The sequence below is a fragment of the Pseudomonas sp. NPDC090203 genome (genome assembly GCF_044746765.1).
In the GTDB taxonomy this organism is placed as follows: Bacteria; Pseudomonadota; Gammaproteobacteria; order Pseudomonadales; family Pseudomonadaceae; genus Aquipseudomonas; species Aquipseudomonas putida_AD.
This window is the reverse complement of record NZ_JBIVCV010000001.1, coordinates 235310-290521: the sequence shown is the minus strand read 5'-3', so window position 1 is coordinate 290521 and position 55212 is coordinate 235310. Positions and strand designations below refer to the sequence as shown.

Here is a 55212-nt window from a genome sequence, read left to right as displayed (position 1 = left end):
ACACCGCGATCTTGTTGACCCACAGCATGAAGCGGAAGCCGTAGATGCACACCACCAGCACCAGCACCGCGAACACGCCGTAGGCGACGGCCAGTGTCAGGTCGTTTTCAGGCATGCCGATCATGCGCTTGGCGCCGCCGATCAGGGCATCGCCCGAACTCCAGACCGACAGCGAGAAGAACGCCACGGCCGTGAGCAAGGACAGGAACGAGCCGACGATTCGCCCGTGGACACCGAAATGAGCGCCAGACGATACCGCATTGTTGGTGCCGTTGAGCGCGCCGAACAGCCCCATCGGCGCGAGGATGATCGAGCCCAGCACGATGCCCAGGATGATCGACCAGACACCCGCCTGGAATGACAGCCCGAACAGCACCGGGAAGCTCCCCAGTACCGCAGTGGCAAAGGTGTTGGCGCCGCCGAACGTCAGGCGAAACAGATCGATGGGCCTGGCATCGCGCTGATCGTCCGGTATCTGTTCGACACCAAAAGTTTCGATAGTGGTAGTGGCTTGTGACATGACGGTTTCCTGCGCACAGTCGTGTTGTTATGAGGCCGGATCGGGTCCGGCGCTGGCTTGGCAGTGATTGCTTCTAGAACTTGATGCTTATTGTACGAGTGGGTCCGGCGGCGGCCTCTGTGGGGGCGCTCGCGGATGTCGGAATCAGGCCTTGGGCTGCTCCGACAGATGTTCGTGACAGGCCAGCCAGCGCTGTCCGTCGAAGCGGAACACGATGGTTTCGCGCTCCAGAAAGTGGCTTTCTTCGCTGCCGAACCGCACGTGGGTCGCGACGTCGTGCATGAAGATCGCCACCTCCCCCTGCATCTGGATATGCACGTTGCTCGACCGGCAGCCGAGCACGGCAAAACCGTCCGCTTGCCAGCCGTTCCATACGTCGCGGTAGGCGGCGCGGGACAGCAGCGGGGCAGGGAGGGTGTAGAACAGGAAAGTGGCGTCTTCGCTGAAAGCCGCGAAGTAGGCGTCTGTGTCATTGCCGGCGAAGGCTGCAATCAGTTCGTCGGCAGCGTGCTGGACGTGTTCTTTGAGGTGCGCAGTGGAGGTCATGGCCGTCTCGTTATTGTGATACTGGCGATGGGGCATGACTTTAAGCAGCTCTTACATCCGGTAACATCGGCGCCGATAAATACTTACTTCAGAAATTTCGGAAGTATCGCCAGCCCGCGGCCTGGTTCGCACCAGATTTATAGAGTGCGCCTTTCACGGGTCGAGCTGCAAAAACATGCCGCAAGCGTCGCGAGCACGATATCAAGCCGTTTCATCCGAACTCTCCCTGAATGGCGCAGGGCTACCATTCAAGAAAAGGACTGTCAGCGTGACGGTCAGCTCAATGGGCCTCGTGGCTGGCCTTCTGCACACGGGCCAATGCCAGCGCCACGAACATGTCGGCATCGCCCTGCAACACTCGCAAATGATCCTCGACATGGTCGATGTCGTGGCGCTGCTCCTGGGTGTCGACCAGCCGTGTGACTTCACACAAGGCATTGGCCGTGACCCACAGGCTCTGACGCAACTGGCCGATGATCCTGACCACGCTTTCCGCGCTGGTGCAGTCCTGTTCGGCAAAGCCCGACTGGCTGGCAATCAGTGAAGGAAACACCGGCACTTCTATCCGGTTGCCGGACTCGATACCGGTGACGACCCGGCTGATATCCACACCTGCCGCTGCAATGCGAAAAAGATAGTCGGCCCGTGGCAGGCGCTGCCCGCTTTCATAGTGGCCCTGGGCGTTGGCTTCAACGCCACCGATCGCGCCCAGGGCACTCTGGGTCAGTTTCAAGCGTTTTCTTTCTTGTCTCAGACGTTTGCCGATACCGTTCATCAACCTACTCCTGCGAAATTCGCGCCCCGATTTTCATACGGATGAGGCGCGCAATGGGGGCTGGAATACGGGCTGGGTGATCCAGGGAAGAACTAGCCTCGTACTAAGTAGTGACGCCAGAATATTGCGGGCGCCGAATAGACAGTAGCTGCTCGATTGAGGGGAGAGGCAGGTTTCCGATGGTCTGCGGCAGCAGCATGGCTCAATGGGGTGAATCATTTTTGAAACACATGCTTTCGAGTGGCTAATTCATCCATTTGGGTGTATTTCGTGCTGCTCATTTGCAAGTAACCAGACGCCGGCAACTCCCCCGGACGCATCTGTTGTTTCAAGCTGACCGATACGACCAATGGTCAGTGAAGAGAAACCGAGAACACACTAAGCTGCGGCATCGCAGCACAGGCTTCTGGACTGGATTTTCTCGGTAACTGACGTGGGTTTTGGAGTATCCTTGCCCGGCTTTTACTGACTGCCGTTGATTCTGATCTCTGGAAGGATGCTCCAATAATGTTCAAAGGGTTGGCAAATACAGCAGTCGGACTGGCTGTGCTCGTTGCCTTGGCTCTGGTAGTAGAGCATTTCAGCCACGATGCGCAGCCGCAGAGTAGAGGCAATTCGATTCCCGGTTACGATTACATTCAGGGCCGGACACTGGCCGAGATTCCATTGGTTGAAATGGCACGCCGTGAAAATGAGCCTGTACTGGCGTACGTTACTCGTGTCACGCAAATGGTTCACAAGGCTACTTACCACTGTTTACCTGACCAGAATTCCGTTTCCTGGATAGAAACCGCTGTCAACTACGCGGCGTACAAGGCAGGTCATGACGCCAACTACGACCTGGGTCTTTATAACTTCAGGACCCTGCGATGCGGGTATTGCAGCGAGCGCGCGGCAGCCGTCACGCGGATACTGCGACGCAGCGATCTGGACGCGATTACCTATGGCCTGGGCGGGCACGTGGTTTCCAAAGTGATGATCGATGGCACTGCCTACTTCACAGACCCGGACTACGGCGTCGGCCCTTATCCCGCCAATCTGGATTTTGCCGGCATTGAAGAGCTCTACACCCACAGCGTCATTCCGCAGAACGCGAACATGATTGCCGCGATCGTCACCGACCCTACCGGTTCGGGGCCATATTTGTCAGAGGAATACCTGACCAGCTTGAGGGACCTGCGCCGCAAACTGCATTTTGTCGCCAACGCCGCAGCCAGCGGCTTGTTGGTCTTCAGCCTGGTAGCAGCCTGTTTCTTTCGCCCTCGGTGGAGCATGTTGGCCGGCAAACCTCTGGCCGCAGAATAACCTTTTCATCGCGCCTCCCTCCTCGAAAATGCCCGGGCTTTCCCGGGCATTTTTTTGCCTGCACGATGGGCTGTCTGCTAGATCGGGTCAGAGTTTTTAGTGGACTAGTCACCTCATGCCTTGCGCACAGCATTGTCGGTTTCGATATGTTCTTGACGATTTTTAGCTATTTGCTTTCCTGCATCTGCGTTAAACATTGGCAGGCACAACTTGGGAAATCGTGGTGAAGCGTTGATTGAGCACTTGGTCGACTCCAAAATCCTCAATGAAGCTAATTGCCCGAAGGATCCTGATGCTCGGGCTTTTTAATTCCCGAATTTCCCGTTGAGCTGTTTAGTCAGCGGGGAATGTTCCGGTGCAACACAAACTCGTTGCAGCCCAAACCACCTGCACAGGTCTTCATCCGCGCCAGGGTAAAACCACGTGCACGGTAGAAGTCGAGGATTTCTTCTGGTTTGCTGACTTCAAAGGGATAGCCGCCGATCCAGTCCACGTTGTCGTGCCATGGCGACATGCCGCGCTGTTTGTTGTATGTACGCCAGGCGACGAAGAACTTGCCGCGCATCAGCTCCTTGGCAATGGTGATCCACCACTGCTTTACCAGCGTATAGAGCGCCAGCGGCAAACGCAGGATGGGATACTCGTTGTACAGCTTCTTCAGCATTAGCCAGCGCCGGCTGGCGCCGCCTTGGTCGTTGTAGAGGGCGATGAACAGCTTCCCGTGTTCAGCCACCAGCGGAGTGACATTGGTGAGCGCGTCCCACATCTTGCCGGTGTGATGCAGCACACCCCAAGAGTACACGACATCGAACTGACCAAGGCGAGCCAGATAAGCCTTATCGAGCACGGATGCCTCGTTTATCACCCATTGGTCATCGTCCTTGAAGTAACGGCGACGCAACTCAGTGGTACAGGCGACAGACTTCGGGTCGTAGTCGAAGGAGTAGACGCTGGCGCCTAGGCGGCGAGCAGCGAGTGAGAAAAGACCACTGCCACTGCCTACGTCGAGAAAGGTCTTGCCCTCAAGTGAGTCCACTTCGAGCATGGCACGCAAGCTACTTTCTGCTTCCTCGATACGCTCGTCATCCAGCACCGAGAGAAACCTTGACCAGTTCTCACCGAAGGAAAATCGGTCGCCGCTCTGTATTTCTTCCTGATGCGTCCTTGCGATAGCCATGTTTAAAACTGCCTCATATAGATGAGGGTTACAGCGTAGCAGGGTATGGATTTTCGGCACGGCGGACGAGGCGGCGATAAAACCGGCCAGCGGAGGGGGCACAAGATTGAGGGAGTGGCTTGCAGGTGTTCGGCAGGTAACCGATGAGGCGAATCCCCCCAAACGAAAAACCCCTGGATTCTCGAGGAATCTCAGGGGTTTCGTTTACATCGAATTTGGCGGTGAAGGAGAGATTCGAACTCTCGATACAGTTTCCTGTATACACACTTTCCAGGCGTGCTCCTTAAGCCACTCGGACACTTCACCGTATCTCGCTAGACGTTCAGTCTGTCGAGGCGCGCTAATGTAGTCGAAAGCTTTGCCGAACGCAAAACTTTTTTTCAGAATTTTCATGCGGTTAAGCAAAAACACCACGCCCGGGCCTCTTTTGCGAGGTCCTGGGCGTGGCGAGGTGGGGACGGGCGTCTGGATCAGGCGCCGAAGCCGCCGTCGATGGTCAGGCTGGCGCCGGTGACGTAGCCGGCTTCGGGGCCGGCGAGGTAGGCGACCATGGCGGCGATTTCTTCGGACTTGCCGTAGCGCGGCACGGCCATCAGGCCGATGAGCGATTCGGCGAAGTCGCCGTCGGCCGGGTTCATGTCGGTGTCCACCGGGCCGGGTTGCACGTTGTTGATGGTGATCCCCCGTGGGCCCAGGTCGCGGGCCAGGCCTTTGGTCAGGCCCACCAGTGCCGACTTGCTCATGGCGTACACGCCGCCACCGGCGAAGGGCATGCGGTCGGCGTTGGTGCTGCCGATGTTGATGATGCGACCGCCTTCCTTCATGTGACGGGCTGCTTCCTGGCTGGCGATGAACACGCTGCGTACGTTGATGGCCAGGGTGCGGTCGAAGTCTTCCAGGCTGAACTCTTCCAGCGGGGCGATGGCCAGCACGCCTGCGTTGTTGACGAGGATGTCGATGCCGCCGAAGGTTTCAACGGTTTTGCCGACGGCGGCGCGGATGGCCTGCTCGCTGGCGCTGTCCGCCTTGATGGCCAGTGCCTTGGCACCGGTCGCGGTGATGCTGTCTTGCAGGGCGCGGGCCTTGTCGTCGGAGCTGACATAGGTGAAGGCAACGGCTGCGCCTTGTTCGGCCAGGCGTTTGACGATGGCAGCGCCGATGCCGCGGGAGCCGCCTTGAACCAGTGCTACTTTGCCAGTGAGGTTGGTTGGGTGAGTCATGTCGATCTCCTGTAACCATTTGAGCAGTGAGTGGATGGGTTCAGTATCGGTATTTGATTACGTTACCGGTAGCCAGTAATCGTGATGTTCTGTTTAAACCAGAAGTTTAGAATTGTTCTGCAAGGCGGCAATAAGGCTGTTGCAGCGTAGTACGTGACGGCAGAATCTGATGCTTCCTTGCAATGTTTTCCCTCTGATGGAGCCCCTATGCAGATTCATCCCAAGGCCGCGCTGGTCATCATCGACATGCAGCAAGGCATCAACCACCCCAAGCTTGGGCGGCGCAACAACCCCGACGCCGAGCAACAGATGCTTGCGTTACTGGCGGCATGGCGCCAGACCGGGCGTACGGTGATTCATGTGCGGCACTTCTCGCGGTCAGAAGATTCGGTGTTCTGGCCCAAGCAGTCGGGGGTTGAGTTCCAACCCCAATTCCTGCCGTGGGACGGGGAAGGGGAGTTGCACAAGCAGGTGCCGGATGCGTTCTGTCATTCGGCGCTGGAGGGCTGGTTGCGGGCGGACGGGATCAATCAGGTGGTGATTGTCGGCGTGATTACCAACAACTCGGTGGAATCGACGGCCCGAACCGGGGGCAACCTGGGGTTCGAGGTGATCGTGCCCCATGACGCGTGCTACACCTTTGACGGCGCGGATTTTTTTGGGCATGCGCGCAGTGCCGAGGAGATTCACGGAATGTCGCTGGCCAATCTGCATGGCGAGTATGCGCAGGTGGTGGCGACGCAGGAGATTTTGCAGCAGGTGTTCTACAGGCTCTAACGCTCCTGTAGGAGTGAGCTTGCTCGCGATTGCGCAATGTCAGGTATTGCAATGGTGTCTGACACTACGCGATCGCGAGCAAGCTCACTCCTACAGGGTATGTGGTCTGACTGCTACAACCTGAACCGCGCCATCTGCGCGGCCAGGTGCGCGGCCTGTTCCGACAGGCGCTGGCAGTCCTCGCGGCAGGCCTTCACATCGCTTACGGTGGACTGCGCCAGGTCCGCGATGCCCTGCACGTTACGGTTGATTTCCTCGGTCACCGTGCTCTGTTCTTCCGTGGCCGCCGCGACCTGCTGGTTGCGGTCGGTGAGTTCTTCCACGTGGCCTGCGATGGCGTCCAGGGAGTTGCCGGTGCGCCGGCTGGCTTCGACGCCGGTGCCGGTGGCGGCCTGGCCTGAGCGCATGGAACTGACGGCCTGGTCGGCACCGCTCTTGAGTTCGCCCATCATCTGCTGGATTTCTGCCGTCGCGCTTTGGGTACGTCCCGCCAGCGTACGGACTTCGTCGGCGACCACCGCAAAACCACGGCCCATTTCGCCGGCGCGGGCGGCTTCAATGGCGGCGTTCAATGCCAGCAGGTTGGTCTGCTCGGAAATGCTGCGGATGGTGCTGAGCACCTGGTCGATGGTGGAAATCTGCAGCGCCAGATTCTCCACCGCGCCTGCGGCCGTGCCGACGCCGTCGGACATGCTCTGGATGTGGCTGATGGACTCACCCACGACCTTCTTCGCCGACGTCGCTTCGTTATGGGTGTTGCGCGACACGTCGGCGGCAGCGCCGGCGTTACGGGCGATTTCCTGCACGGTCAGGCCCATTTCGTGAACGGCCGTGGCGACCATGTCGGTCATCTGTTGTTGCTTGAGCGCACGGGTGGAGGTGCTGTCGACCACATGAGCCACATCCACCACGCTGTGGCGTAACTGCTCACTGGTTTGCAGAACGTCGCCGATCAACTGGCGCAGGCTTTCGATGAAGCGGTTGAAGCCGCGAGCCAGGTCGCCCAGCTCATTGGCGCGGCTGTCGTCCAGGCGACGGGTCAGGTCGCCCTGGCCGCTGCCGATGTCCACCAGCGCTGTGGTCACTTGCTGGATCGGCCGCACGATGCCGCGCGCGATCCACGCCACAAAACCGAGGAAGCACAGCACCACTGCCAGGCTGATCGCCGAAATGGTGGTCAGCGCTTCCTTCGCCGGCCCGTAGACCTCGGCCAGTGGCACCTCGCTAACCAGCGTCCAGCCCAGGGAGGCAACGGGTTTGGCGACGGCCACATAGGGCTGGCCATTGCGCTCGAATTCCAGCGCCTGGCCGTTGCCGCTCTGGTTGAGCAGGGCGCCCGCCGCGCCGCTGCCCACCAGTTGGGTCAGGGATGCGCGGTCATTCAGGTCGGCGTCGGGATGCACCTTGATCTTGCCATCGGGACTGACCAGATACACCTGGCCGGCCTTGCCGAAATGAAAGTCACGCACCATCTGCGACAGCGCGCTCATGCTGAACCCCAGGCCCGCCACCCCGACCACTTGGCCGTTGTGTTCGATGCGCTGATTGATGAACAGCGTCGGCACCTTGGTGGTGGCGTCGATATCGATGTCCAGCGAACGCTGTTTGTTGCTGTCCAGGAATCCGTAGAACCAGTTGTTCTCCGCCGGGCCGCGCACCAGCGTGCGGTCGGCGCCTTTACTGGTGATGTACAAGCCGCTGTCCTTGGCAACGATAAAGGTGGTCAAGGCGTTGTGCTGATCTTTGATCCTGGCCAGGTAGCGAATGAAGCCCGGTTGCTGCGCGGCGTCTTCACCACCTGCCAGCCATTCGGACACCAGGGTGTTGTCGGCGATGTCGCTGGCGGCGGTGAGCGGTGCGGCGAGCAGGCGTTCCAGGTCGTTGCGGATCGCTTCGACGCTGGCGGGCATCGCTTGCTGGAGCAGGTAACGATCAGTGAGTTTGTTCAGGGCAAAGGCGTAGATCGCGATGACGATCAGGCTGCTGATGACCAGGGCCGCACCCATGCTCAGGGTCAATTGCCACTGAATACTCTTGCGCCAGACAGGCATAGAAAACTCCGGATAAACGAGCGCACAACCACGATGGAACAGTGCGAATGACTCGGCCGGAGCAATAAGCAGGCCAGCAACCTGATCGGGTGGTCAGGTTGGTGCTCGTTTACAGGCCTTAAAGTGCCGTAAATCAATGGCTTGAGCCGTTCGGCAGATTTCTCGTGAGCTGCTCAGGAAACGGGTTGTGTACAAAAATTGAGTATTTTTGGAACAAAATCATGACGGGCGCTATGGGGCCTGCGCGATTCACGTGCAGAACACCCCCAACGCTGCCATTCGCCTGACGCGCAATTTCCACGGCATCGTCAAAAACCCTTCGTCGTATCGTCATCTACCGCCAACAAAACGGTCATTTGCGCTTGATATAAGCCTCTGCAACCAAAAGAACCTACAAGTCCTGCAGAGTCCGTCATGGAAGTGAGCGCATGAGAATACTGGTCACCGGCGCCGCAGGTTTCATCGGCTTCCACACGGCCAGGCGTTTGTGCCGTGACGGTCATCAGGTAGTGGGGCTCGACAACCTCAACGGCTACTACAGCGTCGAGCTCAAACAGGCGCGCCTGGCGCAACTGGCTACCTACGGCAACTTCGAGTTTCACCGGCTGGATCTGGCGGACAAACAGGCGCTGCTGGATCTGTTCGCCGGGCAGCGTTTCGACCAGGTCATTCATCTGGCGGCCCAGGCAGGGGTGCGGTATTCCATCGACAGCCCGGACACCTATGCGCAAAGCAATCTGGTGGGCTTTCTCAACGTGCTGGAAGCCTGTCGGGCTTACAAACCGGCCCATCTTATCTACGCCTCGAGCAGCTCGGTGTACGGCCTGAATCACAAGTTGCCCTACGCCACCAGCGATGCGGTGGAACAGCCGATTTCCTTCTATGCCGCGACCAAGCGCGCCAATGAGCTGATGGCCCATTCCTACGCTCACCTCTACGGCATTCCCACTACCGGCCTGCGTTTTTTTACCGTCTACGGGCCCTGGGGCCGGCCGGACATGGCGTTGTTCAAGTTCACCGATGCGATCCTCAAGGGGCAGCCCATTGATGTGTACAACGACGGCGCAATGTCCCGGGATTTCACCTACATCGACGACATCGTCGAAGCCTTGGTGCGCCTGAGTCCGTTGCCGCCCGAGCCCGAGACCGGCGCACCGAACAAGGTCTACAACATCGGCTTCGGCTCCCCGGTGAAGCTGCTGGATTTCATCGAGTGCCTCGAAGACGCGCTGAACATCCGCGCCATCAAGCATTTCATGCCGCTGCAGTCCGGCGATGTCCTCAACACCTGGGCAGACACCCGCGAGCTGGAAGCGCGGGTGGGTTTCCGGCCGCAGGTCACGGTGTCGACCGGTGTGCCATCGTTTGTCGATTGGTACTGCAGTTATTACCGGGTTTAACCGCTCCCTCTTTTGTCTTTTGCAAGGAATGTCATGCAAGAACGCCCCTATGTGTCGGTTCTGATCCCCGCCAAGAATGAAGCAGGCAACATCATTCCACTGCTCGAAGAAGTGCGCGCCGCGTTCGCAGGCCAGGCGTTCGAAGTGATAGTCGTCGACGACGGCAGCACCGACGCCACCGCTGCCCAGTTGCGCAGCCTGCAGGAAGGCGGCTACGGCCAGTTGCGCGTGCTCAGCCATGCTCGTTCGCTGGGCCAGAGCACCTCGGTGTATCACGCTGCCGAAGCGGCACGCGGGCACTGGCTGGCGACGCTCGATGGCGACGGGCAGAACGATCCGGCGGACCTGCCGCGGATGCTCGATCTGGTGCGCGGCTCCGAAGGCAAGGCCGACGGCGTAAAGCTGGTCGCCGGGCACCGGGTCAATCGCCAGGACACCGCCAGCAAGCGCTGGGCCTCGCGTTTTGCCAATAAGCTGCGCAGCAGCCTGCTCAAGGACCAGACCCCGGACACCGGCTGTGGCATCAAGCTGATCGAGCGCGAAGCATTTCTGCGCCTGCCGTATTTCGATCACATGCATCGTTTCATTCCGGCGCTGATCCGTCGCCACAACGGCCGGATGCTGGTGCACCCGGTCAATCACCGCGAGCGTGGGGCAGGGGTGTCCAACTACGGCAACCTGGACCGTGCGCTGGTGGGCATCCTCGATCTGTTCGGCGTGTGGTGGCTGATCCGCCGCACCCGGCTTGACGTCACGGCACGGGAAAGCGAGGTCTGACATGGGCACAGAATCGTTATGGCTGGCGGTGGGGTTCATCGGCCAGTTGGCGTTCACCGGGCGTTTCGTCCTGCAGTGGCTGTACAGCGAGTACAAGAAACGCAGCGTGATTCCGGTGGGCTTCTGGTACCTGAGCATCATCGGCAGCGCGCTGCTGCTGGCCTATGCCATCTACCGGCAGGACCCGGTGTTCATCGTCGGCCAGTCCTTCGGGTTCATCGTGTACCTGCGCAACTTGCAGTTGATCGCCAAATTCAAAGAACAGCCAGGCGGCGCCGAACAGAAGGATTGAAGCAGTGCGGATTCGATTGGCTAGCCCGCGGTTGGAGTTGTGGTTTTTTGTCCTGTTGTCGGTATTGCTGTTGGGTGCGGGGCTGGGGTGGCGTCAGCCGCTGAACGTCGATGAAGAACGCTTTCTGGGCGTCGCTCTGGAGATGCTGCAGAACGGTTCCTGGTTCATCCCCCATCGCGCAGGGGAAATCTACGCGGACAAACCGCCACTGTTCATGTGGACGGTGGCGTTGTTCGTGCAACTCACGCATCTGCCGAAAGTGGCGCTGTACCTGCCCGCGCTCATCGCAGGCGCGGTGACCACCGGTTGCCTGTACGACCTGGGTCGGCGCCTGTGGGGGCGGCGGGTCGGGGTGATTGCCGCACTGTTGTTCCTGTGCACCTATCAGAGCTACAGCATCCTGCAGACCGGGCAGATCGACGGCTTCCTGGCCCTGTGGACGATCCTGGGCATCTATGGCCTGTGCCGGCACTTGCTGCTCGGCCCCGACTGGCGCTGGTATTACATCGCCTGCGCGGCCATGGGCTTTGGCATCATCAGCAAGGGCGTGGGGTTTCTGCCGGTGCTGATGCTGATTCCTTACGCATACGCCGTGCGCAAGGGCTGGAAGGGTGTGGTGGCGATGCCGTCCGGCAGCGCAAAGAAATGGTGGCTGGGCTTGCTGGTGGCCCTGGCGGCCATCGCGGTGTGGCTGGTGCCGTTGCTGGTGATCGTCGCCCAGGGCAGCGCCGACAGCGTGGCCTATGCCCAGGAAATCCTCTTCAAACAGACGGCGAGCCGCTACGCCAACGCGTGGGATCATCGCGAGCCGTTCTGGTACTTCTTCGTGCAGGTCATTCCCAAGTACTGGATTCCGATCCTGTTCATGTTGCCGTGGCTGGTGCCTGCGTGGCGCAAGCAACTGATGCGCCACGACGGTCGGGTGCTGGTATTGCTGGGCTGGGTGCTGCTGGTGTTGGTGTTTTTCAGCATCAGCACCGGCAAGCGCAAGCTGTACATCTTCCCGGCGGTGCCTGCGCTGGTGCTGGTCAGCGCGCCGCTGATTCCGTGGCTGCTGCGGCGCTGGTTCGGCAAGCGGCCCAAAGGCCGGACGGTGTTCGTGGGGCTCACGGTACTGTGGCTGTGCGCCTGGTTCGTGCGCGGTTTTGTCGAGCCTCGCCATGAGGGCATCAACCCCCATGAAACCATGATGCGCGACGTGGCCGTGCTGACGCAGAACGCCGAAATCGTGCTGGTGGACTGGCGCGAGGGCCACTGGGTTTTCGCTCAGCAGCCATTGGTGCATTTCGGTTTCAAGGACACGCAACCGCTGGAGCATTCGGTGGTGTGGCTGCGCGGCCATCCGAACGCCTACGCGCTGGTGCCTGCCCAGGACATGGCGCGTTGTTACGACCCGCAGAAGGCCCGCAGCGTGGGCGATACTTCTCGCGCCGAATGGTTTCTGGTGGGGGCCGGCGCCGACAACGGCAAGTGCCAGGCTACGTTGCCAGACAAGGCCTACAGCTTCGCCTGGCAAAAGCCTCTGTAAGGTGCCTCAGGCGTGCTGCACACCGGCACGCTTGAGCAGCTTCTTGCAGCGCTCGGACAGGTGCACCACGCGCAGGTGCTTGCCGGCTTTCTCGTAGCGTTCGCGCAGGGTCATCAGCGCGGCAATTGCCGAGTAGTCGACGAAGCGCAGGTGGCGGCAGTCCAGCGTCGCAATGGCGGGGTCCTGCGCCGGGTCGAACTGGTTGAGAAAGGTCGTGGTCGAGGCGAAAAACAGCGTGCCGTGCAGGTGGTACAGCTTGCTGCCATCGGCCTCGATGTGGCTGTCGGCGTAAAGCTCGCGGGCCTGCTGCCAGGCGAAGTTGAGCGCCGCGATCAGGATGCCGAACATCACGGCGGTGGCCAGGTCTGTCAGCACTGTGACGATGGTCACCGCGATGATCGCCAGCACGTCGTTGAGCGGCACCTTGCGCAGCACTCGCAACGAGGCCCAGGCGAAGGTCTGCTGCGACACCACGAACATCACGCCCACCAGCGCGGCTAGCGGGATGCGCTCGATCAGCGGCGAGAGAAACAGCACGAACATCAGGATCATCACCCCGGCTACGATCCCCGACAGCCGACCCCGGCCGCCGGAGCTGAGGTTGATGACGGTCTGGCCGATCATCGCGCAGCCACCCATGCCGCCGCACAGGCCCGATGCGATATTGGCCGCGCCCAGGGCCATGCATTCGCGGTCGGGATAGCCGCGGCTTTCGGTGATTTCGTCGGTGAGGTTGAGGGTCAACAGGGTTTCCAGAAGGCCCACCAGCGCCATCAGGATCGCGTAGGGCGCGACGATGCGCAGGGTTTCAAGGTTCCACGGCACCTGCGGCAGCGCCAGACTCGGCAAGCCGCCGGCGATATGGGCCATGTCGCCCAAGGTGCGAGTCGGCAGCGCGAAGAAGTACACCAGAAGACCAACACCGAGAATGGCCACCAGCGCAGGGGGCACCGCGCGGGTCAGGCGCGGCAATAGATACACCACGGCCATGGTCAGCGCGACGAGCCCCAGCATCAGGTACAACGGCGTGCCGCTGAGCCATGATTCGCCGTTCTTGAAGTGTTCGAGTTGGGCCATGGCAATCACAATCGCCAGGCCGTTGACGAAGCCGAGCATCACCGGATACGGCACCATCCGCACCAGCTTGCCCAGGCGCAGCACGCCAAAGGCCATCATCACCAGCCCGCCCAGCAGCACCGTTGCAAGCAGATACTCCACGCCGTGTTGCACCACCAGCGCGACGATCACCACCGCCATGGAACCCGCCGCCCCCGACACCATCCCCGGCCGGCCGCCGAACAGGGCAGTGAGCGTGCAGATAATGAACGCGCCATACAGCCCCATCAACGGATTGAGATGCGCCACCAGCGCAAACGCGATGCACTCGGGCACCAGGGCAAAAGAAGTGGTCAGGCCGGCAAGCACATCGGCGCGTAGACGAGCGGGTTTCATGGAGTTCCTGAAAATGAAGCGACAAAGGCGGGGATGTTACGGAATGTGAGCCGCCTTTTGTAGCAGCACGGCTGGGCAGCGTGGCGATCTTGATGACGCCATCGCGGGATTGAGGTGACTACACCCGTAGCAGCACGGCTTGCCGGCGGGAGCGATCTTGAGGACGCCCCCGCCGGCAAGCCGTGCTGCTACGGGATGGTGTCGTGCTTCAGATTTTGATCTTCATGCGCGATGGTGCAGGCGACACAGGGCGCGACGTCAAGGCGCCAGGCCGAGCGCAGGTGTCGTGGAGGGGGATGAGCGGCAGGGATGCCGCGAAAGCCGTGCGGGCCATGGATGGCCCATCATGGCGTGCCCCCGGAACGGCGCCGGAGTCGAGGGAAGTCCGAAGGACCCCAGCCTGTCGCAGGGCTTTTTTGGTTACTTTTTCAGCTCTTGGAAAAAGTGACCCGCCGTAAGGGCGGAAAGCGCAATCAGCACCACCATCGGGAACGGATATACACGCAACGTCAGCGTCGCAACCCGACGCGGAGCGTCGTTCAAGGCGTTACCACGCGGAGCGTGGGAACGATCATCACCTTAAAGACGCAAATGAATTTATCTCAGTGTCCAGTCAACCGCGATTGTGTAACGATGTTTGGCTTAAACGCCCACCCCCATCGCCAAGGACAGAACACGGATGCTCGCCGCCCTCAGACACTACCCCGCCTCGGTCCAGCTGCTGCTGTCCTCGTCCCTGTTCCTGACGCTCGGGCGCGCGATCACCCTGCCGTACCTGGTGATCTACCTGTCATCGAACTTCACCCTCAGCATCAGCGACATCGGCATGATCGTCGGCAGCGCCCTGATCGTAGGCTCCTTGCTGAGCCTCTACGGCGGCTACCTCACCGACAAACTGTCGAGCTACAAGCTGATCCTGTGCTTCACCGGGTTCTTCTTCGTCGGCTTCGTCGGCATGTGCGTCACCGGGCAGCTGTGGCTGTTCTTCCTGTTCCTGGTCTCGTTCAACTTCGCCTATTCGGTGATCGACATCGTGGTCAAGGCGGCCTTCGGCAAGCTTCTGCCGGTGGAAGAGCAGAGCAAGGTGTTCTCGGTACGCTACACCCTCATCAACATCGGCTATGCAGTCGGCCCGTTCATTGGAGCGGGGCTGGCCCACTGGAACATGAAGCTGCCGTTCGTGATGTCGGCGGTGCTGGGGCTGGGCTACTTCCTGGTCTATTCGATCTATGGCGATCGCAAGCTCAGCTCGGCCGATCCTGCCAACGCGCCGGTGTCGTTCCTGGCGGTCGGGCGGATCCTGCTCAAAGACTATCGCCTTGTCTGCTTCACCATTGGCGGTGTGCTCAGTGCCGTGGTGTTCGGTCAGTTCACTGCATACCTGTCGCAATTTCTGGTGACCACCCACACCGCCGAGTTCGCCTATCAGGTCATCAGCACCGTGGTGGCGGTCAATGCGGCGGTGGTGATCTGCCTGCAATACCTGGTCGGCAAGCACATCAGCCATCAGTACCTGAACCAGTGGCTGACCGCAGGTTTCAGTCTGTTCCTGATGGGGGTAGTGGGCTTTGCCATGTCCACCAGCGTGCTGCACTGGGGCATTGCGATTGCGATCTTCACCCTCGGCGAGATCATCGTGTTCCCCGCCGAATACATGTTCATCGACCGCATCGCCCCGACCCACCTGCGCGGCATGTACTACGGCGCGCAGAACCTGTCTAACCTCGGCGGTGCGCTGGGCCCGGTGCTGTGCGGTTTCGCGCTGGCGACGCAGCCACCGGCGTTCATGTTCTATATGCTGGCGGGCTTTATCGTGGGCGGCGGCTGCTTCTACCTGCTGGGCGCGTCCTACTCCAGGCGCCACGATCAACAAACCCGGTAACGTTTCGCGATGACGCACCTTTCTCCTCTGGATGCCTGGCAGCAGGCGGTCGATACACAGGGTTTTCAGCCGGACGAGGCCCAGCGCAAGGCGGCGCTGCAACTGCAGGAATGCTGGGGCGCGGTGCGCGCCGGGCGCTCCCATGGCGTGCCCAAGGGCGTGTACCTGTGGGGGCCGGTGGGCCGGGGCAAGACCTGGCTCATGGACCGCTTTTTCGAGGGCCTGCAGATTCCGGCCCGGCGCCAGCATTTCCATCACTTCATGCGTTGGGTGCATCAGCGCCTGTTTCAATTGACGGGCGTTGCCAAGCCACTTGAAGTGCTGGCCCATGAACTGGCCCAGGAAGTGCGGGTGCTGTGCTTCGACGAGCTGTTCGTCAACGACATCGGCGATGCGGTGATCCTCGGCGGCCTGTTGCGGGCCATGTTCGAGGAGGGCGTGGTACTGGTCTGTACGTCCAATCAACTGCCCGAGCAGCTGTATTCCACCGGGCACAACCGCGAGCGGTTCATTCCGGCGATCACCGCGATCAATCACTACATGAACGTGGTGTCGGTGGACGGCGGCGAAGACCATCGCCTGCATCCGGGGCAGGCCCAGCAGCGCTATTGGGTCACCCAGGAGAAAGGGCCGAGCGCGCTGGTCGAGGTGTTCGAGACCTTGAGCAGTGGCGAGTCGGTTTCGATCCAGCCGGTGCCGGTGGGGCGCCGTCATTTGCCGGTGGTGCGATGCAGCAAGACGGTGCTCTGGTGCCGCTATGCAGACATTTGCGAGCAGCCGCTGGCGGCCATGGATTTCATCGAACTGTGCGATCGCTACAAGGCCGTGCTCTTGAGCGAAGTACCCGCCTTGAGCGCGCCCCAGCGTGAAGGGCGCATTGCCCGGGGCACGGAGGATGGCGTGGAGCAGGTGACGGCAGGCGATCGCGAACTGCCGCAGCTGTCACCCTACGATGACGGCGTGCGGCGGTTCATTGCGCTGGTGGACGAGTGCTACGACCGCAAGGTGCCGCTGTACGTCGAAGCGGCCATGCCAATGCACGACCTCTACACCGAGGGCTACCTGGCCTTCGCCTTCCGCCGGACCTTGAGCCGGTTGCAGGAGATGCAATTGGCGCGGTTCGGAAAGTAGCCGCACCCTATCCTGTAGGAGCGCGCTTGCCCGCGATCTGCCGCGAAGCGGCAGTAAAATCAGGCACCTTGGCCGTGTCAGGCAAACCGCGTTAGCCGGGTTTACTGCCGCCCTGCGGCAGTTCGTCCGAGTGCGGCCCAGACCAAGCGCGCTCCTACAAAAGCAGTGTCACCTCAGGCCTGGCTTCTACGCCGATGCCGCAACACATGCTTGGCGCCTTCGATCACCAGCACCACCACCGCCAGCCAGATCGGCAGGTAGGTCATCCATTCCTCACGCTGGATGGATTCCCCCAGCGCCAGGGCGACGAACACCAGCAGCACAGGCTCCACGTAGCTCAGCAAGCCGAACACGCTGAACGCCAACAGGCGGCTGGCGAAGATGTAGCTGATCAGGGCCGAAGCGCTGATGACCCCCAGGATCGGAATCAACACATACAGGCGCGGCGATTGCTCCACCACCGACGGGTTGCCCTTGCAGATGAAGGTGATCGCCACCGGCAGGATCAATACCATGTCCCACCACAGGCCGCCCAGGTTGTCGGTCTTGAGCTTGCGCCGCAGGACGAAATACATCGGGTAACCCACGCACACCACCAGCACTTCCCAGGAAAAACTGCCCAGGCGCAGCAGCTCATTGCCCACCCCGACAATGGCGCAGCAGGCGGCGATTTTCTGCAGGTGTGACAAGTGCTCGCCGTAGACCAGCCGACCGGTGAGGATCATGGTCAGGGGCAGCAGGAAATACCCCAGCGACACATCCAGACTGCGCCCATGCAGCGGCGCCCACATGAACAGCCACAATTGCACGCCCATGAGAAACGCCGATAGCGCCATGATCAGCAGCAGCGCCGGGTTCTGGCGAATGCGCTTGGCCTGGGCGCGCGCCAGTTTCCAGTCGCCGCTCCAGAGCATGAAGATCGTCACACAGGGCAGGGTCAGCAACATCCGCCAACCGAAGATTTCCTCACCGCTGAGCGGTTTCAGCAATGAGGTGTAGAAGTACATGACCGCGAAGAGGCAGGAGGCCATGACCGATAACGCAACACCCTTGTACACAGGGGCTCCTTTTCTGATTTCAATGAAGGCTTCCGGTGCCTTGCTCTGATGGCTGGCTTGCGTGAAGTGGCGCGCAGTTTAGCCGAAGGTGCTCGGGGCGATGGTCTGCAATCTGGTAAACGTCGCTTCTGATGGCAGTAAACGACGCCTCTTTGGCAGAGAACGAAACCGCGCGCCGATTGAGCGCGAAAGCCGCCGGCCTCAGACTTTTCCTCAACGCGCCAACACCGGCGCGGTCCTTTGAGGAGCATCGCCATGACCCAAGAAATCGCCGGTATCAAGATCCCCGACAGCGCCCTGGCACGCGCCACCACCGAGTACATCCGCGAGCAGGAAACCGACCTGCTGTTCCATCACTCCCGTCGCGTGTTCCTGTGGGGCGCCCTGACCGGCGAGCGCAAGGGCCTGAAATACGACGCCGAGCAGCTGTATGTCGGCGCGATGTTCCATGACCTGGGCCTGATGGAACAACACAGCAGCCCCGACCTGCGTTTCGAAGTCGACAGCGCCAATGCTGCCCGCGCCTTCGCCAAACCGTTCGGCCTTTCCGAAGGCGATCTGGAGCAAGTCTGGTTGTCCATCGCACTGCACACCACGCCGGGCGTGCCGGAGCACCTGCGCCCCAACGTGGCCCTGGTGACCGCAGGGGTGGAAATGGACGTGCTGGGCATCCAGTACGATGCGTTCAGCGACCAGCAGCGCGAAGTCGTGACCCACGCCCATCCGCGCGGCGATGAGTTCAAGGAATGCATCCTCTGCGCATTCGCCAACGGTTTCCGCCACAAGCCGGACACCACCTTCGGCACCGTCAACGCTGACGTGCTGGTGGATGAAGATCCGAAATTCAAGCCGATGAATTTCGTCAACATCATCCGCAGCTCGTCGTGGAAGGCTTGAAGCGTCTGGCGTAGGCGCTACTGAAACACGGCTTTTCTGTAGGAGTGAGCTTGCTCGCGATAGCGGTGGGGCAGTGACCCCTGCATTGTCTGAATGACCGCGATCGCGAGCAAGCTCACTCCTACAGTGGTTGTGGTGTTCGGCGGGACTGAGGCATCTGTGAGGCGAAATCCTCAAATAACCCTCCTTCGACATCACGCCAACCCCTGTTAGGCTCATGGCTGGTCGGCCCATGAAGGGCTGGCGTCGTTGCCAAGGGAGCCTGCATGACCTCCATCAGTACCGCCGCGCCCACCGTTCCGGGGCGGCTGGAACAGTTTTCCACCCGGGTTGCGTTCTTCATCACCGGGTTCAGCATCTCCGCCTGGGCGCCGCTGGTGCCCTATGCCAGGGATCGCCTCGGCCTGGACGACGCAGGCCTGGGCCTGTTGCTGCTGTGCCTGGGCATCGGCTCGATCCTGTCCATGCCCCTGGCCGGTGCCCTGACCGTGCGCTACGGCTGTCGGCGCATCATCCTGACGGTCGGCAGCATCGCCTGCCTGTGCCTGCCATTGCTCGCCACCCTGACCCAGATACCGCTGATGGTCGCGACCCTGTTCATCTATGGCGCCAGCATGGGCGCGCTGGGATGCGTGACCAATATCCAGGCGATCATCGTCGAGCGCGCCAGCGGCAGGACCATGATGTCGGGCTTTCACGGGCTGTTCAGTTGCGGCGGCATCGTCGGTGCGGCGGGCGTGTCGGCGCTGTTGAGCCTGGGCGTGTGGCCATGGCTGAGCATGACCCTGGTGGCGCTGTTCATCGTCCTGGCCATGTACAAGGCCGGCCCCAACCTGCTGGGGTACGGCAGCGAGGCGGGCGGGCCTGCCTTCGCGATTCCCCACGGCGTGGTGCTGTTCATCGGCCTGATGTGCTTCACCGTGTTTCTCACCGAAGGCGCGATGCTCGACTGGAGCGCGGTGTTCCTCAGCACCCAGCGCGGCATCGAACCCTCTTATGCCGGGTTCGGCTACGCCGTCTTTGCGTTGGCGATGGCCATCGGCCGATTGTGCGGCGACCCCATCGTGCGGCGCCTGGGCGTGCATCGGATCATCCTCTTCGGCGGCTTGTGCGCAGCAGTCGGCATGGCCGTGGCTACCCTGGTCGAGCACTGGCAGGCGGCGCTGGTGGGATACGCGCTGGTGGGGCTGGGCTGCTCCAACATCGTCCCGGTGTTCTACAGCGCGGTCGGGCGGCAGAAGACCATGCCGGAGAATGTCGCGGTCCCGGCCATTACCACCCTGGGCTACATCGGCATCCTGATGGGCCCGGCGGGGATCGGCTTCGTTGCCCACCTCAGCAGCCTCGGCGCGGCGTTTCTGATTATCGCGCTGATGCTGCTGGGTGTGGCGCTCAGTGGTCGCTACCTGAAGGTGTGAGACTCAGAGCGGGCGCGCGGTGCCCGACACGCGAATCGAGCTGCCGGGCACGTCGCTGAACGTGGCGTGAATCCGCGAGCGGCTGCCCATGTCCTCGCCCTGCACGATATCGATGGCGCCACCGTGATCCCAGCGGATGTCGCGCAGATAGCCGGCGAATGCTGCAGATGCTGCCCCGGTGGCCGGGTCCTCGTAGACGCCGCCAAAGGCGAACGGGTTGCGGGTGTGGAACAGGCGGGGGCTTTCGGCGAACACCAACAGGATAGTCACCAGGCCTTCGCGCACCATCAGCTCACGGCCGCTGGCGAAGTCATAGCGCATGTTTTTCAGGGTGTCGCGACGGTTCAGCGCCAGCACCAGATGCTGCGCGCCGCCATTGATAAGGGCAGGGGGGATGCGCAGGTCGATGTCTTCGGCCTGCAGGTCGAACAGGGCCATGGCCGCGCTTAACAGCTCACGGTGGACCGGCTGGCTGTGGGTGGGTGGCGATTGCAGCGCGGCGGAGGTCAGCGTGCCTTGCTTGTGGCCTTCGACACTGATTCGCGCCTGGTTCAGTTGCAGTTCGTACAGCCCCTCGCCATAACGCCCGGCCAATGCCGCACCCAGCGCAATGGTCGCGTGGCCGCAGAACGGCACTTCGGCTTCGGGGGAGAAGTAGCGCACGCGCCAGGCATCGCCCTCGGGCACCGCGAACGCGGTTTCCGAATAGCCAACCTCGGCGGCGACCGCCTGCATCGTGGCGTCATCGGGGAAGATTTCGCCAATCCACACGCCGGCCGGGTTGCCGCCTTGATCGGCGTCGGAAAACGCCGCGAGTCTGAGGATGTCCAGTGCCATGTTCGAAGGATCCTTGCGCCTTGGGGAAGTTGTGCAAGTCTCGTTCAATCAGGGCACCGGACACCAACCAAAAGTGCTTATGCGTGGGATTCGTCAGCTTGATGCTCAAACACAAATCCGTAGCAGCACGGCTTGCCGGCGGGAGCGGTATATCTGTGACGCATATGTCATCTTACACACCGCTCCCGCCGGCAAGCCGTGCTGCTACGGGGTGGTAGCGATTGATGCTCAGGCCGGGATCATCGCGAAACCGACACCGAAGCGGTTCCAGGCGTTGATGGTGGCGATGGCCAGGGTGATGTTGGCCACATCGGCTTCGCTGTAGTGCGCAAGCAACGCTTCGTATTGATCCTGCGGGGCGTGGTGGATCGACAGCTGGGTCAGGCTTTCGACCCAGGCCAGCACGGCCTTTTCCTTGTCGCTGAAGAAGGTGGTTTCGGCCCACACGCTCAGGGTCTGCAGACGGGCTTCGGTTTCGCCAGCCTTGCGCGCATCGTTGGCGTGCATGTTCACGCAGTAGGCGCAGCCGTTGATCTGCGAAGCGCGCAGGCGGATCAGCTCCAGCAGCGAGTTATCCAGGCCGGACTTGGCCAGTGCGGTTTCAAGACCGACCATGGCTTTGTAGGCTTCAGGGGATTTCTGGGCCCAGGAAATGCGCTTGTTCATGTGGTTGTGCTCCGTAGCAGAAGTGGGAAAGTTCGTTGCGAGTGGCCCTACATTACGCTTGAGGTCGCAGGGACCGAATAGCCAATGGAACGGGATATTTGCAGACCAATTGCACGGGGCTGCCGTGATTGGTCTCCTGTCAGCGATCACGCTTCATGAACGCCGGCGACACGCTTTGCGCCTTGCCCCGCGAGCCCAGCGCTCTAGCATGTGAGCCATTCATCACAAGGAGTCATCCATGTTTGCCGGATTCCAGAAAGACCAGCGTCAGGTCAACGGCGTGCAGATCGCCTACCGCATCGGCGGCAGCGGGCCGGGCCTGTTGCTGTTGCATGGTCACCCGCAGACCCACGTCATCTGGCACAAGATCGCCGAACACCTGAGCCAGCATTTCACGGTGGTCGCCGCCGACCTGCGCGGCTACGGCGACAGCAGCAAGCCGCCCGCCAGCGAGGATCATTCCAGCTACAGCAAGCGGGAAATGGGCCGCGACATGGTCGAGTTGATGCGCGAGCTGGGCTTGTCGACGTTCTCGATTCTGGCCCATGATCGCGGCGCCCGGGTGGCCCATCGTCTGGCGCTGGATCATCCCCAGGCCGTGACCCGCATGGCATTGCTCGACATCGCCCCGACCCTGGCGATGTACAGCCAGACCACCGAAGCCTTCGCCCGGGCCTACTGGCACTGGTTCTTCCTGATCCGCCCGGCGCCGCTGCCGGAAATGCTGTTGCAGGCAGATCCGGAGCAATACCTGCGCAGCGTCATGGGCAGCCGCAGCGCGGGACTGGCGCCGTTCACCGACGAGGCCTTCGCCGAGTATCTGCGCTGCCTCCGGCTGCCGGGCGCGGCACGCGGGGTGTGCGAGGATTACCGCGCCAGCGCCGGCATCGACCTGGAACACGACCGGGCTGACATCGCGGCGGGTAATCACCTGACCTTGCCGTTGCTGGTGTTGTGGGGCGGCGAGGGGACAGTGGGCAAATGCTTCGAGCCGCTCAAGGAGTGGCAGCAGGTCGCCACCGACGTGCGTGGCAAGGCGCTGCCGGGCGGGCATTACCTGGCGGAGGAAATTCCGCAAGAGTTGTTGGCCGAGGTGATGCCATTTTTGACTTAAACACGCCGCCACCACTACTGGTACTCCCACCGCTGCCCCTGTAGGAGTGAGCTTGCTCGCGATGGCGGAGTGTCTGTCACAGCACCATCGTCTGACTGGACACCATCGCGAGCAAGCTCACTCCTACAGGATGTGTTTCGTCAAGCAGAGGGTGTCTTGTCAGGCGCGAGAGCGGGTCAGTCGTCGGGCATCGCGGCGTGCCACCAGCTTTTCGCGCACCTTGTCGTACGCCATGTTGAACACCATGGTGTACGGCAGGAACAACAGCAACAGACCGATATCCAGCAGGAACGCTTCCCACAGGCTGATCGACAGCCACCAGGCGGCCAGTGGCACCACGGCGACGATCAGCCCGGTTTCGAAGCTGATCGCGTGCAGCGCCCGGACCTTGAGGGTCATGGCAAACCCGAGCCTGGCGCGCAGCCGGTCGAAGCCTGCGTTGAACAGCATGTTCCAGAGCATGGCGACGGTGGAAATCATCACCGTCATCGCCCCCATCTTGCCCAGCGACTGGCCGAGCACCCAGGCAAGGCCCGGCGCGAACAGCACCACGCCGATGAGTTCGAACAGCAGCGCATGAAAAGCGCGCTCCTTGATGGATTTCGCTGGAACGGCCGACTTCGCGGCCTTGTTCTGCGACAGGGTGCTGACTGGCATGACAACTTCACTTTATGGCTGGGCAGGCGTGCATTGTCGTGGGGCAATGGACTAAAGTGAAAATTGTTTCCATCGGATAAACCGATGGATGACTTAGAGTCCTGCCATGAGGTACTCACCCGAGGCTCTTGAAGCCTTCGCCCAGACCATCGCCCTAGGCTCCTTCAGCGCGGCGGCCCGGCGTCTGGGCAAGAGCCAATCGACGGTCAGCGAAGCCATCTCCCGGCTGGAGATCGACCTGGGGGTCGAGTTGTTCGACCGCTCCTCCAAACACCCGACCCTGACCGAAGCGGGCAAGGCGTTGCACGGGCGCATCGAGGAAGTGCTGGCCGCGTCCGACAAACTGCGCCGTGCCGCAGGGCAACTGGCCGGGGGCGTGGAGCCACGGCTGACGCTGGTGCTCTCGGATGCCAACCAGTTCGCCGAATTCGAGGCGCGCATGGCCGAGCTTGACCAGCGCTTCCCCGAACTTGAGCTCGAATGCGTGTTTGCCGAGCACGGCGATGCCATCAACCTGATCCAGACCGGGCGGGCGTCGTTGGGTTTGCTGTCGGCCCAGGCCAGCTACCCGCCGGAAGTGGGGCACGCGACCATCGCCGAGCGTGCCGATTTCGGCCTGTTCGTGTCCCACAAGCACCCGCTGGCGGCCGAGAGCGCTGTCGATTATCGCAAGCTGGCCGAGCATCGCGCGCTGCGCCTGAACACCATCATCGACGAAAGCATTCCTACCGATGACTTGCCCAGCGGTGCGCGGCGCACCTGGTCGGCGCCCAATTATCTGTTGCTGATGGACATGGCGATCTTCGGCTTCGGCTGGTCGGCCCTGCCGCGCTGGCTGGTGCGCGGTTACGCCCAGGGACGGCTCAAGGAGTTGCAGGTTCCCGGCTGGCCGCGCAGTTCGGCGGTGGACGTGATCTGGTCGCGACAGAAAAGCCTGGGGCCGGCGGGGGCGTGGTTGCTGGATACGTTGCTGGAGGGCAGGGGCGGGTATTGAGCCGGCATTTGTACTGACCTTCAGATCGACCCGCCGGCAAGCCGTGCTGCTACGGACCGTGTCGCGCCCCGATCCCGTAGCAGCCGGGCTTGCCCGCGGGGGCGGCCTCAAGGTCGACAATGTCCACCAACCGTGCGACGTTTTACCCTCAACGCAAACGATTGCGACCATCGGTCATCTTCCCGTCTTGAGCCCTGAACCCCTCTATTCCAAGGCTTGCCACCTTCCAAACGATCACCACCGGCGGCTTTTTACCCGGCCATCACCATCCCCCTACAAAAAAGAGGTTGAATAGTCACAGTAAATGTTATTTAAATAACAAAAATAATAACGCCCCCGATGCCTGTCGGAGGCGTGAACAAGGTACGACACACATGAACAAGATCGCGGTCATCGGCAGCAACATGGTGGATTTGATCACCTACATCGACCGGATGCCGGCCCTGGGGGAAACCCTGGAAGCGCCGGATTTCGCCATGGGCTGTGGCGGCAAGGGCGCTAACCAGGCCGTCGCTGCCGCCAAACTGGGCGCCGATGTGCTGATGTTGAGCAAGGTTGGCGACGACATGTTCGCTGACAACACCCTGGCCAACTTCAAGCGCTTCGGCATCGACACCCAGTTCGTGCAGCGCGTGCCGGGCGTTTCCAGCGGCGTCGCGCCTATCTTTGTGCAGAGCGATTCGCACAACAGCATCCTCATCGTCAAAGGCGCCAACGCCCACCTCAAACCCGCTGACATCGACGCCGCTCAAGCCGCCCTGCGCGACTGCAAGCTGATCGTGCTGCAGCTGGAAATCGAACTCGAAACCGTTTACTACGCCATCGATTTCGCCAAGGCCAACGGCATTCCCGTGCTGCTCAACCCGGCACCGGCGGTCAAGGGCCTGAGCCGCGAGCACCTGTCGAAGCTGGACTTCTTCATCCCCAACGAAACCGAACTGGCGCTGGTCACAGGGCGGGTTGTCGATTCGGTGGACTCCGCCCGCGCCGCTGCCTTGCAACTGGTAGAGGACGGCATCCGCCACGTGATCGTGACCCTCGGTGAAAAGGGCGCGCTGTACGTGGGCGAGGAGGGCGAGTTTCGCGTCGAGGGTGTCAAGGTCGACGCGCGCGACACCACCGGCGCAGGCGATGCGTTCATCGGCTGCTTCTCCCACCACTGGAGCCAGGACGGCGACATGCGCCGCGCCATGACCCAGGCGGTTGCCTATTCCGCCTGCTCGGTCACGGGGCTGGGCTCCCAGAGTTCCTACCCGGACGCTGCCACGTTCGGGCGTTTTCTCGACACGTTGTAAGTCACCCATGAGCCGCCGCGCCCCGACCGGTCAGCACGACCGGCAGGGCGGGGTATTCCCTGCACTTCACGGAGAACAACAATGACAAAGCCCGCGCTCCAACAATCACCGGACGGGTTCTACCTGAACCGCACGCCCTGGTTCGCCTTCATCCTGCTGTGCTGCTGCTTCGCGTTGTGGGCGGCGGCCGCGAGCATGAACGACGTGCTCATCGCGCACTTCAAGAAAGCCTTCCTGCTCAGCGATTTCCAGACGGCGTTCGTGCAGTCGGCGTTCTACCTGGGTTACTTCTTCGTGGCGATTCCGGCGGCGCTGGTCGTGCGCAAATTCAGCTACAAGACCACCATCCTGATCGGCCTGTTGCTGTACATGGTGGGCTGCTCGCTGTTCTTCCCGGCGGCATCCATGGCCAAGTACGGCATGTTCCTGATGGCGCTGTTCGTGATCGCGGCGGGCCTGTCGTTCCTGGAAACCGCCTGCAACACCTACTCGACCCTGATGGGCCCCCGTGAAACCGGCACCCGTCGCCTCAACATCTCCCAGACTTTCCACCCGTTCGGCGCCATGGCCGGGGTCTACGTCGGCAGCTTCGTGATGTTCAAGGACACCGACGCCACCCGCGAACAGTTGACCCAGATGAGCGCCTCCGAAGCAGCGATCCAGCAACTGGAAATGATCCAGTCGACCCTGCTGCCGTACAAATGGATGATCGCGGTACTGATCCTGATGTTCGTGCTGATCGCCTTCACCAAATTCCCGGCGTGCAAGGGCAATATCAAGGAAAGCGTCAAATCCAGCAGCTTGGGCCAGAGCCTGTCTCGCCTGTGGCGCAACCCGCGCTTCACCTTCGGTGTGCTGGCGCAGTTCCTGTACGTCGGCGCGCAAGTGGGCGTGTGGAGTTTTACCATTCGCCTGGCCATGCAGATGGGCGGGATGAACGAGCGGAGCGCCTCCTGGTTCTTGCTGACCACCTTCGCCGCCTACTTCGTCGGCAAGATGATCGCCAACCTGTTGATGCGCAAGATGCACCCGGCCAAAGTGCTGGCGATCTACGGCGTGCTGACCATCGTGCTGCTGGCCTACACCATTCTGGTGCCGAACATCAGCGCCGTGTATGCGGCGGTGGGCGTGAGCATTTTCCTCGGGCCGTGCTGGCCGACCATCTACGGCTTGACCATCGACGGTCTGGGCGAAGACACCGGCGTGGGCGGCTCGCTGCTGGTCATGAGCATCGTCGGCGGTGGCGTGATGCCGATCTTCCAGGGCCTGCTCTCCGATGCCACCCACGGCAACATGCAGATCGCCTACAGCGTGCCGCTGCTGTGCTTCGTGGTGATCGTGGCCTATGCGATCAAGTGCATGCGTGACCCGCGCAGCGAAACGGCGCCGGTGGGCGCGGCGGTGACCGCCTCATGAAAACCACGACGATCGCTCTGTACCCGGAGCTGTTCGGCAGCGCCGAAAAGACCCTGCTCGAATCGGCCGACTTTCGCGTGCTGGCCTGGGCCTACCCAAGTGGCGTGAAGGCCGTGGCGCTGGAGAACAATCGCGGACGTGTGGTGGTGCTGCCATATCAGGGGCAGATGATCTGGTCGGCGGTGTTCGACGGTTGCGACCTGACCATGCGCAACATGTTCAGCCAGCCGCGACCAAGTTCGACGGTGATCGGCACCTACGGTTGCTTCATGTTCCACAGCGGCATCCTGCGCAACGGCTGCCCGACGCCTGCGGATGACCATGCGCTGCACGGCGAAATGCCGTGCGCGCCGATGGACAGCGCCTGGCTGGAAGTGGGTGAAGACGCGGCGGGTGCCTTCCTGCGCCTGGGCGGCGAATACGAGTACGTGATGGGCTTTGGCGATCACTACCGCGCTCGTCCCGGCGTGACGCTGCGCGCAGGCTCGGGCCTGTTCGACATCGGCATGGACGTGCAGAACCTTGCGGGCAAACCCATGGAGCTGATGTACATGGCGCACATGAACTATGCCTACGTCGCTGACGGGCAGTTCGTCGAGCCTTTGGGAATCGAGGTGACGCGGGTGCGCAGCAGCGTGCCGGCCCATGTGAAACCCACGCCTGCCTGGTCTGGGTACATGGCTGAGCTGACCGAGGATCCGTCACGGCTCGACAGGCTGGATTCGCCGCAGTTGTATGACCCGGAGATTGTCTGCTTCTTCGATGGTGTGCAGGCCGATGCCAGGGGCGAGGCGCATTTCCTGCTCAAGCATCCGGCAGGGCCTGCGTTCTATACGCGCTATAAACCGGCGCAGTTCGAGCACGCTGCGCGCTGGATCCTGCACAACGCCGATCAACAGGTGGCCGCCTTCGTGTTGCCTGCCACCTGCGAGCCGGAGGGCTACCTGGCGGAAAAGGCCAAGGGCAACGTGCGGGAACTGGCGGCGGGGCAGAGTGCGTCGTTCAGCGTGACGACGGGGTACTTGTCGGCCACAGAAGTGCGCCAACTGGAACCCGATCTGAAAAATTGACGACGCCTCTGTAGGAGCGCGCTTGCCCGCGAAGGCGGAATATCAGGCGATGCAGGTGCTCGGGTGAATCACACCACCAACTGCGCCCCATACCCCTGAATCAGATCGCGATAAGGCTTGGGCAGTTTCTTGTCGCTGACCACCACATGAAAGTGCTCAAGGGTGGCGAAATGCGCGGTGCGCACGGCGTCGAACTTGGAGTGGTCGGCCAGCAGCATGCAGTGCCGGGCCTGGCGCAGGACCTTCTGCTTGACCTCCACTTCATTGAAGTTGAAACAGGTCACGCCGAATTCGTCGCTCACCCCGGCGGCGGACACGAAGGCCCAGGTCAGGCGGATGCCGTCCAGGATGCTGGCTTCGCTGTGGTGCTCGAACACCTGGTTCTTGCGATGGAAGGTGCCGCCACACAGGATCAGCGTGCAGTTGGGTTTGTGCTGCAACTTGAGCAGCACGTTGAGGGAGTTGCACACGGCGGTGAACTCCAGCTCGTCGGGGATGAAATCGATGACGAAGGGCACCGTGGTGCCGCAGTCGAAGAACACCGTGTCGCCGGGCTTGATGAAGGCCGCCGCCAGTTTGCCGATGCGGCGCTTTTCCTCGACATGGCGGGTGCCCTGTTCGGTGACCTTGTAATCGCTGGCTTCCGACGGATCGAAGGCCAGGGTGATGTGCCCGCCCAACAGGTGGAATTTTTCCGGATGACGGCCCAGGTCGCGGCGCAGGGTCATCTCCGAAACGTCCAGCAGGGCCGCCATTTCACGCAGGTGAATGGCCTTCTGGTCCTGCAGGGCTTGCTGGATCAATTTGATGCGGTCGGATTTTTTACTGTCCACAGGCATTCCGGCTGTCGATTGAATTTGGTGTAAAAATAACATTCTATGTTATGTTTGAAACATCTGGTGCGGCGCACACTCTTTTAGCTTAAAGCGTGCCGCTTGTAACGGCTTATCTCCCAGGAATCGCAATGAAGATCGAACCTGCAGCACTCGCACAATACATCGACCATACCCTTCTGGCCGCCGATGCCTCCCGCGAGCAGATCGCCACATTGTGCCGTGAAGCGCTGGAGCATGGATTCTATTCGGTGTGCGTCAACTCGGGCCAGGTGCCCTACGCAGCGTCGCTGCTGACCGACGGCAAGGTCAAGGTCTGTGCCGTGGTCGGTTTCCCGCTGGGCGCGGGCCTGTCCGACACCAAGGCATTCGAAGCCAGGCAGGCGATTGCCGCAGGCGCGGGTGAAATCGACATGGTACTCAATGTCGGCGCCCTGAAAGACGGCCTGCTGGACTTCGTGACCGACGACATTGCCGCCGTCAAACAGGCCTGCGGTACAGTGCCGTTGAAGGTGATCCTGGAAACCTGCCTGCTCGACGACGCACAGAAGGCCAAGGCCTGCGAAATCTGCCGCGAGCTGGACGTGGCCTTCGTCAAGACCTCCACCGGCTTCAGCAAGAGCGGCGCGACCTTGGAAGACGTGACGCTGATGCGCAAGGTGGTCGGCGCCGGTGTAGGCGTCAAGGCCTCCGGCGGCGTGCGCGACTACGCAACCGCCGTGGCCATGATCGAAGCGGGCGCCACGCGCCTGGGTACCAGCTCCGGTATTGCCATTGTCAGTGGTGCGCAGGCGTCGGGCTCGGGTTACTAGGCTCTGTACGAAAAGTCTTGATACTCGGTCATGCTGCGTTGAAAACAGCCTCGGAATGCTCATTTACAACCAGTAAACTCCGCTTCCTCGGCTGTTTTCGCCTTGCCTTACCTTCGTCTCAAAACATTTCGTACAGACCCTATAGCTTTTTCTCGCTACAACAGTGGTCTGCGCCTGCGGCACCGTCATACTGGTCGTGCAGGCGCACCCATTCCATTATCTCTTCTTCGTTGCGGCCTTTCGGCGTCAGGTCCAGGTAGTTGTAAGTCCCCACCAGAATGTCCAGCCCACGGGCGTAAGCCGAGTAGGTGTGGAAAATCTCCCCCGCCGCATTCTTGTAGAACACGCTCACGCCGGGCATTTCCTCTTCGGCGAAGTCGGTGGTCTCGTAGTTGTACTTCATCTTCTTCGCAGACATTTCGTCAGCGGTGGCTGACACGTGGAAATCCTCGTTGAAGGACGTGCCTGCCGACGACACCCATTTGAAGTGCCAGCCCATGCGCTTTTTGAACGCCTGAAACTCCTCAAGCGGCGCGTGGGAAACGGCCACCAGCGAGATGTCGTGGTTCGCCAGGTGCAGGTTGGCGCCGTCCAGGTGATCGGACAGGAACGAGCAGCCTTTGCAGCCTTCCTTCCAGCCCTTGGCGAACATGAAGTGATAGACGATCAACTGGCTGTTGTTGCCGAACAGTTGGGCCAGCGACTGCCGGCCATCGGGCGTGTCGAAGGTGTAGGCTTCGTCGATTTTCACCCAGGGCAGGGCACGACGGTCGGCGCTGAGCTGGTCGCGCTGGTGGGTGAGGGCCTTTTCCCGGGCCAGGTGTTCACGCCGGGCAGACAGCCATTCGGCGCGGGATACCACAGGATGCGAGTCGATGTTGCTCATGATGTTCTCCTTGCACAGGCACATATGGGGCTTTGACACTGGCTAGTCGAACGGCGCTGTGTGAAATCGACAGAGAGCATCTGTAATGGCGCGGTCTGATCGGTCACCCGTAGGAGCGCGCTTGCCCGCGATCGCGGTGTGTCAGGTTGAACAACAGGCACAGACACGCCCCCGTCGCGGGCAAGCGCGCTCCTACGAACGGAATCCTTTCGGCACTTGGGTATGACCTTCGCTGCCGATCAATGGCAAACTGCCCGCGTACTCGAACACCTCGGACCCCATCGTCTATGCCGCAACTCTCCCTGGCTCATTTCAAGGCTCGCTGGTTTTTCTGGCTGTGCATGGTGCTGATCGTGGTCGGCCTGCCGGTCGGGTGCGCGGCCTTGCAGCACAAGGAGCGTGAGCTGGTGTTCATGATCGAGCCGGGCACCGCCAGTTGGTACCACGGGATTCCTGCGGATGTGCAGGAACTGGAACTCAGGGCGCCGTCCTTTGGCCTGTCCCAGAATATTCACGCCTGGTGGTGGCCGGGCGAGAAGAAGGACGCGCCCTCGATCCTCTATCTGCACGGTTCGCGCTGGAACCTCACCGGGCAGTTTTTCCGCATCGAGCAGCTGCACGCCCTGGGCTTTTCGGTGCTGGCCATCGACTACCGGGGCTTTGGCCAGAGCAAGGGGCAACTGCCTTCGGAGGCTTCCGTCTATGAGGATGCGCGCATCGCCTGGGAGCGTCTGAAACAACTGCAACCCGATCCGCAGAAGCGCCTGATCTATGGGCACTCCCTGGGCGGTGCGGTGGCGGTGGACCTGGCGGCTGAGCTGGGGCGTGATGCGCAGAAGGGCGATGAGCCTATTCAGGCGCGCGGATTGATCGTCGAGTCGACCTTTACCAATCTGGCGGACGTGGCGTCCTCGGTCGCCAGCACCCGCACCTCGCTGCCGGTGCGCTGGCTGGTGTCGCAGAAATTCGACTCCATCGACAAGATCGCCGACATTCACATGCCGGTGCTGATCGTTCACGGCACAGCCGACGCATTCGTTTCGCCGCGCTTCAGCCAGCAATTGTTCGACGCGGCGCAAGAGCCGAAGAACCTGTTGATGGTGCCCGGCGGCAATCACAACAACAGCATGAATCTTGGACGCCAGGCCTATGCCCAGGCGATTCAGGCGTTGCTGGCGGCCAAGGCGCCGGTGGCCCACAGCGTCCAGAACGCAACGGCCAGACAGCCTGGATAAGCCGCTTCGCTAGGCTGTGCCACCCCACCCGTAGCAGCACGGCTTGCCGGCGGGTGCGGCGTATCAGCCAATGGATGTCTGCCTGACACACCGCTCCCGCCGGCAAGCCGTGCTGCTACGGGGCGGTGGTGGACGTTATTGGGCGGGCTGGTGCTCGACCGAGAACGGTCTGTTCTGCACCACGACGCGGCCCGGGTGGCTGTCCGGCACCACGAAGCCCTTGAGCGCTTCGAGCAGCTTCTCGGGGTCTTCGATGGGCAGCTCGGCCAGTTGGTGCGGGGTCAGGTTCCACCACTGGCTGGCCAGCAGGCCGTCAATGATGTGCTGGTCAAAACGATAACGCTGCACCTTGGCCGGTGACCCCACCACGATGGCGTAGGGCGGCACGTCCTTGGTAATGAGTGACTGCGCGCCAATCACCGCGCCGGTACCGATGGTCACGCCTTCCAGAATCAGGACATCCATGCCGATCCATACATCGTGGCCGATCACGGTCTGTCCCACTTCCTCATGGGCCTGTGCAACCCCTGCCTGGCTCTGGCGCAGGCCAACCAGCCCACTGTGGGAACTGAGCCAGTCCAGCGGATGGGATTTGCGATTCTGACCGATGGTCACATTGCGCGCGATGGAGCAGTAGCGGCCAATGCTGGCGACGTTCTGCAATTCGGTGCCGCTGACGATATCGGTATACGCGCCGATGCTCAGGCAAGCGGAGTTGATCTTGACCTGGTGCAGCTTGACCCCATGCTCCAGGGTCAGCTCCATCTTGCGACGCAGCCCCTTGATCCCACTGTCCAGACGGCATTTGTTGTGGCCCAGAGCGCGCTTGAGCTGACGGTCCAGAAGCATGCGGCGAAAGAAATTCATAGGGGCGGTCTGCAACTTGCGAAGAGGAAGGCGCGATAACGTCGCGATGGTGTATTTTATGTTGATAACGGTTCGCAATGGTGCCACGTTTCGGGGCACCCGGTAAATCAGAGCTCGCGTCATGGACAAATACTCGAACGGCGAAGCCCACCTCACCCATTCCGACCGGGACTGGGTAGTGCGGGCCAAACCCTTGCCGCAGATGGAGCGGATCGAGGCGTATTTCCATGGACACGGTTTCGAGATGCATCGCCACGACACCTACGCCATTGGCCATACGCTGTCCGGGGTGCAGAGCTTCCGGTACGGCAAGGAAATGGTCAACAACCTGCCGGGCCAGACCATGGTCCTGCACCCCGACGAGCCCCACGACGGCCACGCCGGGACCGAAGACGGCTTCCGCTATCGCATGTTCTACCTGGAGCCGGCGATGATCCAGCAGGTGCTCGGCGGCAAGCCGCTGCCGTTCATCAAGGGGGGAGTATCGAGCGATCCGCGGCTGTTCCGGGCCACACAGACCTTGCTGCGGGACTTGCAGACCTCACTGGATCCGCTGGAACTGGATGATGCCGTCTACGACATCGCCATCGCCCTGCAAACCGCGGCGGGCGTGCGCAAGGGCAGGCAGCGCGTGGATTTTCCGGCCGCCGAGCGTGCGCGTGAGCTGCTGATGGCAAGCCTGGAGCAGGGCGTGACCCTGGACGAACTGGAACAGGCCAGCGACACCGACCGCTGGCGCCTGTCCCGGGATTTTCGCGCCCTGTTCGGCACCAGCCCCCATCGCTACCTCACGCTGCGGCGCCTGGATCTGGTGCGCCACTCGATCTCCTGCGGCATGTCACTGACCGACGCCTCGGTCATGGCCGGATTCGCTGATCAGAGCCACATGACCCGACACTTCGTCAAAACCTTCGGTTACCCGCCGGGCAAGTGGTTGAAGATGTTGGGTGTGCGGGATTGACCACTCTCAGCTCATCAACGCCATCTGCGTAGCAGTACGGCCTGCCGGCAAGCCGTGCTGCTACAGGGCCCCCGGCATCAACACCGCAATCAACGCCCTGACCACCCCCGGCAGGGCGTCCAGTTCCCTCACCAGAATGCTCCGTTCGCGCACCGCCCATGGTTCGTCCAGCTCGATGGTCACCAGTTTCATGGTGCGACTGTGACGCGAGGCGGCCGACTCGGGAATGATGCCGATCCCGACACCCGCTTCCACCATCCGGCAGATGGCCTCGAAGCTCGACACCTGAATGCGCAGCGACAGGTTCTGTCCCAGTCTTTCGACGTGATCGCGCAGGAAACTCAACAGCGTGCTGCCTTCGTGCAGGCCGATGTGCTGGAAAGCCAGGGTCTGCTTGAGAGTCACCTTCTTCTGCGCGGCCAGTTCATGGCCTGCGGGCACGGTCAGGACAAGGCGGTCGGTGCTGAAGTGCATCACCTGCAAACCCGCCGCTTCCACGGGCCCGGCGATGATGCCCATGTCGGTGCTGCCGTCGAGCACGCCGCGCACGATGTCCCGTGACAACCGCTCTTGCAGGTCCACTGTGACGCCCGGGCGCTGGGCCAGAAAGCCTGCCAGCACCTCGGGCAGGAACTCGGTCACGGCGGTGGTGTTGGCGAAGATGCGGATGTGCCCGGCTGAATCGGTGCCGTAGTGGGTGAACTCGCTTTTCAGGTAATCGACCTGGCTCATGATCAGCCGGGCGTGCTTGAGCAGGCGCTGGCCGGCCGGGGTCAGTTCCACGCCACGGCTGTCGCGGTACAGCAGGCGGGTGTCGAGTTGGCCTTCCAGGGCCTTGATCCTGGCGCTGGCGGCGGCAGGGGACAGGAAGGCGCGGCGGGCGCCCTGGGTCAGGCTCGGGGATTCGCCGATGTGAATGAAGAGGCGCAAGTCAGCCAGGTCGAAGTGCATGGTTGAATCCGAACGTTGCGAATACTGAGGGCCGTTCAGCATACATGAACGCCGGTATACGCAAATGCAAATTCACAGAATGCCGGACACATTCCATGATCGCCTCATAACAACAACCGCAGAGGGTTATCCCTTATGAGTTCGACAGATTCGCCGGTGGATTACAGCGCCTGGATCGGACGCACCGAAGAGGCTCAAGACCATCTGAGCCACAACCTGATCAAGCGCATTGCCGCCACCTTTGGCGAGCCGCTGCCAGCTGAAGGCGATGCATTGCCGCCGCTTTGGCAGTGGTGTTTCTTCCAGGAACCGGTGTTCGAAAGCCAACTGGGCAGTGACGGCCATCCGGCCCGCGGCGGTTTTCTCCCGCCTGCCGACAACCGCAACCGGATGTGGGCCGGTGGCCGCGTCGAATTCATCCAGCCGCTGAAAGTCGGTACCGACGCCCATCGCCTGTCGACCATCCTGCATATCGAAGAGAAGCACGGCCGCACCGGCTCCTTGCTGTTCGTCACGCTGCGCCACGATTACTCGCAACACGGCGAGCTGTGCGTGCGTGAAGAACAGGACATCGTCTACCGCGAACCCAATCCGCCCAAGCTCACCAGCGGCGAGGCGCCAGACATGGGCGACTGGAGCGAAACCATCGAGCCGACGCCGACCCTGTTGTTCCGCTACTCGGCCGTGACCTTCAACGGCCATCGCATCCATTACGACTACCCCTACGTCACCGAAACCGAAGGTTATCCGGGGCTGGTGGTGCACGGGCCGATGATCGCCACTTTCAACCTGCGGGCCTTCATCCGCGCCAACCCTTCCAGACGAGTGCGCCATTTCGCCTATCGCGGCGTGCGCCCGCTGAACGTGCCGACGCCGTTTCGCGTGGGTGGGCGCATCACCGAGCCAGGCACGGCGCAGTTGTGGGCCGGTAACGAAGCCGGTGTGGCCCAGAGCGCCGAAGTGCGTTTCGACTGACTTCTCTTCTTTTACAGAGCCGGCCGCGCATTCGCCGCGCCGCTGCCAGATGCGAGCACAGACCATGAGTCCATACGACAACGAAGACCTCAATGCCATCCGTGAAGGCGTGCGCGCCCTGTGCGCCGAATTTCCTGCCGAATACTGGCGCAAGATCGATGAAGAAAAGGGCTTTCCTGAAGCCTTCGTCAAGGCGCTGACCGATGCCGGCTGGCTGTCGGCGATGATCCCCACCGAGTACGGCGGCTCGGGGCTGGGCCTGGCCGAAGCCTCGGTGATTCTCGAAGAAGTGAACGCCTGCGGCGGCAACTCCGGCACCGTGCACGGCCAGATGTACAACATGTTCACCCTGCTGCGTCACGGCAGCGACGCGCAGAAAAGCTACTACCTGCCAAAACTCGCCAGCGGCGAATTGCGCCTGCAATCGATGGGCGTGACCGAGCCGACCACCGGCACCGACACCACCAAGATCAAGACCACCGCCGTCAAGCAGGGCGACAAGTACATCATCAACGGCCAGAAGGTCTGGATCTCGCGCATCCAGCATTCGGACCTGATGATCCTGCTGGCGCGCACCACGCCGCTGGCCGAGGTGAAGAAGAAATCCGAAGGCATGTCGATCTTCCTGGTCGACCTGCGCGAAGCCATCGGCAACGGCCTGACCGTGCAGCCGATTGCCAACATGGTCAATCACGAAACCAACGAGCTGTTCTTCGACAACCTCGAATTGCCCGCTGACAGCCTGATCGGCGAAGAGGGCAAGGGCTTCAAGTACATCCTCGACGGCCTGAACGCCGAGCGCACGCTGATCGCCGCCGAGTGCATCGGCGATGGCCGCTGGTTCGTGGAAAAGGCCAGCGCTTATGCCCGCGACCGCGTGGTGTTTGGTCGCCCCATCGGGCAGAACCAGGGCGTGCAGTTCCCGATTGCCGAAGCGCACATCGAAATCGAAGCGGCGGACCTGATGCGCTGGCGCGCCTGCGAGGAATACGACAGCGGCAAGAATGCAGGCGCCGCAGCCAACATGGCCAAGTACCTGGCGGCCAAGGCCTCGTGGGAAGCGGCCAACGCCTGCCTGCAGACCCACGGCGGTTTCGGCTTTGCCAACGAATACGACGTGGAGCGCAAATTCCGCGAGACCCGCCTGTACCAGGTCGCGCCGATCTCCACCAACCTGATTCTTTCCTACGTCGCCGAGCACCTGCTCGAACTGCCACGCAGCTTCTGAGGACATCCCGATGAGTCATACCCAGGCAAGCCACACTCAGGTATTAGCGGGCTTCCTCGCCGAGCTGAAATACGAGCAGATTCCAGGCCACGTGCTGGACCGTACCGAAGACCTGTTCCTGGACTGGATCGGCTCGGCGCTGGCCAGCAAGGGCGCGCGGCCGATCCCGATTTTCGAGCGCTATGCCGAGCGCATGGGCCCGGCTGACGGCAAGGCCAAGGTGCTGACCAGCGACCGCCGCACCTCGGCGTACTTCGCGGCGTTGGTCAACGGCGCCGCTTCCCATCTGGTCGAGCAGGACGATCTGCACAACAGCTCCGTGCTGCACCCGGCCACCGTGGTGTTTTCGGCGGTGCTGGCGGCGGCGCAGGACCTGGGCAAATCCGGGCAGGATCTGCTGCTGGCGTCGGTCGCAGGTTACGAGGCGGGCATTCGTATCGGCGAGTTCATGGGCCGTTCGCATTACCGCATCTTCCACACCACCGCGACCGTCGGCACCCTCGCTGCAGCCGTGGCGGTGGGCAAGTTGCTGGACTTCAATCAGGAGCAGTTCATCAACCTGCTGGGCAGCGCCGGCACTCAAGCAGCGGGCCTGTGGGAGTTCCTGCGTGACGCGGCCGATTCCAAACAGCTGCACACTGCCAAGGCTGCGGCCGACGGCTTGCTGGCCGCCTACATGACCGAAGACGGCCTGACCGGCGCGCGCAATATTCTTGAAGGCGACCAGGGCATGGCGGCGGGAATGTCCACCGACAGCGATCCGAAATGGCTGTCCGACCGACTGGGCACGCGCTGGGCGCTGGTGGAAACCTCGTTCAAGTTCCACGCCTCGTGCCGGCACACCCATCCGGCCGCCGATGCGTTGTTGCACCTGATGCAGCGCGAAGGCTTGCAGCACGACCATATTGCCAAGGTCGTCACCCGCGTTCACCAAGGGGCGATTGACGTGCTGGGCCGGGTCGATGTGCCGCAGACGGTGCACCAGGCCAAGTTTTCGATGGGCGCGGTGCTGGGCCTGATCGCCGTGCATGGCAGCGCGCAGTTGATCGAATTCCGCGACCTGGCCCTGACCGACGCCGCCGTCGCCGCGTTCCGCGAGAAGGTCACCATGGAGCTGGACCCGGAAGTGGACAGCGCCTACCCGGCGCGCTGGCTGGGCCGGGTGATCGTCACCACCGCTGACGGACGCACCCTGAGCGCGGCCATCGACGACCCCAAGGGCGATCCGGGCAACACCCTGTCGCGGCCTGAACTGGAAGCCAAGGTCCAGCGCCTGCTGGCGTTCTCCGGCGCACGCACGGTGGAGCAGGGCAAGGCGTTGATCGAGCGGGTCTGGCAACTGCGCGATGCGCAGGAATTGGCGGATTTGGTTTAACTGAGAAACGCATTCCTTGTAGGAGCGCGCTTGGCCTGGGCGGCATTCCGACGAAGGGGTCAGCACATTCGGCATGACCGTATCTGACACACCGCAATCGCGGGCAAGCGCGCTCCTACACAGGTGGGCCCTGAGAGGTTTTTAGACATGACTCAACACAATCCCCGTCCCCTGGACGGCATCACCGTGATCAGCCTGGAACACGCCATCGCCGCGCCATTCTGCACGCGCCAACTGGCGGATCTGGGCGCTCGGGTGATCAAGATCGAACGCCCCGGGACCGGTGACTTCGCCCGTGGCTATGACCAGCGTGTCGATGGCCTGGCCTCGCACTTCGTCTGGACCAACCGCTCCAAGGAAAGCCTGACCCTGGATCTGAAGCAGGACGTGGCCGGCGATATCCTTGAGTCGCTGCTGGCCAAGGCCGACGTACTGGTGCAGAACCTGGCGCCGGGCGCTGCGGCGCGCATGGGCCTGTCGTTCGAAGCGCTGCATGAGCGGTTTCCGCGGCTGATCGTCTGCGATGTATCTGGCTATGGCGAGGGCGGCCCGTACGAGAAGAAAAAAGCCTATGACCTGCTGATCCAGAGCGAGGGCGGCTTTCTTTCGGTGACGGGCGGCCCGGGCGAGAACGAAATGGCCAAGGCCGGCTGCTCCATCGCCGACATCGCCGCCGGCATGTACGCCTACACCGGCATCCTCTCGGCGCTGCTGCTGCGGGACAAGACCGGGGAGGGCAGCCGCATCGACGTGAGCATGCTGGAAAGCCTGGTGGAGTGGATGGGCTATCCGATGTACTACGCCTACAACGGCGCGCCGCAACCGCCACGGGCCGGGGCGTCGCACTCGACGATCTATCCCTACGGGCCGTTTCCCACCGGCGGTGGCGGCACCATCATGCTGGGCCTGCAGAACGAGCGCGAATGGGCGCTGTTTTGCGAGAAGGTCTTGCTGGACAAGGCGCTGGCCACCGACGAGCGTTTTTCGGCCAACTTCAAGCGCTCGGAAAACCGCGAGGTGCTGCGCCAGATCATTGTCGACGGCTTTGCCGCGTTGAGCCTGGATGAGGTGGTGGCGCGTCTTGAGGACGCGCAGATCGCCAACGCACGGGTCAACGACATGCACGGCGTGTGGGACCACCCGCAACTTAAGGCCCGTGACAGCTGGCGCGAGGTGGACAGCCCGTCGGGGCCTTTGCCGTCGCTGCTGCCGCCTGGCCGCAACGCCGCCTTCACCCCGCGCATGGATGGCGTGCCGGGGTTGGGGCAGCACACGCAGAGCATCCTCGGCGAGCTGGGTTTTTCCGCCGAGGAGCAGGCGCGGATGAGTGCTGCCGGGGTGGTCTGAAGGCTTGCACAGACCCTGTAGGAGCGCGCTTGCCCGCGACGGAAACCGTATCTGACGCACCGCAATCGCGGGCAAGCGCGCTCCTACGGGCCCGATGCGCCGTCACGTTGTGCGCATGACTTATCAATGAGGTATGAAAGATGCCCCCATCCACCATCCGCTCCGCGCTGTTCGTCCCCGGCAGCCGACCCGAGCGTTTCGCCAAGGCGCTGGCTGCTGGCGCCGATGCGGTGATCGTCGATTTCGAGGATGCCGTCGAAGAGCCGCTCAAGCGCCAGGCGCGGGATCATCTGGCGGCGTTTCTGCAGGCCAACCCACAGGCGTCGGTCTGGGTGCGGGTCAATGCGCCGGATCATGCCGAGCATGGCGCTGACCTGGCGTTCTGCAAACAGCACGCGGGCGTGGCCGGCGTGCTGCTGCCCAAGGTCGAAAGTGCCGCCCATGTGGCGGCGGTGTGGGCCACCGGCAAGCCGGTATTGCCCATCATCGAAAGCGCCAAGGGCCTTCTGGCGTTGCAGGAAATTGCCCATGCACCGGGTGTCGAGCGCTTGTCGTTCGGCGGCCTGGACCTGGCGCTGGACCTGAACCTCAACACCGGCACCGCCTCGGCGCAGATGTTCCTCGATCAGGCGCGCATGTCGGTGCAACTGCATTCCCGAGGCGCCGACCTGCTGCCGCCGCTGGACGGCGTACACCCGGCCATCGGCGATCCCGACGGCTTGCACCGGGTCATCCGCCATGCCCACGACATGGGCTACGGCGGCGCGCTGTGCATTCATCCGGCGCAGGTGCCTGTGATCCACGCAGCGCTGGCCCCCAGCGCCGAGGATCTGGCCTGGGCTCGCCGCGTAGTGGACGCCAGTGCCGCAGCCGGCGGCGCAGGTGCCTTCCAGCTGGACGGGCAGATGGTCGATGCTCCGGTGCTGTTGCGGGCGCAGCGATTGCTGGCCATGAGCGCGAGATGAGTATCGTCCGCCATATGGCGTTCGGCTATGACGAATGCCGGCTTACATAAAAGCTGATTCTCTAAACACGTCATGTTGGGCATGGTTAGAGTGCACAACGCTCAAGCAGTACCGATTGCTCCTACAAAAAATACGCTCCTACAAAAATAAAAAGGTGATATCGATGTTGAAGCTGACCAAGGCGCTTTTCTGCGCCGCTGCAGTGTCCGTGGCCGGCATGGCTTATGCGGACCCTATCGTCATCAAGTTTGCCCACGTGGTGGCGGAAAACACGCCAAAAGGCCAGGGCGCGTTGATGTTCCAGAAACTCGTCGCCGCCGATCCGGCCTTGAAAGACAAGGTCAAGGTCGAGGTGTACCCCAACTCCTCGCTGTTCGGCGATGGCAAGGAAATGGAAGCCCTGCTGCTCGGCGACGTGCAGATGCTGGCGCCATCCCTTGCCAAGTTCGAGCAGTACACCAAGAAAGTGCAGATCTTCGACCTGCCGTTCCTGTTCAATGACCTGGCGGCTGTCGACCGCTTCCAGCAAGGCCCGCAGGGTAAAGCGCTGCTGACCTCGATGGACGACAAGGGCATTCACGGCCTGGCCTACTGGCACAACGGCCTGAAGCAGCTGTCATCGAACAAGAAGATGGTCGAACCCAAGGACGCCCGTGGCCTGAAGTTCCGCGTACAGGCTTCAAGCGTGCTGGAAGCGCAGTTCGTGGCGCTGCACGCCAACCCGCGCAAGATGAGCTTCGCCGAGGTGTATCAGGGCCTGCAGACCGGCACCGTCAACGGCACCGAGAACACCTGGTCCAACTATGAAAGCCAGAAGGTCAACGAGGTTCAGCCGTTCTTCACCGAGTCCAACCATGGCTTGATCGACTACATGGTCATCACCAACTCCAAGTTCTGGAACGGCCTGCCTGCGGATGTGCGCGACGAGCTGCAAAAGATCATGGATCAGGTGACGGTCGAAGTGAACAAGCAGGCCGAAGCCCTGAACCAGACCGCCAAGCAGAAGATCATCGACGCCAAGACCAGCGAGATCGTGACCCTCACCCCCGAGCAGCGCGCCAAGTGGCGTGAAGTGATGAAGCCGGTCTGGGACAAGTTCTCCGAAGAAATCGGCCCGGACCTGATCAAGGCTGCGGACGATGCCAACCAGGCGTCTGTCGTCGCCCGATAAGACCGCTTCATCCAGGCAGTGATGTCTGCGTGGCCGCCGGGCTCCCGGTGGCCGCTCTCTCTACGTTCGGAGAATTCTTATGCAATCGCTGACGCGACTCTGGGAGCACCTGGAGGAAGGTTTCATCGCCTTTCTGCTGGCTGCCATGACGCTGGTGACGTTCGTCTACGTGGCGCTGAACAACATCTACACGCTGTTTTACACCCTCAGCGACCAATGGGCGGTCAGCAGTGATTTTTTCGCAGGGATCGGCGATCACTTGATGGGTTACGCCCAGGGCATGACCTGGAGCGTCGCCCTGACCAAAGCCATTTTTGGCTGGCTGATTTTCTTTGGCATCTCATACGGCGTGCGCACTGCAGGCCACTTGGGAGTCGACGCGCTGGTGAAAAAGACCAGCAAACCGATGCAACGCATTCTTGCGATGCTCGCCTGCGCCTGCTGCCTGGCCTACGCCGGGCTGTTTCTGGTGGCCAGTTACAAATGGGTGTCGGCGCTGTTCGTGGCCGGGATCGGCGCTGAAGACCTGGACCGTTATGGCGTCAAGGTCGCCTACATCACCGTCATCGTGCCCATCGGCTTCGCGCTGGTGATCGCCCGTTATCTGGAAATTCTCTACCGCATCTGGACCCACCGGCAGACGGGCCTTGGGCTGGCCGACGAGGCAGCAGAAGCCAGCAAACTGGCCAACCCTAACGAGGAGCAACACTGATGACCGTTCTTTGTCTGTTCCTCCTGCTGTTCGTGTTCATGTTCCTGGGCGTGCCCATTGCGATTTCGCTGGGCCTGTCCGGTGCGGTGTCGATTCTGCTGTTCAGCCAGGACTCATTGAGTTCGCTGGCGATCAAGCTGTTTGAAACCTCCGACAGCTACACCTTTCTGGCGATTCCGTTCTTCCTGCTGTCCGGCGCGTTCATGACCACAGGTGGCGTGGCGCAACGGCTGATCGACTTTGCCAACGCCTGCGTGGGCCACATTCGCGGCGGCCTGGCGATTGCGGCAGTGCTGGCCTGCATGCTGTTCGCGGCGTTGTCTGGCTCTTCGCCTGCCACGGTGGCGGCGGTGGGTTCGATTGCCGTGGCCGGCATGGTACGTTCGGGCTATCCGAAGGAATTCGGCGCCGGGATCATCTGTAACGCCGGTACCCTGGGCATCCTGATTCCGCCGTCGATCGTGATGGTCGTCTACTCGGCGGCCACCGAGACTTCGGTGGGCAAGCTGTTCATCGCAGGGGTGGTACCGGGGATCCTGCTGGGCGTGATCCTGATGGTGGTGATCTACATCGTCGCCCGGGTCAAGAAGCTGCCAGCGCAACCACGGGTGTCGTTCCGCCAGTGGCTGTCCACCGCGCGACGGGCATTCTGGGGCCTGCTGCTGCTGGTGATCATCCTGGGCGGCATCTACAGCGGCATGTTCACCCCTACCGAAGCTGCGGCCGTGGCGGCGGTGTATTCGGCGTTCATCGCGCTGTTCGTGTACCGGGACATGCGCATTCGCGATTGCCCCAAGGTGCTGCTGGAGTCCGGGCGACTGAGCATCATGCTGATGTTCATCATCGCCAACGCCATGCTGTTCGCCCACGTGCTGACCACCGAACAGATCCCGCAGCAGATCACCAACTGGGTGATTTCCGAAGGGCTGACGCCAATCGGCTTCCTGATCATGGTCAATGTGGTGTTGCTGGTGGCGGGCAGTTTCATGGAGCCTTCGGCCATCGTGCTGATCCTGGCGCCGATCTTTTTCCCGATTGCCACCAAGCTTGGGATCGACCCGATTCACCTGGGCATCGTGATGGTGGTGAACATGGAAATCGGCCTGGTTCACCCACCGGTGGGGCTGAACCTGTTCGTGACCTCGGCGGTGACCGGCCTGACCCTGGGGCAGACGATCCGCGCGGCGCTGCCGTGGTTGTCTATCCTGTTGTTGTTCCTGATTCTGGTGACGTACGTGCCGTTCATCTCGCTGGCCCTGCCGAACTGGCTGGGCATGCCATGACGGCGTGAGTCACTGACCGAACTGTGAGCGCAGTGCCTTGGCCCTCGTCGACCTTGAGTCTTCGGGGGCTTTTTTCATCCCATTGTGCCGATTCCCCCCGTAGCAGCACGGCTTGCCGGCGGGGGCGTCGTGTCAGGCAATGCAGAGGTGTCTGATACACCGCCCCCGCCGGCAAGCCGTGCTGCTACGGTGCGTGGTGGTTCGGGCCGGTTAATCCGCGAAATCAGGCGCGTGCCGTGCCAGGATCCGTTTAACGCTTTCCAGATGCAGTCGCGCACTTTCGGCATCCTCCTCAGCCATCTGCCGGGCCGTGCGCAACAGCACTTCAGGCTCGATGGCTTTCAACGCTCGCCCGCTGCTCATCGCCTTGAGTTGCACTTCGGCCGCACGTTCCAGGTAGTAGAGATCATCCCAGGCCTGGGCGATGCTGCGGGCCGTCACCATCACCCCGTGATTCTTCAGAAACAGAATATCCGCCCCGCCCATCGACGCCGCGATGCGGTCGCCTTCGCGATTGTCCAGCGCCAGCCCGTTGTAGTCCTCGTCTACCGCCACCCGGCCATGAAACTTCAGGGCTGTCTGCCCGGCCCACAGCAGCGGCTCGCCTTCGAGCATCGCCAGCGCCGTGGCATTGGGCATGTGCGTGTGAAACGCCGCAATGGCGCCCGGCTTGTTCAGGTGCAGCCGGGCGTGGATGTAGAACGCCGTCGCTTCGGGCTTGCCATCGCCTGCAATCACATTGCCGGCGAAGTCGCAGATCAACAGGCTCGACGCCGTGATCTCCTCGAAGCTCAAGCCATAGGGATTCACCAGAAACAGCTCGGGGTGCCCCGGCACCAGCGACGAAAAGTGATTGCAGATGCCCTCGCTCAAGCCCAGCCGCGCCGCCATGCGCAGGCTGGCGGCGAGGTCCAGCCGGGCGGCGGCGATCTGCGGGCTGTCCAGGTTCGTGTAGTGCCGGTCGTTGCGCGCAGCGCTGCGCAGATCGTGTGCCATGGAGCTCTCCTTATTCGTGCGCCCAACCCTTGCCGCGAATGTAGTCGGGCACCTGGGCCAGGTTTGTCAGCGTCGCGTCAGGAGTGTAGTCGGGCAAGGGTCTGCGGCGTGTGCCGCGGTCGATCCACACGCAACGAAAGCCCAGGTCCCGGGCCACTGCCAGGTCCAGATGGGGGCTGGCGCAGATGTGCAGCACCTCGTCCAGACCCACACCCAATTGCTCATGGGCGTGCCGGAAGAGGCGGTGATCGGGCTTGTAGGCTTGCGCCTGTTGCGCAGTGATCACGCGGTCGATATGGCCGCCAATCTGGGCCACGTTGCCCTTGATGATGTCGTCATCGGTGTTGGACACGATGCACAGCTTGAAGCCCTGGGCCTTGAGCCACTTCAAGGTCTCGGGCACTTCAGGGAAGGGCGGCATCTGGCCGATGCGGCGAATCAGGCTTTCGGCATCTTCGGGCTCGCAGGGCAGGCCGAGCTCTTCCAGGGTCAGGGCCATCGACTGGCGGGAAATGTCGGCGAACGAATGGTGGGGTGGCGTCTGTTCCAGACGATGTTCGTGACGGTCGTAGATCTCGATGAAACGGTCGGCATCCAGCGCCGGGCTGCCTTTGCGCGCCAGCAATTGACGTACGCAGTCGAGCAGGCCTTCGTCCCATTGGATCAGGGTGCCGTAGCAGTCGAAGGTCAGCCAGCGGGGGCGGGGAGTGGTCATGGTCGGCTCCAGATCGAAGTGTTGTGAGGCCACTCTAGACGTTCGTGGTTTTGATCGTAAAATTAAATTAAGATCAAAAAATAAGTTGTATTTCGAATTAAGAGGACGAACGCCATGTTTGATCTGGAACTGCTGCGCACGTTCGTCAGCGTGGTCGATTCAGGTGGCTTTACCAAGGCTGGCGAGAGGGTCAACCGCACCCAGTCCACAGTCAGCCAGCAAATCCGCAAACTGGAGGAGACGCTTGGGCGCCCTCTGTTGCTGCGCCAGCGGGCGAGCAAGCACATCGAGCTGACCGAAGACGGCGAGCGCCTGATCGGCTATGCCCGGCGGCTGGTAGTCTTGGCGCTGGAAGCCCACAGCGTGCTGTGTGGCGATGGTGAGGTTGGCGTGGTCAAGCTGGGCGTGCCCGAGGATTTCGACGTACAGCGCCTCATGGCCTTGCTGTCCGGCTTTGCCCGGGAGCATCCGCGCATACGGCTGGATACCGTCAACGGCCTGAGCGTCGATCTGCATCAGCGCCTGGAAAACCGCGAGATTGATTTGGCGCTGGTCAAGCGTGATCGCGGCAGCAAGCAGGAGCCAGCACTGGCCAGTTGGCCTGAGCAGGTCAACTGGGTGGCGGGGTGCAAGATGGACGTCATCGACGATCCTGTGCCGTTGGTGGTTTACCCTCAGGGCTGCATCTACCGAAACCGTATCGTGCACGCCCTGGAGTCGTCCGGGCGGCGCTGGCGTGTGGCGTTTGCCAGCCAGAGTCTGGTGGGCATTCAGGCGGCGGTGTCTGCTGGGCTGGGGATCAGCCTGCTGCCTGCGTCGGCCATGTTGGTCGATCATCGTTTGCTGGGCGTGGAGGAAGGGTTTGCGGCGGTGCCGCCCAGCGAGCTGGCGCTGGTGGCGGCCAACCGGATGCTGACCGATGTGCAGCGCACCCTGGTCGAGTACATGAAGGGGCAGATGACAGGCAATTGATACAGGCAAAAAAAAATCCGCGCAGGCCCAGAACATCAGGGCACCACGCGGATCGTCTACGACTCGGTCAGTGCATGAACAGTGCGATCAGGATAATCACCGGGATCGGCACACCCAGGAACCACAGCAGTAATGAGCGCATGATGTTTCTCCTTGATCAGCGAAGGGTAGAAGTGCTGGCGTAAGCACGGGTTTCAACGTAGGTCACGGTGTCACGGCGACGGCCACCCCAGATGGCGGCGAGGCTGGCGACGAAGGCACCGCAGAGCAGGGCGACGAAGGTCCACAGCGCGGTCATGGCGGCAACCTTGGCTGCAGTCTCGGCGGCTTGTTGGGCTTTGAGTTTGGCGTCAGCCACGGCCTGCTTGGCCTGACCGTAAACCTGATCGACACGGGCCTGGGCGTCGGCCTGGCTCAGGTTGGTACGTTGCGAAACCAGTTGGGCCAGGTAGTTGCGGTCTTCGGTTGCCAACTGACCATCGTTGGCCAGGGTCTTGGCGAAGATACGCACCACCACGCCGCGCGCTGCGTCATCGCTGACGGCTGCAGGGCGGTCGTCGCGGAACAGGCTGTCGACGAAGTAGCCATATTGATCGGAGCTGGTGTTACCGGCTGCACTGCCGGCTGCAACCGCTGCGGTCCCGGCAACGCCTGCTACCGCACTGGCACCGGCCTTGACACCGCTGCCGACGATGCCGCTGACCGAGCCCACGACCAGCACAGCGGTCACCAGGGTTGCGATTGCCCAGGACAGGAAGCCATGAGCGGTGTCGCGGAAATACACTTCATCGCCATGCATGTTCGACCACTTCACCCGCAGCCGACCGGCCAGATAGCCACCAAGGCCCGAAGCGATGATTTGCGTCAGCGCCAGCCAGATCACCGTGGAAATGCCCAGTGTCTTGGCGCTGGCCCCTTCACTGGCCCACGGCGACATCGCCGAGAAGCCCAGGCCCGAGCCAAGCAATACCAGAATCAGCGATAACGCGGCGGCGCCCGCAGCGCCGGCAAAGATGGCAGCCCAGGACACGCCTGAGGCAGTGGAGGGTACTTCTACGTCGGCAGGATAGGAATCAGGGGAAACGTTCATCGTGTGCTGCTCCATGCGAATAGGTGTTGCAGGAGCTAATGCACCGGCTGTGCCAGTGGTTGAAATAAGAAATTGCAATATAAATCAGTAAGTTAACTGATGGGGTATGCAGTCCTGTTCATGCAATTTGCATGACAGGCCAAGGTTGCGGTGGCGTTCTGCCCGGTTTGTAGAAGTTCAGCCTGATCAAGGGATTGCACGATGTTTTTCGCGTTGATCGAGACCCGCTAGAAATATTCTGGCACTCATTTTCTGAAGGGTTGTCCTATGCAGTCCGCTCTTGCGGACTTCCTGAACGTAGAACCGCAACATATATATGCATTACCCGCCTTTAGGCTAATGTCCCGGTGCCAGCGCATGACCTATAGTTTGCGCACGGCCCACCGATCTTCGAGAGGTTTACCACCATGTTCGTGCACCGCCCCCTGGAAGAAAAAGACATCCCGGCCGTCTGCGACATGCCTCAGAGCATCGACGAGCTTTTCTACATGTTCCCCAAGGCCACATTTCCGCTCACCCCTGCGCAGCTGAAAGATTCGATTGAACAGCGCTCCGACAACACGGTGATTGAACTGGACGGGGTAGTGGTCGGCTTCGCCAACTTTTCCCGCTTCGACTTCCGGGGCCGCTGCTCGATGGGCAACGTCATCATCGCGCCCCACGCCCGCGCCAAGGGCGTTGGCAGGTACATGATCGGTTGCATGATGGAACTGGCCTTCGGCAAACACGAGGCCAAGGAACTGACCGCCTCCTGCTTCAACCACAACGTGCCGGGCCTGCTGTTCTACCCCAAACTCGGCTTCAAGCCCTTCGCCATCGAAGAACGCCAGGACAAGAAAGGCGCTCGCGTAGCATTGGTTCACCTGCGCCTGCCCCGCGAATAACTTCCACGAATTGCCACTCGTCGGTCAGCCTTACAGTGGCCGACGAGCGGTTCAATGTCTTTTGCGCCAATTCCGGGCCTGTTCAGCCTCCCCTCCGCTGACCCTCGAACGAATCCGCTCGTTTTTTCCACTGGTTACTGCTGATGAATCGTTTTTTCGAAACGAGAAGACAGTTAACCGGCGCCACAATTCACTGTTTTTCAGCTGTTTGCTTCCGGTTTGGGCCAGGCGTATAACTTGGGTTATTCGCCAATAACCATGAGGTTCTTGAGACGAATCGAGCGATGGCATCCCCACGCAAGTGGGTTACTGGGTGTTGGCGAGTGACTGTTACAAGTTATGACAGGAGTCGCCTCGGGAGGATATAACTAATGATTGCATGTACGCTTTCCAACCTTGAACTACGCAGCATAATTGAAAGTGCGTTTCTGCCGATGCGTTGCAACTGCACCGTGATGAGTGACTCCATGACGGTCGAAGTGATTGACCCGCTCACCGAGCGCGTAGAGCTGCTGGCCAGCGGTATTGCGCTGGAGCGGCTGGACAATAGCCGCGCCCTGTGCGAACTGATCGGCGAATTGCGCGCCGACCTGAACAATTCGCGCTACCAGCAGCGACATGCGCTGGCAGGCTGAATGACGCGATGTGTTTTACGTATATCAGGGTTCACAGACCGACGCCCATGATGCAGTGCATGTCATGGGCGTTTTTGTTTTAGCGCCCCTGGCGAAAGATGTTAGTTGATCAAGGCTTTGGGTTTATCACTTTCGATAACTCCACCCCCTCCTATATATTTCTGACCTATCCCCGCAATAGCGTTGAACGAATGACGCGACCGCACTCAAATGAAGTGTTCCAGAATTCTGGCCAATGTCTGCCGGGATGCGCGTTCCATCGGCGGCAGGAGCAGTGCATCTGCACGTAGATCTGGAATTACGCTCGCATACCTTTTATCTTAAGCCCGCACAGGGCGGCAGGCCGCCGGTTTCGCTTAACACCACACAGACAGGGGAATGCATGGCTGACTACCAGCCCGATGCCCGTGAAGTGCCGCAGGGGCCGGACCTCAGGGGCGATGTACGTCGACGCAAGGTAATGATGGGCGTTGGCTTGCTGATGGGCATCGTCGTGCTCTGTGTGGCAGCCATACTCCTCATGCTGCAGCGCCTGGAAGCGAGGAACGCCAGTTTCCAGCCCCCCATGACCGCCCTGGAACGCCAACGCCTGCTGCCGCCCGACCCGGTGCTCGACACGGCACCGCAGATTCAGGGCTTGCGCTATGGGGAGCAGCCCGGGCTTATTGGCGACGACCTGGTGGCACCCGAGGTCCAGCATGTCAGCCACGGCCCGTTAGGCCAGGCTCCGGCGCTTGAGGGCGGCAACCTGCATGCCGACTCGGCTGCAGGCCTGCAACACGCCAGTCATTTGCAATAACGCGCCCGGCACCAGCTCGTGCGATCAATGCACGCTGCGGTGGTGCTCATTTTCAAACAACAGCCTGAATTGTTCTTCGCCATTGTGCTCGATCGCGTAGTGCTCGCGGATCGGGCCGGCTTCGATCCTGCCGTCCAGTGCAACGCGGATGATGGCTGACTTGGGCAGGTAATCGGGCACTTCACCAATGATCGTCAGTTCCCTGAAGCTGTGGCCATCCATCTCAACCGTGGCCAGGCGAACCCTGCACGTCGCCTGCATGGGAATAGGGCCGAACAGGGTGTCACGTGAATAGTCGATTTCGGCAATGCTGGACCGACGGTTTTTCTCAGCATTCATGTTTGCGACCTCCATATCCGTTCAAAAGTGGTACGAGCCAGACAGTGGAACCGGGCGGGCCGGGAATAGTTCTGTGTTTTTGCCGGCAGGTATGACCATCCATCGACTGCACTGGGGAGGCAGCGGCTTGATTTCGGCGAAAAGCGGCTTTTATGGCGTCATTAATATGCCTGCGCCTCAATGGACGGAAAACCGGCTGGAAAACATTCTCATCCGGATAATAAGCAGGCTAATGATGTGACAGTTTTCCGACAACTAGCAGCCAAGTTTGCGGTTCGATTAATCGCAAGTTGATAAAAAAATGAACGGTTGCGATTTTAAAAATGTATGGAGATATTCAGCGCCTCTGAAATAATGGCGTCAAAAAATAAAATCGTTTTAAAACAGTATGTTGAACACTCAGATTACACAAAACGAGATTTTCTCGAAAATTTGACACCTTCCGGGTTTTTTGAAACTATCACCCTACGTAATTCTTCTTGTAATAGTTTGAAATAAATTTTGACCCGTTACCGATTGCGCGCCTGGAAGTCCCGAACCAGAGCGCTTCGCTAATGGCGGTAGCGTCTCCCAGGTCCCCGCAGAAATGATTTCAGGGCGACGCCAGGTGATCGATTCCTCTTCTTAGTGGCGCTGCCGCGCACTTGCTGCCGTTTTCAACCCGCTGCCCTTATGGTCGGTGTGCGGTAGTCATGCCCAAGGTTTTCTGCGGTACATGTTTTGTATCAAGTTAGACATGTTCGTATCAAGTTACACATAAACGCAAGTTGCTTTAGAGCAGGCGGTTCTTTGCGCCTGTTACACATTGTCCCGGACGCATTTTGGGCTGCGCTCAATGCATCGACCTCGTTTGGAGTCAAGATTATGTATGGAGATCATCTGGAAACCGTTTGCGGTTGCGTAGTCGGTGGTGCCGGACCGGCAGGAATGGGGCTGCTTTTCAATGCATTGAAAAGCGGAGCCATGCCGGAGCTGGCCAGGGAAGGCCTGATCATTGTCGATGCAAGCCCCAACCCGGGCACGGGTCGCCTGGGCGACTACAGGATCACTGCCAACTCGGTAGGCGATGTGTTCCTCGATTGCCTGCGCGATCCGGCGCTCAAGGATGTGTTCGAACCCCTCGAACACTCTCCGGCGTATTGGCGTATCCGCCGTCAGGCCCAGAGCGCGCCGCAACTGGCGGATGTGGCCGAGCTGCTCGCCGAGGCCTCGACACTGGTGCTCGACTTCATCGTCGAGCATTACGGTGTGAAGCTGTGGACCAGCACCACCATCACCGAGGTGGTGCACGAGGATGACGGTTATCAGGTCTGGGTCGAATCCCAGGGGCACACCCGGCGCATCCGTTGCCGGGCGCTGGTGCTCAATCTGGGTGGGCGGCAGGATCCGCAAAACCTGCTCGACAGCCTTGCCGACCAGGGCCTGGCCGTTCCACCCACGGCCAAGGTCCAGAGCGCCGACGAACTGCTGCGCATGAATGCTGTGCAACTGCGCGATTTCTTCGCCCCGACGCTGGCGCGCAAGGGGCGGATCAGTGTGGTGGGCGGTTCGCACAGTGCCTTCTCGACGCTGGAAAATCTCGCCGACGCCCTGGAATTCGCCGGCATGGACGAAGTGACCCTGGTGCACCGTTCGCCGATCCGGCTGTTCTACGAGACCGCCCAGGCGGCGACAGACGCAGGCTATGCCTTCGATCCGGTCAGGGATGTGTGCCCGGTATCGGGGCGCGTCAACCGTTCCGGCGGCTTGCGCTACCGTGCGCTGGATGTAGGACGTGAGGCATTGGCCAACGGGCATGTCGGCAAAACCGGTGTCAGAGTGCATCTGCTGCAGACGCTGAACGGTCCCGAGGGTCAGTACGAACTGGCGCGTCAGGCCTTGGCGGAGTCCGAGGTGGTGGTGCAGTGCACCGGCTACCAGCCGCTGTTGCCGCCGATGAATTATGTCGCCGGTGGCGCGATCAGCCTGATGGAAGTCAAGGGCGGGGTGGATTCGGACCCCGCCGGCTGCCCCCTTGATTCCAACGGCCAGCGCCTCTATGGCCTGCACCTGTTCGGGCTCGGTGCCGGGCTTGGTGTCGATCCTCGGCTGGGCAGCGAAGCGTCATTCGACGGCCGCATCTACGGCGTCTGGCAATTCCACCATGACGCCAGCGGGGCTGTGATCGATGCCGTTCTGGCGCGGCTGCAGGAACCGCTCGCTCAGCCCGTCAGCGTCAGCCGCACGCTGGTGGCCAGTCGCGAAGAGCAACGCCAGCCGTTCCTGTGGCCGGTGCTGGCCAACGCGCAATCCTGACTCTCCTTGCAAGACTTGCGTCCCGAACTGCCTCTGGTGGTTCGGGATTTTTTTTGCCTGATGTTTACGCGACGCAGGTTTATAGCCTTGAGCAATGTCGTGGGAAAACAATATGTTGGTCATCATTCAATTTTTGGATAGAGTGCGATCCTTCATCTATTCTGGGGTGTTCGTACCCTCTTCATTGACTCCACAAGGAACCGACAGAACATGCGCATTTTGATCGTGGGTGCAGGGGCGATTGGCGGCTACTTTGGTGGTCGGCTGCTGGAGGCGGGGCGCGACGTGACATTCCTGGTGCGCCCGGGGCGTGCCGAAGAGCTGGACCGCGACGGTCTGATCGTGCGCAGTCCGCTGGGCAACATTCTGTATCCATCGCCGCCCCACGTCATGACGCCCATGCTGGATCAGGTGTTCGATCTGATCGTGCTCAGTTGCAAGGCCTACGACCTGGATGCAGCGATGGAGTCCTTTGCCGCCGCCGTGGGCCCCGCGACCTCGATCCTGCCGCTGCTCAATGGCATGGCGCATCTGGATCGCCTGGCGGCGCGGTTCAGTCCTGAGAACGTGCTGGGCGGGCAGTGCCTGATTTCCCTGGACCGTGACGCCTCGGGGGCGATCCTGCACCTGAACGACACCAACCAGTTATCGTTCGGTGAGCTGAGCGGCGCCTTGACCCCACGGATTCTGAAAGTCGCCGAGGCGCTGGCCGACGCAGGATTTGCCGCAAACCTGAGTCAGCAGATCGTTCAGGAGATGTGGGAAAAATGGTGTTTCATCGCCACCGGCGCAGGCATTACCGGCGCCATGCGCGCGAGCATTGGCGATGTGATCCAGAGCGGGGGCGAGCCACTGATTCTCAAGTTGCTGGCCGAGTGCGCCAGCGTCGCCGAGCATTCCGGTTATGCGTTGCGCAGCGAGGTGCGCCAGCGATTCGAGACGATGCTGACCACCAAGGGCTCGAAGATGACAGCGTCCATGCTGCGGGATATCGAGCGGGGCGCGGCAATCGAAGTCGACCATGTGATCGGCGACATGATCGCCCGGCGCGTGGCGTCCGACAAACACGCCAAGGCGGGGTTGACGGTGCTCGATTACGTGAACCTGCACCTCAAGTCCTACGAAGCGCGGCGGGTGAGGGAGCAGCGGTAGCGGGGATCTTGCGAACGCCCCCGCCCGTAGGAGCGCGCTTGCCCGCGATGGCGGTGTGTCAGCTTGCATATCGGTGACTGACCCACCGCTCCCGCCGGCAAGCCGCGCTGCTACGGTCATGTGTACGACATCAATCCCGTAGCAGCCGGGCTTGCCCGCGGGAGCGGTGTGTCAGCTTGCAAATCCGTGACTGACCCACCGCTCCCGCCGGCAAGCCGCGCTGCTACGGTCATGTGTACGACATCAATCCCGTAGCAGTCCGGCTTGCAGGCGATTGCGATCGTGAAGGCGCCACGCCGGCAAGCCGGACTGCTACGGACCGCGCAAGCAACGCACTTCTGGCTTACCCCTTGGCCTTCGCCAGCTCCATGATCATGCGGGTCAGCAGGTAGATCCTGGGCGATACGCTTTCCACTTCGGCATATTCCTCCGGTGTATGAATATTGCCGCCCACGATGCCGAACCCATCCAGGGTCGGCACGCCGACGCCCGCCGAGAGGCTGGCATCCGCTGCGCCGCCGCTGCCTTCGATGGTCAGCTTGCGGCCGATTTCGCCATATATCCCTTGCGCCATCTCCACCAGTTTGTCCGATTCAGGCGTTTGCGGCATGGGCGGCAGGCCGCGGTCCAGGCGGGTGGTCACTTCGGTTTCCGGGATCAGCTTGTTGGCCGAAACCCGCGCCAGGTCTTTCTCGATGCGATCGAACTCCTCGGGCACTGCGGCGCGTACGTCGCCCTTGGCCGTGGCCTGGTCGGGAATCACGTTGACCCGGTCGCCGGCGTTGAGCACGGTGAAGTTGATGGTGGTTTTCTTCTCGGCATCACCCAGTTTGCCCAGTTGCAGGATCTGGTGCGCCACCTCCATCGCCGCATTGCGACCCAGCTCCGGCGCGACACCTGCGTGGGACGCCTTGCCCTTGACTTCGACCACCGCAGTGGCGCTGCCCTTGCGCCACACCACCAGGCCGTCGGCGGGGCGGCCTGGTTCCAGGTTCAGGGTCACGTCATGCTGTTTGGCGACTTTCTGAATCAGCTCGGTGGCGGCTGCCGAACCGGTCTCCTCGCTGGCGTCGAGCAGGAAGGAGATTTGCGCGTAGTCCTTGAAGTCGATGTTCTTCAGAATTTTCAGCGCATAGAGTCCGGCGACGATCCCGCCCTTGTCGTCCATGACCCCAGGACCGTAGGCGCGACCATCCTTGATATGGAAGGGCCGGGCAGCTGCCGAGCCTTCCTTGAACACGGTGTCCATGTGCGCCATCAGCAGGATTTTCGCCTTGCCGGTGCCCTTGATTGTGGCGACAACGTGGCTGCTTTTGTCTGGCGCGGTGTTGGGGAAGGTTTCGATGGTGGCGCCGAGTTTCTTCAGCTCCTCGACGGTGATGTCGCGTACCTGGGTCAGGCCCGGTTCATAGCCTGACCCGGTGTCGATGTTGACCAGTTTTTCCAGCAGTTTGAGGGCCTCGTCCCTGTATTTTTCGG

The 55212-nt window shown here is 61.5% G+C and carries 52 protein-coding genes, 1 tRNA gene and 1 pseudogene (2 of these 54 only partly in view); 32 read left to right on the top strand and 22 right to left on the bottom strand.

What is annotated here, in order from left to right; genetic code table 11:
- The 3 genes from ACIPO9_RS01275 to ACIPO9_RS01265 all read right to left on the bottom strand — a co-directional run.
- A protein-coding gene (locus ACIPO9_RS01275) for a purine-cytosine permease family protein (protein WP_400603766.1) crosses the window boundary here: on the bottom strand, positions 1–520 show its start. Its footprint begins 983 nt before the window's first position; only the first 520 of its 1503 coding nucleotides appear in the window; its start codon is at positions 518–520; its stop codon lies off the left edge, out of view.
- A gap of 144 nt (positions 521–664) precedes the next feature.
- Positions 665–1066, bottom strand: a complete 402-nt coding sequence (locus ACIPO9_RS01270; protein WP_274136355.1) for a nuclear transport factor 2 family protein — start codon at positions 1064–1066, stop codon at positions 665–667.
- A 280-nt stretch (positions 1067–1346) separates the two neighbouring features.
- On the bottom strand, positions 1347–1841 hold the full coding sequence (locus ACIPO9_RS01265; protein WP_400778381.1) for a helix-turn-helix domain-containing protein: 495 nt from the start codon (positions 1839–1841) through the stop codon (positions 1347–1349).
- A gap of 507 nt (positions 1842–2348) precedes the next feature.
- Between ACIPO9_RS01265 and ACIPO9_RS01260 the strand changes: the two genes are divergently transcribed.
- A complete protein-coding gene (locus tag ACIPO9_RS01260) occupies positions 2349–3146 on the top strand; it encodes a hypothetical protein (protein WP_274136353.1) in 798 nt (265 codons plus the stop codon).
- Between the two features lie 337 nt (positions 3147–3483).
- Here ACIPO9_RS01260 and ACIPO9_RS01255 read toward each other — a convergent pair whose 3' ends face one another.
- From ACIPO9_RS01255 to ACIPO9_RS01245, 3 genes are all read right to left on the bottom strand, one after another.
- The gene (locus tag ACIPO9_RS01255) at positions 3484–4323 is read right to left on the bottom strand and encodes a class I SAM-dependent methyltransferase (RefSeq protein WP_400778378.1); all 840 of its coding nucleotides are present in this window, start codon (positions 4321–4323) and stop codon (positions 3484–3486) included.
- Positions 4324–4539: 216 nt separating this feature from the next.
- Positions 4540–4629 (bottom strand) — tRNA-Ser (locus ACIPO9_RS01250).
- A 164-nt stretch (positions 4630–4793) separates the two neighbouring features.
- The gene (locus tag ACIPO9_RS01245; RefSeq protein ID WP_274136350.1) at positions 4794–5543 is read right to left on the bottom strand and encodes a 3-oxoacyl-ACP reductase family protein; all 750 of its coding nucleotides are present in this window, start codon (positions 5541–5543) and stop codon (positions 4794–4796) included.
- A 207-nt stretch (positions 5544–5750) separates the two neighbouring features.
- Here ACIPO9_RS01245 and ACIPO9_RS01240 point away from each other — a divergent pair, with 207 nt between their 5' ends.
- Complete coding sequence (locus tag ACIPO9_RS01240; RefSeq protein ID WP_400778374.1) at positions 5751–6320, top strand: cysteine hydrolase family protein; 570 nt, start codon at positions 5751–5753, stop codon at positions 6318–6320.
- 113 nt (positions 6321–6433) lie between these two features.
- Here ACIPO9_RS01240 and ACIPO9_RS01235 read toward each other — a convergent pair whose 3' ends face one another.
- Positions 6434–7162 carry a methyl-accepting chemotaxis protein gene (locus ACIPO9_RS01235; protein ID WP_400605144.1) on the bottom strand — a complete coding sequence of 243 codons (729 nt, stop codon included), beginning with the start codon at positions 7160–7162 and terminating at the stop codon, positions 6434–6436.
- A 126-nt stretch (positions 7163–7288) separates the two neighbouring features.
- A pseudogene (locus tag ACIPO9_RS01230) lies at positions 7289–8230 on the bottom strand (cache domain-containing protein); the annotation flags it as partial.
- A gap of 569 nt (positions 8231–8799) precedes the next feature.
- Between ACIPO9_RS01230 and ACIPO9_RS01225 the strand changes: the two are divergent.
- From ACIPO9_RS01225 to ACIPO9_RS01210, 4 genes are read left to right on the top strand one after another with little or no spacing between them, the layout of a single operon-like run.
- Positions 8800–9771: an NAD-dependent epimerase gene (locus tag ACIPO9_RS01225; protein WP_400778372.1), complete on the top strand. Its 972-nt coding sequence runs from the start codon at positions 8800–8802 to the stop codon at positions 9769–9771.
- Positions 9772–9804: 33 nt separating this feature from the next.
- Positions 9805–10548, top strand: coding sequence for a glycosyltransferase family 2 protein (locus ACIPO9_RS01220; RefSeq protein ID WP_400603750.1), 744 nt, complete (start codon positions 9805–9807; stop codon positions 10546–10548).
- 1 nt (position 10549) lies between these two features.
- Entirely contained in the window at positions 10550–10840 is a 291-nt protein-coding gene (locus tag ACIPO9_RS01215) for a lipid-A-disaccharide synthase N-terminal domain-containing protein (RefSeq protein ID WP_274136341.1), read from the top strand.
- A gap of 4 nt (positions 10841–10844) precedes the next feature.
- Complete coding sequence (locus ACIPO9_RS01210) at positions 10845–12368, top strand: ArnT family glycosyltransferase (protein WP_400778369.1); 1524 nt, start codon at positions 10845–10847, stop codon at positions 12366–12368.
- A gap of 6 nt (positions 12369–12374) precedes the next feature.
- Here ACIPO9_RS01210 and ACIPO9_RS01205 read toward each other — a convergent pair whose 3' ends face one another.
- Complete coding sequence (locus ACIPO9_RS01205) at positions 12375–13820, bottom strand: SulP family inorganic anion transporter (protein WP_400778367.1); 1446 nt, start codon at positions 13818–13820, stop codon at positions 12375–12377.
- Positions 13821–14499: 679 nt separating this feature from the next.
- Between ACIPO9_RS01205 and ACIPO9_RS01200 the strand changes: the two genes are divergently transcribed.
- Together ACIPO9_RS01200 and zapE are read left to right on the top strand one after the other, a co-directional pair.
- Positions 14500–15702: an MFS transporter gene (locus ACIPO9_RS01200; RefSeq protein ID WP_274131819.1), complete on the top strand. Its 1203-nt coding sequence runs from the start codon at positions 14500–14502 to the stop codon at positions 15700–15702.
- Positions 15703–15711: 9 nt separating this feature from the next.
- Positions 15712–16833, top strand: a complete 1122-nt coding sequence (gene zapE, locus ACIPO9_RS01195; protein ID WP_400778364.1) for a cell division protein ZapE — start codon at positions 15712–15714, stop codon at positions 16831–16833.
- Positions 16834–17006: 173 nt separating this feature from the next.
- Here zapE and rarD read toward each other — a convergent pair whose 3' ends face one another.
- Positions 17007–17891, bottom strand: coding sequence for an EamA family transporter RarD (gene rarD / locus ACIPO9_RS01190; protein WP_400778362.1), 885 nt, complete (start codon positions 17889–17891; stop codon positions 17007–17009).
- A gap of 255 nt (positions 17892–18146) precedes the next feature.
- Between rarD and ACIPO9_RS01185 the strand changes: the two genes are divergently transcribed.
- The gene (locus ACIPO9_RS01185) at positions 18147–18788 is read left to right on the top strand and encodes an HD domain-containing protein (protein ID WP_400603738.1); all 642 of its coding nucleotides are present in this window, start codon (positions 18147–18149) and stop codon (positions 18786–18788) included.
- A 266-nt stretch (positions 18789–19054) separates the two neighbouring features.
- On the top strand, positions 19055–20206 hold the full coding sequence (locus ACIPO9_RS01180; RefSeq protein WP_400778359.1) for an MFS transporter: 1152 nt from the start codon (positions 19055–19057) through the stop codon (positions 20204–20206).
- Between the two features lie 3 nt (positions 20207–20209).
- Here ACIPO9_RS01180 and ACIPO9_RS01175 read toward each other — a convergent pair whose 3' ends face one another.
- Together ACIPO9_RS01175 and ACIPO9_RS01170 are read right to left on the bottom strand one after the other, a co-directional pair.
- On the bottom strand, positions 20210–21043 hold the full coding sequence (locus ACIPO9_RS01175) for a PhzF family phenazine biosynthesis protein (RefSeq protein ID WP_400778356.1): 834 nt from the start codon (positions 21041–21043) through the stop codon (positions 20210–20212).
- Between the two features lie 228 nt (positions 21044–21271).
- On the bottom strand, positions 21272–21709 hold the full coding sequence (locus tag ACIPO9_RS01170; RefSeq protein WP_274131825.1) for a carboxymuconolactone decarboxylase family protein: 438 nt from the start codon (positions 21707–21709) through the stop codon (positions 21272–21274).
- 238 nt (positions 21710–21947) lie between these two features.
- On the opposite strand from ACIPO9_RS01170, the gene ACIPO9_RS01165 reads away from it, so the two are divergent.
- On the top strand, positions 21948–22823 hold the full coding sequence (locus ACIPO9_RS01165; protein ID WP_400603731.1) for an alpha/beta fold hydrolase: 876 nt from the start codon (positions 21948–21950) through the stop codon (positions 22821–22823).
- A 159-nt stretch (positions 22824–22982) separates the two neighbouring features.
- On the opposite strand, the gene ACIPO9_RS01160 is transcribed toward ACIPO9_RS01165, so the two are convergent.
- Positions 22983–23480 (bottom strand): multidrug/biocide efflux PACE transporter, encoded by a 498-nt coding sequence (locus ACIPO9_RS01160; protein ID WP_400778353.1) that lies wholly within the window; start codon positions 23478–23480, stop codon positions 22983–22985.
- A gap of 106 nt (positions 23481–23586) precedes the next feature.
- On the opposite strand from ACIPO9_RS01160, the gene ACIPO9_RS01155 reads away from it, so the two are divergent.
- The 4 genes from ACIPO9_RS01155 to ACIPO9_RS01140 all read left to right on the top strand — a co-directional run bounded on the left by ACIPO9_RS01155 (position 23587) and on the right by ACIPO9_RS01140 (position 28255).
- The gene (locus tag ACIPO9_RS01155; protein ID WP_400778351.1) at positions 23587–24474 is read left to right on the top strand and encodes a LysR family transcriptional regulator; all 888 of its coding nucleotides are present in this window, start codon (positions 23587–23589) and stop codon (positions 24472–24474) included.
- Between the two features lie 374 nt (positions 24475–24848).
- The gene (rbsK, locus tag ACIPO9_RS01150; RefSeq protein ID WP_400778349.1) at positions 24849–25769 is read left to right on the top strand and encodes a ribokinase; all 921 of its coding nucleotides are present in this window, start codon (positions 24849–24851) and stop codon (positions 25767–25769) included.
- Between the two features lie 81 nt (positions 25770–25850).
- Positions 25851–27185 (top strand): L-fucose:H+ symporter permease, encoded by a 1335-nt coding sequence (gene fucP, locus ACIPO9_RS01145; protein WP_400603723.1) that lies wholly within the window; start codon positions 25851–25853, stop codon positions 27183–27185.
- On the top strand, positions 27182–28255 hold the full coding sequence (locus tag ACIPO9_RS01140; protein WP_400778347.1) for an aldose 1-epimerase family protein: 1074 nt from the start codon (positions 27182–27184) through the stop codon (positions 28253–28255). Before fucP ends, ACIPO9_RS01140 begins: the two co-directional genes overlap by 4 nt.
- Positions 28256–28323: 68 nt before the next feature.
- Here ACIPO9_RS01140 and deoR read toward each other — a convergent pair whose 3' ends face one another.
- A complete protein-coding gene (gene deoR / locus ACIPO9_RS01135) occupies positions 28324–29094 on the bottom strand; it encodes a DNA-binding transcriptional repressor DeoR (protein WP_274131832.1) in 771 nt (256 codons plus the stop codon).
- Between the two features lie 125 nt (positions 29095–29219).
- On the opposite strand from deoR, the gene deoC reads away from it, so the two are divergent.
- Positions 29220–29900, top strand: coding sequence for a deoxyribose-phosphate aldolase (gene deoC, locus ACIPO9_RS01130; RefSeq protein WP_400778344.1), 681 nt, complete (start codon positions 29220–29222; stop codon positions 29898–29900).
- Between the two features lie 139 nt (positions 29901–30039).
- Here deoC and ACIPO9_RS01125 read toward each other — a convergent pair whose 3' ends face one another.
- Complete coding sequence (locus ACIPO9_RS01125) at positions 30040–30786, bottom strand: DUF899 domain-containing protein (protein WP_400778342.1); 747 nt, start codon at positions 30784–30786, stop codon at positions 30040–30042.
- 287 nt (positions 30787–31073) lie between these two features.
- On the opposite strand from ACIPO9_RS01125, the gene ACIPO9_RS01120 reads away from it, so the two are divergent.
- Positions 31074–32021 carry an alpha/beta hydrolase gene (locus ACIPO9_RS01120; RefSeq protein ID WP_400778339.1) on the top strand — a complete coding sequence of 316 codons (948 nt, stop codon included), beginning with the start codon at positions 31074–31076 and terminating at the stop codon, positions 32019–32021.
- A 135-nt stretch (positions 32022–32156) separates the two neighbouring features.
- Here the strand turns inward: ACIPO9_RS01120 and ACIPO9_RS01115 are convergent, their stop codons facing one another.
- Complete coding sequence (locus tag ACIPO9_RS01115) at positions 32157–32888, bottom strand: CatB-related O-acetyltransferase (RefSeq protein ID WP_400778337.1); 732 nt, start codon at positions 32886–32888, stop codon at positions 32157–32159.
- A 121-nt stretch (positions 32889–33009) separates the two neighbouring features.
- On the opposite strand from ACIPO9_RS01115, the gene ACIPO9_RS01110 reads away from it, so the two are divergent.
- A complete protein-coding gene (locus ACIPO9_RS01110; RefSeq protein WP_400603712.1) occupies positions 33010–33849 on the top strand; it encodes an AraC family ligand binding domain-containing protein in 840 nt (279 codons plus the stop codon).
- Between the two features lie 60 nt (positions 33850–33909).
- On the opposite strand, the gene ACIPO9_RS01105 is transcribed toward ACIPO9_RS01110, so the two are convergent.
- On the bottom strand, positions 33910–34800 hold the full coding sequence (locus ACIPO9_RS01105; RefSeq protein WP_274131838.1) for a LysR family transcriptional regulator: 891 nt from the start codon (positions 34798–34800) through the stop codon (positions 33910–33912).
- A 135-nt stretch (positions 34801–34935) separates the two neighbouring features.
- On the opposite strand from ACIPO9_RS01105, the gene ACIPO9_RS01100 reads away from it, so the two are divergent.
- The 8 genes from ACIPO9_RS01100 to dctM all read left to right on the top strand — a co-directional run bounded on the left by ACIPO9_RS01100 (position 34936) and on the right by dctM (position 43856).
- Positions 34936–35775: a MaoC family dehydratase N-terminal domain-containing protein gene (locus ACIPO9_RS01100; RefSeq protein WP_400778335.1), complete on the top strand. Its 840-nt coding sequence runs from the start codon at positions 34936–34938 to the stop codon at positions 35773–35775.
- 64 nt (positions 35776–35839) lie between these two features.
- Complete coding sequence (locus ACIPO9_RS01095) at positions 35840–37003, top strand: acyl-CoA dehydrogenase family protein (protein ID WP_274131841.1); 1164 nt, start codon at positions 35840–35842, stop codon at positions 37001–37003.
- 10 nt (positions 37004–37013) lie between these two features.
- On the top strand, positions 37014–38378 hold the full coding sequence (locus ACIPO9_RS01090; protein ID WP_400778332.1) for an MmgE/PrpD family protein: 1365 nt from the start codon (positions 37014–37016) through the stop codon (positions 38376–38378).
- A 147-nt stretch (positions 38379–38525) separates the two neighbouring features.
- On the top strand, positions 38526–39725 hold the full coding sequence (locus ACIPO9_RS01085) for a CaiB/BaiF CoA transferase family protein (protein WP_400778329.1): 1200 nt from the start codon (positions 38526–38528) through the stop codon (positions 39723–39725).
- A 140-nt stretch (positions 39726–39865) separates the two neighbouring features.
- Positions 39866–40690, top strand: coding sequence for an HpcH/HpaI aldolase/citrate lyase family protein (locus ACIPO9_RS01080; RefSeq protein ID WP_400778327.1), 825 nt, complete (start codon positions 39866–39868; stop codon positions 40688–40690).
- 163 nt (positions 40691–40853) lie between these two features.
- Positions 40854–41861: a TRAP transporter substrate-binding protein gene (locus tag ACIPO9_RS01075; RefSeq protein ID WP_400778324.1), complete on the top strand. Its 1008-nt coding sequence runs from the start codon at positions 40854–40856 to the stop codon at positions 41859–41861.
- A 79-nt stretch (positions 41862–41940) separates the two neighbouring features.
- Positions 41941–42573, top strand: a complete 633-nt coding sequence (locus ACIPO9_RS01070; RefSeq protein WP_400778322.1) for a TRAP transporter small permease — start codon at positions 41941–41943, stop codon at positions 42571–42573.
- Positions 42573–43856, top strand: a complete 1284-nt coding sequence (dctM, locus tag ACIPO9_RS01065; RefSeq protein WP_400778319.1) for a C4-dicarboxylate TRAP transporter large permease protein DctM — start codon at positions 42573–42575, stop codon at positions 43854–43856. The genes ACIPO9_RS01070 and dctM overlap by 1 nt, the downstream gene beginning before the upstream one ends.
- A 210-nt stretch (positions 43857–44066) precedes the next feature.
- Here the strand turns inward: dctM and ACIPO9_RS01060 are convergent, their stop codons facing one another.
- The gene (locus tag ACIPO9_RS01060; RefSeq protein WP_400778316.1) at positions 44067–44852 is read right to left on the bottom strand and encodes an aldolase; all 786 of its coding nucleotides are present in this window, start codon (positions 44850–44852) and stop codon (positions 44067–44069) included.
- Positions 44853–44862: 10 nt separating this feature from the next.
- A complete protein-coding gene (locus ACIPO9_RS01055; RefSeq protein WP_400778313.1) occupies positions 44863–45567 on the bottom strand; it encodes a haloacid dehalogenase type II in 705 nt (234 codons plus the stop codon).
- Positions 45568–45681: 114 nt separating this feature from the next.
- Between ACIPO9_RS01055 and ACIPO9_RS01050 the strand changes: the two genes are divergently transcribed.
- Positions 45682–46539, top strand: coding sequence for a LysR substrate-binding domain-containing protein (locus tag ACIPO9_RS01050; RefSeq protein WP_400778310.1), 858 nt, complete (start codon positions 45682–45684; stop codon positions 46537–46539).
- A 157-nt stretch (positions 46540–46696) separates the two neighbouring features.
- On the opposite strand, the gene ACIPO9_RS01045 is transcribed toward ACIPO9_RS01050, so the two are convergent.
- Positions 46697–47629 (bottom strand): hypothetical protein, encoded by a 933-nt coding sequence (locus tag ACIPO9_RS01045; protein ID WP_400778307.1) that lies wholly within the window; start codon positions 47627–47629, stop codon positions 46697–46699.
- Positions 47630–48036: 407 nt separating this feature from the next.
- Between ACIPO9_RS01045 and ACIPO9_RS01040 the strand changes: the two genes are divergently transcribed.
- The 3 genes from ACIPO9_RS01040 (at position 48037) to ACIPO9_RS01030 (ending at position 49947) form a co-directional block, all read left to right on the top strand.
- Positions 48037–48513, top strand: coding sequence for a GNAT family N-acetyltransferase (locus ACIPO9_RS01040; RefSeq protein WP_400603690.1), 477 nt, complete (start codon positions 48037–48039; stop codon positions 48511–48513).
- Between the two features lie 371 nt (positions 48514–48884).
- Positions 48885–49148, top strand: coding sequence for a DUF1652 domain-containing protein (locus tag ACIPO9_RS01035; RefSeq protein WP_274131860.1), 264 nt, complete (start codon positions 48885–48887; stop codon positions 49146–49148).
- Between the two features lie 382 nt (positions 49149–49530).
- Positions 49531–49947: a hypothetical protein gene (locus tag ACIPO9_RS01030; protein ID WP_400778304.1), complete on the top strand. Its 417-nt coding sequence runs from the start codon at positions 49531–49533 to the stop codon at positions 49945–49947.
- A gap of 24 nt (positions 49948–49971) precedes the next feature.
- Here ACIPO9_RS01030 and ACIPO9_RS01025 read toward each other — a convergent pair whose 3' ends face one another.
- A complete protein-coding gene (locus tag ACIPO9_RS01025) occupies positions 49972–50286 on the bottom strand; it encodes a hypothetical protein (RefSeq protein ID WP_274131864.1) in 315 nt (104 codons plus the stop codon).
- Between the two features lie 864 nt (positions 50287–51150).
- Between ACIPO9_RS01025 and ACIPO9_RS01020 the strand changes: the two genes are divergently transcribed.
- Together ACIPO9_RS01020 and ACIPO9_RS01015 are read left to right on the top strand one after the other, a co-directional pair.
- Positions 51151–52581, top strand: a complete 1431-nt coding sequence (locus tag ACIPO9_RS01020) for a pyridine nucleotide-disulfide oxidoreductase (RefSeq protein ID WP_274131866.1) — start codon at positions 51151–51153, stop codon at positions 52579–52581.
- A gap of 210 nt (positions 52582–52791) precedes the next feature.
- A complete protein-coding gene (locus ACIPO9_RS01015) occupies positions 52792–53733 on the top strand; it encodes a ketopantoate reductase family protein (RefSeq protein ID WP_400778300.1) in 942 nt (313 codons plus the stop codon).
- Between the two features lie 343 nt (positions 53734–54076).
- Here the strand turns inward: ACIPO9_RS01015 and ACIPO9_RS01010 are convergent, their stop codons facing one another.
- Positions 54077–55212: the 3' portion of a M20/M25/M40 family metallo-hydrolase gene (locus ACIPO9_RS01010; RefSeq protein WP_400778298.1), read on the bottom strand. It continues 112 nt past the right edge of the window; the window shows 1136 of its 1248 coding nt (coding positions 113–1248); its start codon lies off the right edge, out of view; it ends in the stop codon at positions 54077–54079.

Excerpts from the sequence above, each read along its gene's own strand:
- ACIPO9_RS01270 (WP_274136355.1), bottom strand. The coding sequence starts at position 1,066 with ATGACCTCCACTGCGCACCTCAAAGAACACGTCCAGCACGCTGCCGAC.
- ACIPO9_RS01265 (WP_400778381.1), bottom strand. The coding sequence starts at position 1,841 with ATGAACGGTATCGGCAAACGTCTGAGACAAGAAAGAAAACGCTTGAAA.
- ACIPO9_RS01260 (WP_274136353.1), top strand. The coding sequence starts at position 2,349 with ATGTTCAAAGGGTTGGCAAATACAGCAGTCGGACTGGCTGTGCTCGTT.
- ACIPO9_RS01255 (WP_400778378.1), bottom strand. The coding sequence starts at position 4,323 with ATGGCTATCGCAAGGACGCATCAGGAAGAAATACAGAGCGGCGACCGA.
- ACIPO9_RS01245 (WP_274136350.1), bottom strand. The coding sequence starts at position 5,543 with ATGACTCACCCAACCAACCTCACTGGCAAAGTAGCACTGGTTCAAGGC.
- ACIPO9_RS01240 (WP_400778374.1), top strand. The coding sequence starts at position 5,751 with ATGCAGATTCATCCCAAGGCCGCGCTGGTCATCATCGACATGCAGCAA.
- ACIPO9_RS01235 (WP_400605144.1), bottom strand. The coding sequence starts at position 7,162 with ATGGTCGCCACGGCCGTTCACGAAATGGGCCTGACCGTGCAGGAAATC.
- ACIPO9_RS01225 (WP_400778372.1), top strand. The coding sequence starts at position 8,800 with ATGAGAATACTGGTCACCGGCGCCGCAGGTTTCATCGGCTTCCACACG.
- ACIPO9_RS01220 (WP_400603750.1), top strand. The coding sequence starts at position 9,805 with ATGCAAGAACGCCCCTATGTGTCGGTTCTGATCCCCGCCAAGAATGAA.
- ACIPO9_RS01215 (WP_274136341.1), top strand. The coding sequence starts at position 10,550 with ATGGGCACAGAATCGTTATGGCTGGCGGTGGGGTTCATCGGCCAGTTG.
- ACIPO9_RS01205 (WP_400778367.1), bottom strand. The coding sequence starts at position 13,820 with ATGAAACCCGCTCGTCTACGCGCCGATGTGCTTGCCGGCCTGACCACT.
- ACIPO9_RS01200 (WP_274131819.1), top strand. The coding sequence starts at position 14,500 with ATGCTCGCCGCCCTCAGACACTACCCCGCCTCGGTCCAGCTGCTGCTG.
- zapE (WP_400778364.1), top strand. The coding sequence starts at position 15,712 with ATGACGCACCTTTCTCCTCTGGATGCCTGGCAGCAGGCGGTCGATACA.
- ACIPO9_RS01185 (WP_400603738.1), top strand. The coding sequence starts at position 18,147 with ATGACCCAAGAAATCGCCGGTATCAAGATCCCCGACAGCGCCCTGGCA.
- ACIPO9_RS01180 (WP_400778359.1), top strand. The coding sequence starts at position 19,055 with ATGACCTCCATCAGTACCGCCGCGCCCACCGTTCCGGGGCGGCTGGAA.
- ACIPO9_RS01175 (WP_400778356.1), bottom strand. The coding sequence starts at position 21,043 with ATGGCACTGGACATCCTCAGACTCGCGGCGTTTTCCGACGCCGATCAA.
- ACIPO9_RS01170 (WP_274131825.1), bottom strand. The coding sequence starts at position 21,709 with ATGAACAAGCGCATTTCCTGGGCCCAGAAATCCCCTGAAGCCTACAAA.
- ACIPO9_RS01165 (WP_400603731.1), top strand. The coding sequence starts at position 21,948 with ATGTTTGCCGGATTCCAGAAAGACCAGCGTCAGGTCAACGGCGTGCAG.
- ACIPO9_RS01160 (WP_400778353.1), bottom strand. The coding sequence starts at position 23,480 with ATGCCAGTCAGCACCCTGTCGCAGAACAAGGCCGCGAAGTCGGCCGTT.
- ACIPO9_RS01155 (WP_400778351.1), top strand. The coding sequence starts at position 23,587 with ATGAGGTACTCACCCGAGGCTCTTGAAGCCTTCGCCCAGACCATCGCC.
- rbsK (WP_400778349.1), top strand. The coding sequence starts at position 24,849 with ATGAACAAGATCGCGGTCATCGGCAGCAACATGGTGGATTTGATCACC.
- fucP (WP_400603723.1), top strand. The coding sequence starts at position 25,851 with ATGACAAAGCCCGCGCTCCAACAATCACCGGACGGGTTCTACCTGAAC.
- ACIPO9_RS01140 (WP_400778347.1), top strand. The coding sequence starts at position 27,182 with ATGAAAACCACGACGATCGCTCTGTACCCGGAGCTGTTCGGCAGCGCC.
- deoR (WP_274131832.1), bottom strand. The coding sequence starts at position 29,094 with ATGCCTGTGGACAGTAAAAAATCCGACCGCATCAAATTGATCCAGCAA.
- deoC (WP_400778344.1), top strand. The coding sequence starts at position 29,220 with ATGAAGATCGAACCTGCAGCACTCGCACAATACATCGACCATACCCTT.
- ACIPO9_RS01125 (WP_400778342.1), bottom strand. The coding sequence starts at position 30,786 with ATGAGCAACATCGACTCGCATCCTGTGGTATCCCGCGCCGAATGGCTG.
- ACIPO9_RS01120 (WP_400778339.1), top strand. The coding sequence starts at position 31,074 with ATGCCGCAACTCTCCCTGGCTCATTTCAAGGCTCGCTGGTTTTTCTGG.
- ACIPO9_RS01115 (WP_400778337.1), bottom strand. The coding sequence starts at position 32,888 with ATGAATTTCTTTCGCCGCATGCTTCTGGACCGTCAGCTCAAGCGCGCT.
- ACIPO9_RS01110 (WP_400603712.1), top strand. The coding sequence starts at position 33,010 with ATGGACAAATACTCGAACGGCGAAGCCCACCTCACCCATTCCGACCGG.
- ACIPO9_RS01105 (WP_274131838.1), bottom strand. The coding sequence starts at position 34,800 with ATGCACTTCGACCTGGCTGACTTGCGCCTCTTCATTCACATCGGCGAA.
- ACIPO9_RS01100 (WP_400778335.1), top strand. The coding sequence starts at position 34,936 with ATGAGTTCGACAGATTCGCCGGTGGATTACAGCGCCTGGATCGGACGC.
- ACIPO9_RS01095 (WP_274131841.1), top strand. The coding sequence starts at position 35,840 with ATGAGTCCATACGACAACGAAGACCTCAATGCCATCCGTGAAGGCGTG.
- ACIPO9_RS01090 (WP_400778332.1), top strand. The coding sequence starts at position 37,014 with ATGAGTCATACCCAGGCAAGCCACACTCAGGTATTAGCGGGCTTCCTC.
- ACIPO9_RS01085 (WP_400778329.1), top strand. The coding sequence starts at position 38,526 with ATGACTCAACACAATCCCCGTCCCCTGGACGGCATCACCGTGATCAGC.
- ACIPO9_RS01080 (WP_400778327.1), top strand. The coding sequence starts at position 39,866 with ATGCCCCCATCCACCATCCGCTCCGCGCTGTTCGTCCCCGGCAGCCGA.
- ACIPO9_RS01075 (WP_400778324.1), top strand. The coding sequence starts at position 40,854 with ATGTTGAAGCTGACCAAGGCGCTTTTCTGCGCCGCTGCAGTGTCCGTG.
- ACIPO9_RS01070 (WP_400778322.1), top strand. The coding sequence starts at position 41,941 with ATGCAATCGCTGACGCGACTCTGGGAGCACCTGGAGGAAGGTTTCATC.
- dctM (WP_400778319.1), top strand. The coding sequence starts at position 42,573 with ATGACCGTTCTTTGTCTGTTCCTCCTGCTGTTCGTGTTCATGTTCCTG.
- ACIPO9_RS01060 (WP_400778316.1), bottom strand. The coding sequence starts at position 44,852 with ATGGCACACGATCTGCGCAGCGCTGCGCGCAACGACCGGCACTACACG.
- ACIPO9_RS01055 (WP_400778313.1), bottom strand. The coding sequence starts at position 45,567 with ATGACCACTCCCCGCCCCCGCTGGCTGACCTTCGACTGCTACGGCACC.
- ACIPO9_RS01050 (WP_400778310.1), top strand. The coding sequence starts at position 45,682 with ATGTTTGATCTGGAACTGCTGCGCACGTTCGTCAGCGTGGTCGATTCA.
- ACIPO9_RS01045 (WP_400778307.1), bottom strand. The coding sequence starts at position 47,629 with ATGAACGTTTCCCCTGATTCCTATCCTGCCGACGTAGAAGTACCCTCC.
- ACIPO9_RS01040 (WP_400603690.1), top strand. The coding sequence starts at position 48,037 with ATGTTCGTGCACCGCCCCCTGGAAGAAAAAGACATCCCGGCCGTCTGC.
- ACIPO9_RS01035 (WP_274131860.1), top strand. The coding sequence starts at position 48,885 with ATGATTGCATGTACGCTTTCCAACCTTGAACTACGCAGCATAATTGAA.
- ACIPO9_RS01030 (WP_400778304.1), top strand. The coding sequence starts at position 49,531 with ATGGCTGACTACCAGCCCGATGCCCGTGAAGTGCCGCAGGGGCCGGAC.
- ACIPO9_RS01025 (WP_274131864.1), bottom strand. The coding sequence starts at position 50,286 with ATGAATGCTGAGAAAAACCGTCGGTCCAGCATTGCCGAAATCGACTAT.
- ACIPO9_RS01020 (WP_274131866.1), top strand. The coding sequence starts at position 51,151 with ATGTATGGAGATCATCTGGAAACCGTTTGCGGTTGCGTAGTCGGTGGT.
- ACIPO9_RS01015 (WP_400778300.1), top strand. The coding sequence starts at position 52,792 with ATGCGCATTTTGATCGTGGGTGCAGGGGCGATTGGCGGCTACTTTGGT.